This window comes from Pseudomonas sp. 18173 (assembly GCF_050432945.1).
Classification (GTDB): Bacteria; Pseudomonadota; Gammaproteobacteria; order Pseudomonadales; family Pseudomonadaceae; genus Aquipseudomonas.
Window position 1 is genome coordinate 286241 of record NZ_JBKFTN010000004.1, and the last position, 55616, is coordinate 341856.

The window sequence follows — 55616 nt, forward strand, 5'->3', positions numbered from 1 at the left end:
AGTCCAAGTCCGTCGGCCACCACACTGGCGGTAGTGCTCGCGCCGCTGATGGCGCTGCTCGATTTGCAGCGCATCAGCCTGACCGCCAGCCTGGCGGTGTCGGCCCAGGGGCGCGAAGCCGTGACCGAGCTCGCCCGGCAAACCGCCGAACTGCTGAATGTGCGGCCGCTGGAGCCGAAATTCTTTGATCGGCAAATGGCCTTCAACCTGTTGGCCCAAGTCGGTAAACCGGATGAGCAAGGTCATACGTTGCTGGAAAAACGCCTGGTGCGTGAGCTGCGCCAGGTCATGGCGTTGCCTTCATTGAGGATTTCCGTCACTTGCATTCAAGCCCCGGTGTTTTTTGGCGATAGCTATAGCGTGACCCTGCAGTGCGCGAGTGAAATCGATCTGGCGAAGGTCAATGCGGCCCTTGAGGACGCACCCGGAATCGAGCTGGTGGAAGCCGGCGATTACCCGACCCCGGTGGGCGATGCGGTAGGCCAGGATGTGGTTTATGTGGGCCGGGTTCGCCAGGGTATCGACGACCTGTCGGAACTTAATTTGTGGCTGACGTCAGATAACGTACGCAAAGGCGCCGCGCTCAACGCTGTGCAGCTGGCTGAGTTGTTGATAAAAGACCTGCTGTAAAAGATACTTTGCAACAATTTGTCGAATGATTCCGGGCGAGCCTATGCTTGGCGGAATGCTGAAGGCGAGCCACTCTGCAGGGCTTTCCGGGGCATCAATGAAATGATCGCGCGCGACGACCCTCGCCGTTGCGCGCAATGCCTTACGGCAGCGGCTATCAATACCTTCTCGCTGGCCGAGGAATGTTCAAACTAAGGATGAGCTAATGGTTCAAGTTCGCAAACTGGTGTTAGCAATAGCGGCCGCCTCGGCGCTGTCCTCCGGTATGGCGCATGCCCTCGGGCTCGGGGAGTTGACCCTGAAATCGACGCTCAACCAGCCGCTGGTAGCGGAAATCGAGCTGCTCGATGTCAAGGACCTCACCGCTGCTGAAGTGGTACCGAGCCTGGCTTCGCCGGAAGATTTCGCCAAGGCCGGTGTCGACCGCCAGGCGTTTCTCAATGACTTGACCTTCACCCCGGTGCTCAACGCCAGCGGTAAAAGCATCCTGCGCGTAACCTCCAGCAAGCCACTGTCCGAACCCATGGTGAAGTTCCTGGTTCAGGTCATGTGGCCGAACGGCCGCTTGCTGCGCGACTACAGTGTGCTGCTCGATCCATCGAAATTCTCGCCGCAAACCGCCGAGGCGGCTGCGCAGCCTGTGCCGACTCAATCCGTTTCTGCGCCGGTTACCGGTGCAACCAAGCCGGCCCAATACACCACCACGCCACGGGATACCCTGTGGGAGATCGCCGCAAAAGCGCGTAATGGCGGCTCGATCCAGCAAACCATGCTGGCCATCCAGGCACTGAACCCGGACGCCTTCATTGACGGCAACATCAACCGCTTGAAAACCGGCCAGGTGCTGCGCATGCCGGACCAGGCGCAGAGCGCGAGCTTGCCGCAACCCAAGGCGATTGCCGAAGTGGCCGCGCAAAACAAGGCCTGGCGTCAGGGTCGCCGTTATGTGGCCAAGCCCGGGGCAGGGCAGCAACAACTCGACGCCACCCATCGCGCCCGCGCCGACGTTGCTCCGGCTCAAGCGACCGGTGACAAGCTGAGCCTGGTTTCCGCCGAATCCGGCAAGAACCGTGGCAAGGGGGCTGCCGGAGATGCCAAGGCCCTCGCCAACAAGCTGGCGCTGACCCAGGAAAGCCTCGACACCAGTCGTCGTGATAACGCCGAACTGAAAAGCCGCATGGCCGACCTGCAAAGTCAGGTGGACAAGCTGCAGCGCCTGATCGAGCTGAAGAATAATCAACTGGCCAAGATGCAGGCCGAGGGCGCTGCACCAGCAGCTGCGACAGCTCCGGCAATATCGGCCGAGCTGGCTGCCAACCCGGCGGCAGCGCCTGCTCCGGCACAAACTGCACCGGTTGCACCTGCGCCAGTGGCCACCGCGCCCGAGGCCGCTCCGGCGCCGGCCGAACAGCCTGTCGAAGCGACACCTGCCGCAGCCGACGAACAGAAATTCAATGAGTTGCTGACCAATCCGGTGCTGCTGGGCCTGGTGGGCGGCGGTGCGCTGATCCTGCTGCTCTTGCTGCTGTTGCTGGCGCGCCGCCGCAAAGCCCAGCAAGAAGCCGAGAAGCATATGCGCATGGCGCGTGCCCTGGCTGAAGAGCAGCCGTTCTCGGCCGATCTCGACTTGCCGGAGAGCAGCTTCGAAGGCCTGGAAGTTCCGCCGCCGAGCGTGAAGCTGGCGAATGCACCGACGCCAGCCCCCGCGCCAGCGCCGGTAGTTGCCCCGGTCGTGATGACCACGCCGATCGCCGCGCCATTGGTGGCACCGGCTGCCGAGCGTTCCGACGACGTGCTGGGCCAGGCTCAGTCGCACATCAATGCCGGTCGCCTGAACCAGGCTGCCGCGTTGCTGGAAGATGGCGTCAAGCAAGAGCCCAAGCGCAGCGACTTGCGCTTGAAACTGATGGAAGTCTACGGCCAGCAAGGCGACCGCGATGCGTTCGTCGGCCAGGAACGTCAGTTGGTGGCCAATGGCGACAACTTCGCCCAGGTTGAAAAACTCAAAAGCCGTTTCCCGGCCATGGCGCTGGTGGCAGCCGGTGGCATCGCCGCAGCCGCCGTTGCTGCCGAGCTGGACGCGCAATACGTCAAGGATCTGTTGCTCGACGAGCCGCAAGCGCCAGCACCAGCACCAGAGTCGGCACCGGCACCGTTCGAGGATGACCTCGACAGCGCCTTCGACCTGAGCCTGGATGATCTGGATACGATCACGCCGGTGGCGCCAGCACCCGCGCCAGAGCCTGAAGTGGCAACGCTGGCGGATCTCGACGAATTCCCGCTGGACGACGACCTGAGTTTTGAGTCGGTGTTGCAGCAGCAGACTGAAATCAAGGAAAACCTCGACGATCTGTCGGACTTCGACCTTGATCTGGATCTCGGGGCGCAACCTGCGCCGGCGATGCTGGCTGAAGACGACTTCCTGCTGGACCTGGATGCAGGGGTGAAGGATTTTCCAGCCGCCCAAACCCCGGCTGTCCCTGAGGTCGCGTTGGATGACCTGGAATTACCGGCCGATTTCGATCTGTCGCTGGCCGATGAAATGGACGCTCCGGATGCCTTCGCGGCAGAGCTGGATGATGTCAATGCCGAGCTGGAGAGCTTGTCCGGCAGCATCGGCGAGCCGACTTTTACCGAAGCTGATGCCGCGCTGGGTGGCGATGATGACTTCGACTTCCTGTCAGGTACTGACGAAGCCGCTACCAAGCTCGATCTGGCTCAGGCCTATATCGACATGGGCGACAGCGACGGCGCCCGCGACATCCTCAATGAGGTCGTGAGCGAAGGCAGTGACGAGCAGAAGAGCGAAGCGAAGGAAATGCTTTCGCGCTTGGCTTGAGTGATCGGTGCGTTGTAAAAAAAAACGGCAGCCCATTGAGGCTGCCGTTTTTGTTTTGCCGGGAGAGTGATGTCGACGTCCAGGCCGCCTTCGCGAGCAAGCCCGCTCCCACAGGGTTTTGTGAACACCACAGAACCCTGTGGGAGCGGGCTTGCTCGCGAAGAGACCATCACATTCACCACAGTACATCGGTTGTGCTGGCATCCCCTCCAGTCGGCCTTATAATGCCCGCCTTTGGTACATCAGCAGGCTGTCCCTCCTTGGCAAATATAGATAACCCGGCCGCCGAAATGGCAGCCGACGGCTTTTTCCGGATCGCGCTGGGCGTCGAATACAAGGGCTCGCGCTACCGCGGCTGGCAGCGCCAGGCGTCCGGGGTGCTCACCGTGCAGGAAACCCTCGAAAACGCCTTGTCCAAAGTCGCCGACTCCCCCGTTTCGCTGATGTGCGCCGGGCGTACCGACGCCGGGGTGCATGCCTGCGGACAGGTGGTGCATTTCGACACCCAGGTCGAGCGTTCGATGAAGGCCTGGACCATGGGCGCCAACATCAACTTGCCCCACGACGTCAGTGTCAGTTGGGCCAAGGTCATGCCGGCGCATTTCCATGCGCGATTCAAGGCCATCGCCCGGCGTTATCGCTATGTGATCTACAACGATCAGATCCGCCCGGCGCATTTGAATGAAGAAGTGACCTGGAACCACCGCCCGCTGGACGTCGAGCGTATGGCCGAGGCCGCTCAATACCTGCTCGGCATCCATGATTTCAGTGCTTTTCGTGCCGGCCAGTGCCAGGCCAAGTCGCCAATCAAGGAGTTGCACCACCTGCGCGTCACCCGTCACGGCAAGATGATCGTGCTGGATATTCGCGCCAGTGCCTTCCTGCATCACATGGTGCGCAACATTGCCGGCGTGCTGATGACCATCGGCGCCGGTGAGCGTCCGGTGGAGTGGATGAAAGAAGTGCTGGAAAGCCGGATTCGCCGGACCGGTGGTGTCACCGCGCATCCATTCGGTTTGTATCTGGTCCAGGTCGAGTACCGTGACGAATTCGAATTGCCCGAGCGTTACATCGGTCCACACTTCCTGACCGGCTTCTCGGAACTTGGCGGCTGACGCCCTCGAACGCTTTTGCTACCATCCGGGACTTTCCCGGATTTGTCTTGGAGTCATGTCGACATGTCAGCCGTTCGCAGCAAGATCTGTGGGATTACCCGCACGGAAGATGCGTTGGCAGCCGTCGAGGCCGGGGCGGATGCCATCGGATTCGTGTTTTACGCCAAAAGCCCCCGTGCGGTGACGTTCCAGCAGGCGCGCTCGATCATCAAGGCGCTGCCGCCGTTCGTGACCACCGTGGGTTTGTTCGTCAATGCCAGCCGATGCGAGCTGGGGGAAATCCTCGACGCCGTGCCGCTGGACCTGTTGCAGTTCCATGGCGACGAAACCGCCGCCGAGTGCGAAGGCTGGCACCGGCCGTACATCAAGGCGCTGCGGGTCAAGGCCGGTGATGACATCGCCGCGGCCTGTGATGCTTATGCAAGTGCCAGTGGAATCCTGCTCGATACCTATGTCGAAGGCGTCCCCGGTGGAACCGGTGAGGCGTTCGACTGGTCTTTGATACCGCAGGGCTTGAGCAAGCCGATCATTCTGGCCGGCGGTCTGACGCCGGAGAACGTCGCCGAGGCAGTTGCACGCGTTCGACCTTACGCCGTGGATGTCAGCGGCGGGGTAGAGGCGAGCAAGGGCATCAAGGACCACGCAAAGATCCAGGCATTCATCAAAGCGGTACGTGGTAGCACCTGTTGATGTGACGGCTGGCAGACTGCCGCCGTCCACTGCACTGTACAAAGCGGATGCACTGCACACAGCAGGCATGTCCGAGGGTTTCTGGTTGCACGCAGGTCATGTTTCGCGCTGACCGTGGCAGTCCATCGACCGTCGCCGCACACATGAATTTAGCGCTAGGGCATACACGGGGCCGCGAACCAGAGCGTTCGGGCCGCCGGTACTGGAGAAAGAAAGCATGAGCAACTGGTTAGTAGACAAACTGATCCCTTCGATCATGCGTTCCGAGGTCAAGAAGAGCTCGGTGCCTGAAGGTCTTTGGCACAAATGCCCGTCTTGCGAGGCTGTGCTGTATCGTCCTGAGTTGGAAAAGACCCTGGACGTTTGCCCCAAGTGCAACCATCACATGCGCATCGGTGCACGCGCCCGTATCGACATCTTCCTTGACGTTGAAGGCCGTACCGAGCTGGGTGCGGACCTGGAGCCGGTTGACCGTCTGAAATTCCGCGACGGCAAGAAGTACAAGGACCGCCTGACCGCGGCCCAAAAGCAGACCGGCGAAAAAGACGCGCTGGTTTCCATGAGCGGCACTTTGCTGGGCATGCCGATCGTGGTTTCGGCGTTCGAGTTTTCTTTCATGGGCGGTTCCATGGGTGCCATCGTCGGTGAGCGTTTCGTTCGCGCCGCCAACTACGCCCTGGAAAAGCGTTGCCCGATGGTTTGCTTCGCGGCTTCCGGCGGTGCACGGATGCAGGAAGCGCTGATCTCCCTGATGCAAATGGCCAAGACCTCCGCGGTACTGGCGCGTCTGCGTGAAGAAGGCATTCCGTTCATCTCCGTGTTGACCGATCCGGTCTACGGTGGCGTTTCCGCCAGTCTGGCGATGCTGGGCGACGTGATTGTCGGCGAGCCGAAAGCGTTGATCGGTTTTGCCGGTCCGCGTGTCATCGAGCAAACCGTGCGCGAAAAACTGCCGGAAGGCTTCCAGCGCAGCGAGTTCCTGCTGGAGCACGGTGCCATCGACATGATCATCGACCGTCAGGAACTGCGTCCGCGTCTGGGCAACCTGCTGGCGCAGATGATGGGCCTGCCGACGCCGAAGTTCGTGGCTGCACCCATCGAGCCGATCGTGGTTCCGCCGGTGCCTGCCAGCCTATGACCCAACGTACCCTTGGCGAATGGCTCGCCTACCTTGAACAGTTGCACCCTTCAGCCATCGACATGGGCCTGGAGCGGTCGCAGCAGGTAGCGTCCCGCATGGGACTGGGCAAGCCGGCGCCTCGGGTGATTACGGTCACCGGGACCAACGGCAAGGGTTCCACCTGTGCGTTCGTGGCGTCCTTGCTGCGGGCCCAGGGCTTGAAAGTGGGGGTTTACAACTCCCCGCACCTGCTGCGTTACAACGAGCGGGTGCAGGTCAATGGCGTCGAAGCCACCGATGCCGAGCTGTGCGAGGCCTTTGCCGCGGTAGAGGCCGGGCGTGGCGACACTTCCCTGACTTACTTCGAAATGGGCACCCTGGCGGCATTCTGGCTGTTCCAGCGCTCGGGGCTTGATGCCGTGGTGCTGGAAGTCGGGCTGGGCGGTCGTCTGGACACGGTCAACGTGGTGGACGCCGACATGGCGCTGGTGACCAGTATCGGCGTCGATCATGCGGATTACCTGGGTGATACCCGTGAGTCCGTGGCCTTCGAAAAGGCCGGTATTTTCCGCCAGGGCGCGCCTGCGCTCTGCGGCGATCTGAATCCTCCACAACCTTTGCTGGACAAGGCGCGCGAGCTCAATTGCCCGTTTTTCCTGCGTGGGCGCGATTTCGATCTCGGCATGACCGATCACAACTGGCAGTGGCGCGGTGTCGATGCGCAAGGGCGTGCAGTCGAGTTGCACGACCTGCCGCTGCTTGATTTGCCGATGGAAAATGCCGCGCTGGCGTTGCAGGCTTACTTGCTGCTCGGCTTGCCTTGGGTGGATGCGCAGATCATCGAGGCGCTGCGGGCAACCAGGGTGGTCGGTCGCCTGGATCGCCGTGAGTTCGCGTGGCAAGGCAAGCGCTTGAACCTGTTGCTGGATGTGGGACATAACCCACATGCAGCGGAATATCTGGCTCGTCGCCTGGCCAGTCGCCCGCCGGTCGGCAAGCGCCTGGCGGTGTTCGGGTTGCTGGCGGACAAAGACCTGGGTGGTGTTGTCGGCGAATTGAATGCTAGTGTCCAGCACTGGGCTGTCGCCCCCCTGGATTCGCCTCGGGCGCGTCCGGTAGCGGATCTGCACGATGCGTTGCAAGGTCTGGGTGCGTCGGTCACGTCATACGAGAGCGTAGCGGCCGCCCTGGAAGGGCAGTGCGCGCAGGCCGCGAGCGACGACGAAATCCTGTTGTTCGGATCATTTTATTGTGTTGCCGAGGCCCTTGAATGGTTGGCCCGGCGCTCCACGGAGGACGCGGCAAATGGCATTGCTGGATAAGGCATATAAACAGCGCATGGTTGGCGCCCTGGTGTTGGTTGCGCTGGCGGTGATTTTTCTGCCGATGCTGTTTTCCCGCCAGGACGAACAGCGCCAGGTGACGGTCGAAGCACCTGCGGCTCCGCAGGTGCCCGTGATGCCTCAGGTGCAGGTCGAACCGGTGGTGGTGCCTGAACCGCAGGCCTTGCCTCAGGAGCCCGTGCCGAGCGATGACGAAATCGCCCAGCAGGAATCGGCCGTGCCAGCAGCGCCAGTGGCTCCCGCGCCGGCTGCCAAGCCGGTTACACCGCCGCCTGCGCCAGCACCGGTCCCGGCTCTGGCTGCAAAACCTGCTACCGCGCCTGCCCAACCTATCGCGGCGGCGCCAGTCAAACCGGACACCACGCAAAGCCGTGTCGATGCCAATGGCTTGTCTGTCAGCTGGTCGGTGCAACTGGCGAGCCTGGCGAATCGTGAAAGCGCGGAAAAGCTGCAGAAAACCCTGCGCAGCCAGGGTTACAACGCCTACATCCGTAGCGCCGACGGCAAAAACCGGGTGTTTGTCGGGCCGCTGATCGAGCGCGCTGAAGCTGACCGTCTGCGTGACTTGCTCAACCGCCAGCAGAACCTCAAGGGGTTTGTCGTGCGCTTTCAGCCGGAACGTGGCTAAAACTATCGCCGCGATATGAAATGCACTGACAATCGCAGCTTACCGATAAGCATGGGCTCTGCTAAAATGCGCCGCCTTATCCGTCTGTAGGCTGCACTGTGCCATTTACCTGGGTTGACTGGGCGATCGTTGCAATCGTCGCCATCTCCGCATTGATCAGTCTGAGCCGCGGCTTCGTCAAGGAAGCACTGTCGCTGGTGACCTGGATCATCGCAGGGGTCGTCGCCTGGATGTTCGGTGGCTCACTGTCCGAGTACCTCGGCGGGTACATTCAAACACCGTCGGCCCGTATAATCACGGGCTGTGCCATCATGTTTGTCGCCACTTTAATCGTAGGCGCAATGATCAATTATCTTATCGGCGAACTGGTTCGCGTCACCGGGCTTTCCGGGACCGACCGATTCCTCGGCATGGTCTTCGGCGCCGCGCGTGGCGGGTTGCTGGTGGTTATTGCCGTCGGGCTGTTGAGCCTGGGGCCGGTACAGCAGGACGGGTGGTGGAAAGAGTCACAGCTCGTGCCAAGATTTCTATTGGTCGCCGACTGGTCCAAAAACCTGATCCTCGGGTGGAGCAGTCAGTGGCTTGCCAGCGGAATCAGCGTACCCGCTGATATTCCGTTCAAGGAGCAACTCTTGCCGATGGCCAAAACGCCTCAGTGAGTAGTGCTCAGTTCAGATCCATTAAGTAGGGGTTGCGTCGCATGTGTGGCATCGTCGGTATCGTCGGTAAGTCGAACGTCAATCAGGCGCTGTATGACGCGCTAACCGTCCTCCAGCACCGCGGCCAGGACGCTGCCGGTATCGTGACCAGCCATGATGGCCGGTTATTCCTGCGCAAGGACAACGGTCTGGTGCGTGACGTGTTCCAGCAGCGTCACATGCAGCGCCTGGTCGGCCACATGGGCATTGGCCATGTGCGTTATCCGACCGCGGGCAGCTCGACGTCGGCTGAAGCTCAACCGTTTTACGTCAACTCGCCTTACGGCATCACCCTGGCGCACAACGGTAACCTGACCAACGTTGAACAACTGGCCAAGGAGATTTACGAATCCGACCTGCGCCACGTCAACACCAGTTCCGATTCGGAAGTGCTGCTCAACGTGTTTGCACACGAACTGGCCCAGCGTGGCAAGTTGCAGCCGACCGAAGAAGACGTGTTCGCCGCCGTCACTGACGTGCACAACCGTTGCGTCGGTGGTTATGCCGTCGTAGCGATGATCACCGGCTACGGCATCGTCGGCTTCCGCGACCCGCATGGCATCCGCCCGATCGTATTCGGCCAGCGTCACACCGACGAAGGCGTCGAGTACATGATCGCCTCGGAAAGCGTTTCCCTGGACGTGCTCGGCTTCACCCTGATTCGCGACCTGGCACCTGGCGAAGCGGTCTACATCACTGAAGAGGGCAAGCTGTACACCCGTCAGTGCGCGACCAACCCGTCCCTCACCCCGTGCATCTTCGAACACGTCTACCTGGCGCGTCCGGATTCGATCATCGACGGCGTGTCGGTCTACAAGGCCCGTCTGCGCATGGGTGAGAAACTTGCCGAGAAGATCCTGCGCGAGCGTCCGGATCACGATATCGACGTGGTCATCCCGATTCCGGACACCAGCCGCACCGCCGCGCTGGAGCTGGCGAACCACCTGGGCGTGAAGTTTCGCGAAGGCTTCGTGAAGAACCGCTACATCGGCCGGACCTTCATCATGCCGGGCCAGGCGGCGCGCAAGAAATCCGTGCGCCAGAAACTCAACGCCATCGAGCTGGAATTCCGCGGCAAGAACGTGATGCTGGTGGACGACTCCATCGTTCGCGGCACCACGTGCAAGCAGATCATCCAGATGGCCCGCGAAGCCGGTGCGAAGAACGTCTACTTCTGCTCCGCGGCGCCAGCGGTTCGTTACCCGAACGTCTACGGCATCGACATGCCGAGCGCCCACGAGCTGATCGCCCACAACCGTTCGACCCAGGACGTGGCTGACCTGATCGGCGCCGACTGGCTGATCTATCAGGACTTGCCTGACTTGATCGAAGCGGTCGGTGGCGGCAAGATCAAGATCGACAAGTTCGATTGCGCGGTGTTCGATGGCCAGTACGTCACCGGCGACGTCGACGAGGCTTACCTGAACAAGATCGAACAGGCACGCAACGATGCCTCCAAGGTCAAGACGCAGGCAGTCAGTGCGATCATCGATCTGTACAACAACTGAGTTTCTACCGGCCCTGAGGGGCCGGTTTTGTATCTGGCAAACAGACTTTTATCTATCAAGAGCAGGGCAAGGAGTGACAGCATGAGTCAGGAATGGGATGCCGGTCGGCTGGACAGCGACCTCGAAGGTGTAGCGTTCGATACCCTGGCCGTACGTGCCGGTCAGCACCGTACGCCGGAAGGCGAACACGGTGATCCGATGTTCTTCACCTCCAGCTACGTATTCCGTACCGCCGCCGACGCCGCTGCGCGCTTCGCCGGCGAAGTACCGGGCAACGTTTACTCGCGCTACACCAACCCGACCGTGCGCGCGTTCGAAGAGCGCATTGCCGCGCTGGAAAGCGCCGAACAGGCCGTGGCCACGGCCACCGGCATGGCGGCGATCATGGCCGTGGTGATGAGCCTGTGCAGCGCCGGTGATCACGTGCTGGTGTCGCGCAGCGTTTTCGGCTCGACCATCAGCCTGTTCGAAAAGTACTTCAAGCGCTTCGGCATCGAGGTCGACTACGTTGCCCTGGCCGATCTGTCCGGTTGGGATGCGGCAATCAAGGCCAACACCAAGCTGCTGTTCGTCGAATCGCCATCCAATCCGCTGGCCGAGCTGGTGGACATCACCGCGCTGTCGGAAATTGCTCACGCCAAAGGCGCGATGCTGGTAGTCGACAATTGCTTCTGCACGCCGGCACTGCAACAGCCGCTGAAAATGGGCGCGGACATCGTCGTGCACTCGGCCACCAAGTTCATCGATGGCCAGGGCCGTTGCATGGGCGGCGTGGTCGCCGGCCGTAGCGAGCAGATGAAAGAAGTGGTGGGTTTCCTGCGTACGGCCGGGCCGACCCTGAGCCCGTTCAACGCCTGGATCTTCCTCAAGGGCCTGGAAACCCTGAATCTGCGGATGAAAGCACATTGCGCCAACGCCCAGCAGCTGGCCGAGTGGCTGGAGCAGCAGGAAGGCATCGAAAAAGTCCATTACGCCGGCCTCAAGAGCCATCCGCAGCACGAACTGGCGCTGCGCCAGCAGAAGGGTTTCGGGGCGGTCGTCAGCTTTGAGGTGAGGGGCGGCAAAGAGGGTGCCTGGCGTTTTATCGATGCCACGCGCCTGATTTCGATCACCGCCAACCTGGGTGACAGCAAGACCACCATCACGCATCCGAGCACCACGTCCCATGGGCGCCTGGCACCGCAAGAGCGTGAAGCGGCGGGCATTCGTGACAGCCTGATCCGCATTGCGGTCGGCCTGGAAGACGTGGCGGACCTGCAAGCCGATCTGGCGCGCGGCCTGGCTGCGTTGTGATCGAGTTGTCTGCACCGGCCACAGGCTCGAATGGCCGCGTAGCGCTGGTGACTGGTGCTGCGCGGGGCATTGGCCTGGGGATCTCGGCCTGGCTGATCAGCGAAGGCTGGCAAGTCGTGCTGACGGATCTGGACCGCGAGCGCGGTTCGAAAGTGGTGAAAGTGCTGGGCGACAACGCCTGGTTCATCGCCATGGATGTCGCCAATGAGGGGCAGGTCGCACTGGGCGTGGCCGAGGTGCTTGGCCAGTTCGGGCGCCTGGATGCGCTGGTGTGCAATGCGGCGGTCGCCGATCCGCACAACATCACGCTGGAAAGCCTGGACCTGGCGCACTGGAATCGGGTGTTGGCGGTGAACCTCAGTGGGCCGATGTTGCTGGCCAAGCACTGTGCGCCGTACTTGCGCGCTCACAGCGGTGCCATCGTCAACCTGGCCTCGACCCGCGCCGGGCAGTCGGAGCCCGATACGGAGGCCTATGCGGCGAGCAAGGGCGGTCTGTTGGCCCTGACTCACGCGTTGGCCATCAGTCTTGGCCCGGAGATCCGGGTCAATGCTGTCAGTCCTGGCTGGATCGACGCGCGCGACCCCTCGGTGCGGCGTGCCCAACCATTGACCGAGGCCGATCATGCCCAGCATCCGGCGGGCAGGGTGGGTACGGTCGAGGATGTCGCGGCGATGGTCGCCTGGCTGCTGTCGAGGAATGCCGGATTTGTCACCGGCCAGGAATTCGTGGTCGATGGCGGCATGACCAAGAAGATGATTTACAGCGAGTAATCGGACAAAGGCGCAGTCTTCAGCATTGATGTTGAATGTTCCGCCGTCTTCGCGAGCAAGCCCGCTCCCACTTTGGATCGTGTTATGTCTGAAAGAACGCGGTCCATTGTGGGAGCGGGCTTGCTCGCGAAAGCGGTCCGACTGCTGTAGATGCTCTCCCGATTGAAAGAATTTTGTCTTTTTCAGAAAAACTTCAAGCAGGGTATTGACTTAGGTTCGTTACCTGCGTAAATTTCGCGGCCTCGGAGATGCAAACGGGTGATTAGCTCAGCTGGGAGAGCGTCTGCCTTACAAGCAGAATGTCGGCGGTTCGATCCCGTCATCACCCACCACTCCCGAGATACTTGCGAAAGCAAGAGGTAGGCTGAAATGCCTCCACCGACGCGCAGCGGTAGTTCAGTCGGTTAGAATACCGGCCTGTCACGCCGGGGGTCGCGGGTTCGAGTCCCGTCCGCTGCGCCATATCTACCGAGTCAGGTTCGCCCTGATTCGAGATGGAAAGAGAGATTGAAAAGTCTCAGAGCTTTTAATCAGACGAGTTACTTGAGCATCTGCTCAAAGCGATACGCAACGGTAGTTCAGTCGGTTAGAATACCGGCCTGTCACGCCGGGGGTCGCGGGTTCGAGTCCCGTCCGCTGCGCCATATTTACCGAGTCAGGTTCGCCCTGATTCGAGATTGAAAGAGAGATTGAAAAGTCTCAGAGCTTTTAATCAGACGAGTTACTTGAGCATCTGCTCAAAGCGATACGCAGCGGTAGTTCAGTCGGTTAGAATACCGGCCTGTCACGCCGGGGGTCGCGGGTTCGAGTCCCGTCCGCTGCGCCATATTTACCGAGTCAGGTTCGCCCTGATTCGAGATTGAAAGAGAGATTGAAAAGTCTCAGAGCTTTTAATCAGACGAGTTACTTGAGCATCTGCTCAAAGCGATACGCAGCGGTAGTTCAGTCGGTTAGAATACCGGCCTGTCACGCCGGGGGTCGCGGGTTCGAGTCCCGTCCGCTGCGCCATATCTGCCTCAAGGCCAACTGAACGCCTTGGAGCTACGAAGAAGCCACTGGCTGCTTCGAGTCGATAGCAAAGACCCTGGTCGAAAGACCGGGGTTTTTTGTTTCTGGAATTTGATTTTTCCCTTCCCGTACTTTTCCTGTCAGTCCTTTCTGTATGTCTGTCCCCCGGATAGAGCCATTTTGTGCGTGAGCGCGACAGGGTGATTCCTGCTCTCGTCGACATCCTCAATGCGCTGCGCCAAAAAGTCGCAGTTTTTTGATCTTTTGGTCAGTTTTTGGTTTTCCGCAAGGTCGTAAGCCTATAAACTTAACCTTTCGGTCAGCTTCGCACTGTCATTACAGCCCTTTGCTACGTCCAGAAGGGCTTCTGCAGACTCGAGATTTCCAGTACATAATCAGAAGGGCGGGCTCCATGACCGCCCAGAGGATGATCCATGTCCAACCGTGATATATCCCGGCGCTCGTTCCTCCAGGGCGGGCTGGTAGCGGGTGTGAGCGTGACGCTCACACCATTGAGCAGCCAGGCGCTGGCCGCCTTGATGGAAAACAGCGTGACCGTGCCGTCCGAGCAGTGGCTTGGCAACAATGGCAAGGCACGCGCCCGTAACGATGCCTTGTCCAAGGTCTGCGGCAGCAAAGTCTTTGCCCGCGACATCCGCGCCAAGGACATGCCGGGCTGGCCGCAGCAGCAAGGCCACGCCATGTTGCTCAAGACCGTCAAGGCAGACCGCATCTACGCGGGGCTGGACCTTTCGTGGCTCGGTGCCGAGTTGCAGCCGGACCGCATCGTTACCGCCGAAGACCTGGTCAAGGACGGTATCGTGTTCCCTGAGGAGCATGCACCTGATCCACTGTTGCCGGCCGGCAAGGTGCCGATGTTCATCGGGCACCCGGTGGCGATCCTGATCTGGAACGATTTCGAGCGTTTCCGTCAGGCCAAGAACAAGCTCAAGTTCAATGACAAGGCCATCCGCTACGGCGACAAAGTGCCGTTCTACGAGGGCGATCCGTACGGCAGCTTCCGTTACGTGCGCGTTGGCGGGGCGACCTCGGCGGACGAAGACGAGTTCGCCAGCCTCAAGGACTCGATCCTGTTCCCGATGCTGAAAAACCGCCGTCCGGTGTGGAACTCCCAGCCGAACCTGCATGGCAACCTGACCGAGCGCGGGTTGTTTTACGCCGAGCGCATGAAGCAGCAGATCGATGCGCCGCCGGACAACTGGCTGGTGTTCGATGAGCGCTACAAGACCCCGTCGATCGAGCCGGCGGCCCTGGAGCCTGACAACGGCAACGGCTGGTACGACCCGGCCACCAAGACCCTGCATTTCGTGGTTGCGACCCAATGCCCGCTGGAAGCTGCGACCGAAACCGCGAAAATGATCGCGCCGTCGCGTTTCGGCCTGGCCAACCTGAACATGCACCCGGGCTACACCGTCGGTTATGGCTCCAAAGACCACAACATTTTCGTCTACTACGCAGCGTTGGCGGCGTTGTACGGCGCCGGTGTGCCGGTGCGCCTGGCCAACGACCGCTACGAGCAGTTCCAGAGCGGCATCAAGCGTCACCCGTTCGACATTCGCTATCAATTGGCGGTGGACAAGAACGACTACAGCTTCAAGATCTTCCGCGCTGAAATGAGCGTCGACGGTGGCGGGCGCATCAACTACAGCCCTTCGGTGGCTGCAGTGGGCGCTACGGCAGCACAGTCGATCTACTACATGCCGCAGAACGATCTGCAGGTCACCGCTTACCATTCCCGCGCGGTAGAAGCCGGGTCGATGCGTGGCTACGGTACCCTGCAGAGCATGGCGTCGACCGAAATGATGGTCGACGAAATCGCCGGTCGCCTCGGCATCGATGCCATTGAGCTGCGCCGCAAGAACGCGCTGCGCTCGGGCATGAAAAACACCCAGGGTGCGATCCCGGCCGGTGCCTTGCGCCTGCACGAGATTCTCGACAAGGCGGCCGTTCACGACACCTGGAAAAACCGCGACGCGATCAAGCAGCAGCGCGAAGCCGTCGATCCGGATAACTGGTACGGGGTAGGCTTCGCCATCTGCCAGAAAGACTTCGGTACCGGTTCGGAAGCGCCGATGGCCAGCATCGAATTCACCGCTGAAGGGCGCATCAACCTGCGTCACATCGGTATCGAGATCGGCACCGGCATGTCCACTTCGCAGGCGATGGTCGTGGCCGATTTCCTCGGTCTGCCGGCGCACGAAGTGAAGACCGGCGAAACCGAGTGGAAGGAAATGCAGCTGATCACCGGCGGCAACCCTTACATCATGAGCCAGGCCGAGCAGGACAACTTCCTGCGTAACCCGCGCTGGGTCGGCAAGATCGCGTCGGCATCGTCGGCGACCAACTCCGCCTACTACTTCAGCCATGCCACCCGTGAAGCGGCGCGCGTGCTGTTCAACCACGGCCTGTGGCCGGCGGCGCTGGAGATCTGGCGACAAGGCCCTTACGGCGGCCAGGCCAACCCTTACGTGGTGCGCCGCGAAGACGCCCACTGGGTCGACGGCAAGCTCACCGCCAACGGCATGGAGCCGTTGCCGTTCGCGATGCTGGCCAAGCGTGCCCACGAACGCGGGCTGGTGACTGGCGCGACCGTGCATGGTTTCAACCGCTGGAGCTGGGCCGAGGCTGAGTTCAGCATCGACGGCGTGCGTGAACGTCTGCCGCTCGACGGGCTGGCGGTCAAGTATGGCGATGGTGCGCCAAAGGCCAAGCAGGCGCAGATGAACAGCGCCGGTTTCCATTTGCTGGATCGGCAGAACATCGCCTACCCGGCAACCCAGTTGAACAACGCGGCAGTGACTTACTACAGCCCGGTCGCGACGCTGGTGGAAGTGAAGGTCAACAAAGGTACGGCAGAAGTGTCGGTGCTCAATCATCACTCGTGGGTCGAGTGCGGTCGGGTGCTGGTGGAAGAACTGGTCAAGGGCCAGCTCGAGGGCGGTATCGCCATGGGCATCGGCCATGCGTTGATGGAAGAGATGCCGCTGTATGAGGGCGGGCCGGGGGAGGGTGACTGGAACTTCAACCGTTACCGCCTGCCAATGGCGCGTCACGTTGCGGTGTGGAAACAGACCGCGGACATCCTGCCGCCACTGTCGCCGAGCGACCCGTCCAAGGGCATCGCCGAGGTGGTGATGATCCCGGTGGTCGGTGCCATCGGCAACGCCGTGGCCCATGCCATCGGTAAACGTGTCCGCGACCTGCCTATCACTTCTGCACGCATCAAGGAGGCCCTCAATGGCTAACCGTCCGCTTCAACTGACCCTCAACGGTCAATCCGTCGGCCCGGTGGACATCCCTGATGACCTGCCGATGATCGACTACCTGCACGAGTACAAGAACCTCACCGGTTCGCGCCTGGGTTGCGGCCAGGGCATCTGTCACGCTTGCGTGGTGATCGTCGACAACCCCGACGGCACCAGCGAAGAAGTGCGCACCTGCATCACCGGCGCACACTATTTCGAAGGCAAGAAGGTGCGGACCATCGAAGGCCATGCGACCCGCGACGAGCAGGGCAAGGTCACCGAACTGAACCCGATCCAGCAGCGCTTCGTCGATGAATTCGCCTTCCAGTGCAGCTACTGCGCGCCGGGTTTCGTGAATGCCGCGACCGTGTTGGTGGAAAAACTGCAGCGTCAGCCCATCGTCAAAAGCCAGCTGGAAAAAGTCATCGAGGACAGCCTCGGTCATCACATCTGCCGTTGCACCGGATATGTGCGCTACTACAGCGCCACACGCAACGTGCTGACCGATCTCGGCCTGGTCAAGGAGGGTTAAGGATGAAACTTCTACTTAGCCGCCTGGCGTTGGCGGTCGGCCTGGCTGCGCCTGTATTGCTGGCCCACGCCGATGATGCGCAGGTCAAGCAAGGCCAATACCTTGCCCGCGCCGCCGATTGCATGGCGTGCCACACCGCGCCGGGTGGCGCGCCCTTTGCGGGCGGCCTGCCGATCGTTTCACCGTTCGGCACGATCTACGGCACCAACATCACCCCGAGCAAAGAGCACGGCATCGGCCTGTACAGCGACGACGAGTTCTTTGCCGCGCTGACCGAAGGCAAGCGCCGCGATGGCGCCAACCTGTATCCGGCGATGCCGTACACCTCCTATCACCTGATGCCCCGTGCCGACTCGGACGCGATCCATGCCTACCTGAAAACCGTCGAGCCGATCGAGCGTGCAGCACCGGTCACCAGCCTGAGCTTCCCGTTCAACGTGCGCCTGGGCCTGATGGGCTGGAACATGATGTACGGCAAGGACGTGAAGCTGGAGTCGGCCGAGGGCAAGAGCGAAGCCTGGAAGCGCGGCCAATACATGGTCGACGTGCTGGGTCACTGCGGCGAATGCCATACGCCACGCGGCTTGCCGGGTGCGATGCAGCAGGACAAGCGCATGACCGGTGGCCTTCTCAATGGTTATCTGGCGCCGAGCCTGCTGGCCACTGACCTGGCGGCTCGTGGCTGGAATCATCAGGACCTGAGCTCGTTCCTCAAGCACGGCATGAGCGCCCAGGGCACGATGTTCAACGAGATGTTCCCGGTGTTCCACAACAGCACCCAGGGCCTCAACGATCCGGATCTGGCGGCGATGGCGACTTTCCTGCTCGGCGATCAGCCACCAGCGGCGAAAGTGCTCACCGAAGTGCCCTTGGACAAGCTGAGCGCAAGTGCCCAGCGCGGCCGTCAGGAATATTTGAACGTCTGCGCCGGATGCCATGCGCCGAGTGGCGAGGGTAAACCACACATCGCCGTGGCCATGCGCGGCAACACCACGTTGCGCCTGGAAGATCCGCGTAACCTGGTGCGGGTGATCGACGACGGTATCGGTGAGCAGAAATTCTCCGGTTTCGAACACATGCAGCCGATGCCAGGGTTCGCCGAGAAGTTGAGCGCCGAGCAACTCACGGATCTGTTGAACTACCTGCGCCAGGGATGGGGTGGTCAGCCGAATGATCTGGCGGTGAACGACGTGCAGAAGTTGCGGGCCGATGCGCCGCCGCTCGAGCACAAGGCGCACTGACATGCAGCATCTCGATCTGCAAGTCGTGCGCCGGGCGCTGGAGTGGTCGGCGGCCGGTCAGCGTATCTGGCTGTGTACGGTGCTGGCCACCTATGGCTCGGCGCCGCGCGCACCGGGCTCGCTGCTGGCGGTGAACAGCGATGGGCACTGGATTGGCTCGCTGTCGGGTGGCTGTGTCGAGGAGGATTTTCTCGAGCGAGTCGCCGAGGGCGCGTTTCTCGAACCGGTCAGTGTTGTTCGTTACGGCGAAGGCGACGATCCACGTTCCCGCGTCAGCCTGCCGTGCGGCGGGGTGCTGGACGTGCTGGTCGAGAAGCTTGACGCCGATTGCGAGGTGCAGGCGCACCTGCGCGAACTGGAGTCGGCGCTGTTGGGTCGACGCCGGTTGATCCGCGAAGTTGATTTGCTCAGCGGTGCTCGCAGTCTGTTCGACGATCGTGAGCAGGGTGTGCGTATCGAGCGTGAAATCGACCGGGTGCGTGTGCGCGTCGGCGCGGCCCAGCGCTTGTTGCTGGCCGGGTATTCCAGTGTCGCCCAAGCCTGTGCGGAGTTTGCCGTGGGCCTGGGCTTCGAGGTGATCCTGTGTGACCCGCGAGACGAAGTGCTGGAAGGCGTCGTGCTGGAAAACGTGGAGATTCGCCGCCAACTGCCATCGGTGTTCATTGCCGACGGCGGCTGCCACAGCGACACGGCGGTGGTGGCCTTGACCCACGATCCGCGTATCGATGACCTGGCGATGATGGAGGCGGTGCGCACCGAGGCGTTTTATATCGGCGTGATGGGCTCCATGCAGACCTCGCAGAAGCGCTTCGAGCGGTTGCGGCGCATTGGCGGGCTGGGGGACGTCGAGTTGGGGCGGATACATGCGCCAATCGGGCTGAACCTGGGCAGCAAGACGCCCGCGGAGATTGCCCTGGCGGTGCTGGCGGACATCCTGCGGATTCGCAGCGGTATCGCGCGCGACCGGTTGTAAAATATCGTTGAACAAAAAAGGGCCGCACATTGCGGCCCTTTTTGCATCTGTCGGTCACACGCCGAGCTTGTCCCGCAATCCGTAGTACCAGGCACCCAGCGCCGCGAACGGGGTGCGCAGCATTTGTCCGCCGGGGAACGGGTAGTGGGGCAGGTCGGCAAACGCGTCAAAACGCTCGGCTTGGCCACGCAGGGCTTCGGCCAGGACCTTGCCCGCCAGGTGCGTGTAGGTCACGCCATGGCCGCTGCAGCCCTGCGAGTAGTAGATGTTGTCGCCCAGGCGTCCGACCTGGGGCAGGCGCGACAGGGTCAGCAGGAAGTTGCCCGTCCACGCGTAGTCGATCTTCACGTCCTTGAGCTGCGGGAACGCCTTGAGCATCTTCGGTCGAATGATCGCTTCGATGTTCGCCGGATCCCGCGCGCCGTATACCACGCCGCCACCGAAAATCAGGCGCTTGTCGCCGCTGAGGCGGTAGTAGTCGAGCAAGTAGTTGCAGTCTTCGACACAGTAATCCTGAGGCAGCAGGGTTTTCGCCAGTTCATCGCCCAGTGGCTCGGTAGTAATCACTTGTGTACCGCAAGGCATCGATTTGGCGGCCAGCTCCGGCACCAGATTGCCCAGATAGGCATTGCCGGCGACGATGATGAACCTGGCCCTGACCTTGCCTTGCGGCGTGTGTACCACCGGGTTGGCGCCGCGCTCGATGCGTATGGCCGGCGACTGCTCGTAAATCGTCCCACCCAGGGATTCGACTGCCGTCGCCTCTCCCAGCGCCAGGTTGAGCGGGTGGATGTGGCCTCCACTCATGTCCAGCATGCCGCCGACGTATTGATCGCACGCCACTACTTCGCGAATCCGACGTTGATCCATCAGCTCGAGCTGGGTATGGCCGAATCGTTCCCACAGGCGCTTCTGGGATTCGAGATGACCCATCTGTTTGGCGGTCATGGCGGCGAACACGCCACCGTCCTTCAAGTCGCACTGAATGTTGTATCTGGCGACACGCTCACGAATGATCCGGCCACCTTCAAAGGCCATCTGCCCCAGCAATTGGGCCTGCTTGGGGCCTACCGTGCGCTCGATGACATCAATATCACGGCTATAGCTGTTAACGATCTGGCCGCCATTACGCCCGGACGCCCCGAAACCCACCCTGGCGGCTTCGAGCACCGTGACCTTGAAGCCGTTCTCCAGCAGGAACAGGGCAGAGGACAACCCTGTGTAGCCGGCGCCAATCACGCAGACATCGGTCTCGACATTGTCCTGCAGCGCCGGGCGCGGCGGAACGGCATTGGCCGATGCGGCGTAGTAGGACTCTGGGTAGGGGGTGTTCGCCATCCTGCTGCCTCTGTTTAATATATTTTACGAGTGCGTTGATCCTACCCGAGTTGAAAATCGGCCGCCAGCCACCCGGAAAATCTTCTTTGTGCCCGTGAAATTAAATATTTTGCATATTCATAGGGTTAGCTCGAAAAAAGGTGTTGACACCCCTCCGGAATTCCGTAGAATGCCGCCTCACAGCAGGCACGTAGCTCAGTTGGTTAGAGCACCACCTTGACATGGTGGGGGTCGTTGGTTCGAGTCCAATCGCGCCTACCAAACAAAATCCGCTCTGCTGGGCGGTCTGGAAGGGCTCACCGAAAGGTGGGCCCTTTTTTGTTGCCTGGCGTTTGGGCAAGCATCCCTGCAATTAAACGCGGCGCTATACCTTCCGATCCGCTCTCTCCTTAATGTATATCACCTCGTCGCCGTGTCCCGCCTGGTAATGCGCGGTCATTTTCACGTCGGCATCCCCCATCAAGCCCTGAATATATCCCTGCTTGAAATCCTGCCGCTCATAAGGCCAGGCGCCGAATGCACGAATCTCATGAAAGGTTGGGCCTTCGCCTGCCGCCATGAGGCGTGGTATTCGAGCCGTAATTTGGGCGATGACTTTTGCCATGCTGCATGCTCCACGTGGCGGCAGAAGGTGGTTACTGGGGGGGAGTGGCCTGCATTCGAACGTATGAAGCCCCTGGCGAATAGCTTTGATAGCGGAGGTGGCCAAGTATTGATTGCACTAAAAGCATGCCAGCTCTATGTTAAAGAGGTTCCTTCGCTAAAGTGCATGCGGCGAAAATCAGCCGTGCCATCATTTTGCTTTGACGTAAAGGTTAATCAGCTCTATAGCGTGTTTTTTAACTGCTCACTCGAGGAGGTTCTTCCTGAAATGTCAAGCAACAAGCTTTGCGCACTTACGCATGTGTTCTGTTTTTTAGGCGTGATATGGATATTTCGTAAGGAGTAGTTTGTCAATGAATGATTTCGCAAGGGCTCCCCAGGATTTATTTTCAAATGAATATGATCTGACTGAGGTCTGCAGATCACTTTGGAAGCAAAAATACCTGATTTTGGGTGCTGTCATTCTTTTTGGATTATTGGCTGTTGCGTATGTTTATTTTAGTGTCCGCCAGTATCAGGTAAGTAGTGTCTTGCGTCCTGCGCCTATTAATGAACTGGATGAACTCAATCGTTCGGGTGTTTATAATCTGTCGCCAAGTGACGCTCTTTCAAAGGCAGGTGCAGCGCTGGAGTCTTATGAAACGAGATTGGGCTTTTTTCGCAAGCACGAAAATTTATTTTCCGAGTTTATGGTGCCGGGCCAAACGCCTGAGCAGGTATTTGAAGAATTCAATCGAACTTACATTGCGCTAATTGTCCCGGACTCGAAAAAAAATGATGGTCTAAATGCTTTTGTTAAACTGGATTTAATCTATCCAGAGCGTGTAGATGGTGTTGCGATTACAAATGGTCTCATTAAATACGCGATTGATAACGAACGGGATGAAATCTCTACAAGCCTGAAGGTTATTATTGATAACCGCTTGCGCGAGCTGAACGGGAAGCTTGCAGCCGCCCGGTCTGCCTATGACGCTGAGAAGGAGGCAAAGATTGCTCATCTGCTCGAGGCGGACGCCCTGAAACGTGCTCAACTTCAAGATGAAGTCAAAGCACTTCGGCTGCAGTTGAAAACCGAGCGTAATGATCGAATGGCTCAGCTCGGTGAAGCCATTAGTATTGCCAAGACTCTGGGTATCAAGAGGCCCTCTACACCTTCATCCATGGCAGACTCTACGCACGATGGATCTGGCAGCGTAATGCGTACCGAGGTCAATAGCCAACAAATCCCACTTTACTTTATGGGGACCGAAGCGCTCGAAGCTGAGTACGCAATTCTGCAACAACGAAAATCGGACGATTTTACTGAGAAGCGAATTGCGCAGATTGCCAAAGAGTTGCAGATGCTGCAGGCCAATCGAGAAGCGGAAGTTCTGAATCAACGCTCCAACGAAGATGTTTTTCTACGTGATGTGGAGCCTCTACGGGCTGAAATAGCCCGGTTACGTAATCTGAATGTCGACGTAAGTAACATTAAATTGGTTACAGTTGATCAGGTGGCTCAACAACCTGCCGGACCGATCAAGCCGAAAAAAGCGCTGGTTCTGTTATTGGGGCTGGCTCTTGGATTTTTTGTTGGTCTTCTCGTAGCACTGGTGCGGTATTTTATCGCGACACCACTTTCCAATAAGACTGTCTATCAACGGGTCGGTTGATATCTATTATCAAGGCGCGGCGGACTGGCGGGGATTGCTTCAGGTTGCCGTCCTTGATCTCTCCAGCGGGTTTCAGTGATAGCCAGGCAATATCAGTTTGAAGGACTTGGCGACGATTGCTGAACGGGTACCGGGCTGCCAGTGGTTACCGGGTAAATCGTTCAGGTCGTCGCCTGCTTCCAGGAAAGGTCAGAGGGCGAAGGCTGTCGCAAGGCTGTGGTGGCCCTCCTGTGGTTGTGCGATCAGGTGCATCGGGATGTGCTGTTGCATATCAATGGATGGCACCTCGAAGCTCCCGACAATCTGGAGGTGGCGCTCGCTCAGTTCGGTCGTATCTGCTGCCTTTTCCTTAGCCATTCTCGCGTGGTTCATTGCGATTTCGTTGAGCGTTGACACGTTACATCTCCCGGTGACTGGCCAAGCGTATCGCTGGAGTCCTTAAGCATTGATTGAATGGCTGCGGCGTCAGAGTTATGTCGTTCCGGCGCTGCTACGCGCGTACTTTGCAATCCTCAAGCCACGGATGCGAGCGATTTCTTCGTTGGGTTTTCGCAGGCGACGAATGGTGGGCCACTGTGGGGGATAGCCCGGTTTATTTGCCATTCCGGCGTAAACTAATAGTGCTGCCTCATTGAAAGGAGCCGCCCATGAACGCCGATCAAATCAGCAAGCTGGCAACAGTGGACAAGTCTGTCTGGGATCAATACTTCTGCGCTGCATTGATTGCCGAAAGCAATTTGACTGCCCCGGTTGTTGGCGGGGCTACTCACGAAGACAGGCAGAACCTGTTGATCGAGAGGGCCAAAACCCTTGCTGACAAAATGATGGAAAACCGAAGATAAACAGAGCCCAGCCACCGCGCTGGGCTCTTTGCATACGGGGTTATGCGCCGATGCGGGCGATGTGCGTGTTGCGGGTCAGGCGATCAGCTCTACCTTGCCGCTCGCCAGGCGATAGATACCTCCCACGATTTTCAGCAAGCCCTTGCTCTGCGCATCAGTCAGCAAGGGCGAGGCCTGTTTCAGGCTGTTGACAGAATTTTTGACGTTCTGCACGGTGGCGTTTTCCACCAAATTGCCGGGTTGCTTCAACACGGTCTCGATAGCCGACTTGAGTGCATCGGTCAGTTTCGGGATATGGCCGGGGAAAACCGTATGATCCTTCACCGCCTTGATGCCTGCCTCGATGGCGCCGCAGCTCTCATGTCCCAATACGAGAATCAACGGGGCACCCAGTACGGCAACCCCGTATTCAAGGCTGCCCAGGCCTTCCGGTGTCACGAAGTTGCCCGCGACGCGGACGGAGAAAAGATCGCCGCGCGCGGTGTCGAACGCGTATTCCGGGGCGATCCGCGAATCAGAGCAGCTCAGTACCGCCACGAACGGGTTTTGACCGGATACCAGGGCCTCTCGCTCAGCCTTGAAATCATGTGTCGTGGAAGTGCCGTTTACATATCGTTCATTGCCCTCCATCAATCTTTTCAGCGCCATATCGGGGCTGATGACGTTTTGCGGTTTTGGTGGGGCTGACGTTTTTTCGGCTGCCAGGATGACCTTGCCGGGCAGTGTGCCGGTCAGCAGCAGGGCGCCTGCGCTCAATCCGGCAAATTGAAGAAAACGACGACGGCCTGTTGTGTTTGAAGCAGAGCTTGAATCACATGATTTACACATGATTTTGTTTACTCAGTTCAATGAGGTGGGAGTGAGTTGCTGTTGGGGGCTGGTACTGCCGCAGATACTCAATACCAGCGCAATGGAGTCTAGTTGGTCTGTCATTTTGTGTTCCGGGCATTGTCCACGGATGCCGTGCAAGCAGGCATTTCTTGGGCTACTACTGACAGGCTCATATAACTTCGACCTGGCAGGAGCTTCTCGATGCTGACTCACTGGTTACTAGCGGCGGTTCATCTTCTGGCAGTTGCCTTGGGATTTTGGGCGGTGCTGGTTCGAGGCAGCGCTTTTCGGCGTTTGGCCGATGGAGCCGCAGAAGTGCGCAGTGTTTTGATGGCGGACAATATCTGGGGTATTTCAGCGGTGGTCTTGCTGGTCAGCGGGGGGATGCGTGCCTTTGGCGGATACGAGAAAGGCGCGGACTATTACCTGCATCAGCCGCTGTTTCACCTGAAGATGACCCTGTTCGTGCTGATCCTGCTGCTGGAAATTGCGCCAATGGTGACGTTGATCAAGTGGCGGATAGCGCTGGGTCGTAAAGTGGCTTTCGATACCGGCCGTGCGAAGCTGTTTGCACGGATCAGTCATGTCGAGGCGCTACTGATGTTGTTGATGGTGGTGGCCGCGACTGGCATGGCGCGTGGCGTGATGTTCGATTAACCACGGAGCGAACGCATCCTTCCTTGGCACAAACCAGAAAAGTCTGACAGCCAGAACGTCGAGCTTGTCGTTAGTATCGACCCCTGGAAGCATGTGGGGGAGGCGAAGCGCTGTGATGCTGAATCTTTAGCCAGCCGTGATTCCGGACTGAACGGGCTGGCTACTGACTGCAACAGAATTCAGGATTGCGGCTTTTCCGGGGCGGTCAGGCCGGCCTGAATACGCTGATAAATTTCTTCACGATGCACTGCAACGTCCTTCGGAGCGTTGATGCCGATCCTGACTTGCTGGCCGCTTACGCCCAGGATGGTGATCGTAATGTCATCACCTATGTTTATGCTTTCACCGACTTTGCGGGTGAGTATCAGCATGGTCTTCTCCTTGATTGCTATGTGGGGCACCTGATTCGGACAGTGCAGAGGTCGGTGGTATGTATAGATTAGTGCGAAGTTTCACGGTTTGGGTGCCTCTTTCTGACGCGCAGATGTGGCATTAATTCCCAAGGCGTAACTATACAGAGGCCGCAACCATGATTCTCGTAGTTTTGAGCCCATTTTACGGCACTCCTTGAGTATTCATGGATGTTAAAATCGCCGTTTTATGCATTCAGGGGGAAACGCCGTGCGCAAAATGGTTCTGGTAATCGCGATATTGGCGCTGGCGGGGTGTGGCGAGGGCAGCAGTGTGGAAGCGCCGAAGTCCAAGCCGGCCATGGCTGTAGTACCCGCAGCAGTGTCCGGCCCGCAATGGGATCTTGAGGTGCGAGGTGAAACCCCTCAGGCGGTCAGCGATTTGAGTGGCTGGCTGATCGAGCACAGTTTCATGTCCAGCGTCGTCAAGGACAATGGCAATACGCGAATCCTGATGGGGCCGTTCAATTCCAAAGCCGAGGCCGAAGCCAAGCAGGATGAAGTCCGTGCGGCGCTCACACGCTCCAAGAAGCAGAACATCGAATTGCTGGTGCTTGAGCGTCCGGCCGCTCAATAACATTCTGTAGCGCAGGCGCTGAAGAAACAAAAAAGGCCTCGGGTGTTCAAATCCGGGGCCTTTCTGGCTTCAGGTGCAGTCTGGTTTCAGCCGCAGGCCTTCATGTCTACCGGGCCGACGAACTCGTTGCCGCGCCCCATGACGCACGCCACGCTCTGGTTGCGTTGGCGCTCCCAGGCCTGTACCGGATAGGTTTTGTCCCAGGCTTCGTACAGCTGCCGATCCTGTTTCGACAGGCGCAGGCCATACTGCTTGCTCATATAGAAGTAGGTGCGGGCGATCATGCCGCGAATCGAAGGGCGGGGCATGACTTTCTTTGCCTTGAAGTCGATCTGGGTCAGGCAGGAGCCATACTGCCCCGGCTGCTCGGGCAGCCAGCCGAAACTGAAGTTGCTGCGATCGCCATTGACCTCGCCAATGCTCGGTACCAGGTTGTGCAAATCAGCTTCGGCCTTCTGGTAAACCGGGTCGTAGCGGGTGCAGTTCTTGCGGCCGCCCGCTTGCCAGCACTGGCGTTGATGACCGATTTGCCAGGCCGGAACGATATGCTCCCATTCGATGCGGGATGCGCGTTTGGCATTTTTACGTGGTACATAACCGCAGGCGGCAAGGTTCACCCGATTGCCGGTGTACTTGCAGCCACAGTAAAACTCGGTGGATTGGGGGGCGTAGAGCTTCCATGCCACCTTTTTCGCTTCGGTGAAGGTGCGCGGAGCGTCGGCTTGCGCGGCCATGGCAAAAAACAGAAACAACAAAACAAGCCAGCGGACACTCATCGACTCAATCTTCCTTCGGCACAACCCAGAAAATCTGTACGCCACCGTCGTCGCGATAGGCGAGTGTGACGTTGTCGTTCTCGTCGATTTCTTCCAGCAAGCGTTCCCATTCATCCACCGGCTCATCAGGAAGGCGGAAGATCAGCGCTGCCCTGGCCTTTTGTGCGGTGGGAGAGTTGATGATTTTCTGAACGCGCAGGCCCATGCGTACATAGGTGTCAGGAGAGGTAGAGGTGGTGTCCACGGAATTATCCTTATTAAGCTGTACGTGCATACAGTATTTAACTGTAGGCCATTTCGCAACTGCTTAAAAAACAAGAAAATCCTCTGACAGCGGTTTGTTGCATTTGGCGTAAGGCGAAGGGAGTTTTTTTGTCAGTTCGAGTGGCAGCCATTCGCCGGGGTGGCGAATGGCGCACGTGGTGCCCGACCGGATCCGGTCGGGCGAGGGTGAATCAGTATTCCCAGAACATCCGTTGCAGCTCTTTGCTGTCGTTGGTTTTGGTCAACGCGACCATCGCCAGGATCCGGGCCTTTTGCGGGTTCAGGTCGTGGGCCACGACCCAGTCGTATTTGTCGTCAGGCTGTTCGGCGTTGCGCAAGACAAAACCGCCGGCGTTGACATGGGAGGAACGAATGATCTGCACGCCGTCCTTGCGCAGGGCTTGCAGGGCGGGGACTACCCGTGACGATACCGAGCCATTGCCGGTACCGGCGTGGATGATGGCTTTGGCGCCGGACTGAGCCAGGGCCTTGTAGGCGGTGTCGCTGACGTTGCCGTAGGAGTAGGCGATCTCGACGTCAGGCAGGCTCTTGATGGTCTTGATGTCGAACTCGGAATCCATGGTGTGACGCTTGGCCGGCAGGCGGAACCAGTAGGATTTGCCTTCTACCACCATGCCCAGCGGACCCCAGGCGCTTTTGAACGCTTCGGTCTTGATGTTGATCATCTTGCTGACATCGCGACCCGACTGGATTTCATCGTTCATGGTCACCAGCACGCCTTTGCCTCGTGCATCCTTGCTGCCGGCCACGGCCACCGCGTTGTACAGGTTCAGCATGCCGTCGGCGGACATCGCGGTGCCCGGGCGCATGGAGCCTACGACAATGATCGGCTTGTCGGTTTTTTCCACCAGGTTCAGGAAGTATGCGGTTTCTTCCAGGGTGTCGGTGCCGTGGGTGATCACGATGCCATCAACGTCTTTGCTGTCGGCCAGCTCGGCTACGCGGCGACCCAGTTGCAGCAGGTTTTCGTTGGTGATGCTTTCGGAGGCGATCTGCATGACTTGTTCGCCGCGAACGTTAGCCAGTTGACTCAGTTCAGGAACGCCGGCGATCAATTGTTCAATGCCGACTTTCGCCGCCTGGTAGGTCGCGCTGTTGGCGGCGCTGGCGCCAGCGCCGGCAATGGTGCCGCCGGTGGCCAGGATCACCACGTTGGCCAGTTTCTGTTGGGTTTCGGCTTCTTTGGCCTGCAGGGCAGTCGGTAGAAGCAGCAAGAGGGCCAAGGCGCCCGGAACAAAGGTCTTGAGTGCAGATGTCATTATTTTTCTCTTCTAGTTGTGAGACGGTGCTGATGCAAGTTCATCTAGATACGCCCCGGGCGAATCTGAACGCCGGGGGTGCGAGGAGAAGAGCAGGATCTGTACCAGTAATACTTTGAATCGAAAAACGCAGGTAACTTAATGATTTGTAATGGTATTTGTGTTTTTGTTCGGAAGTGGATTCGGGGCCTGGCGTCCGGATTGCCGAACATGTCTGGCTTTTGCGTTCGGCTCTCCGAAACGGCAGGCAGCTCTGTTTAAGATTTCAACGGGTCAAATCGTCGTGAACGACTAAAGAAAAGCGCGGGTCGGTCGATCCTCCTTCAAGGGATCTTTTTCTGCAGGAGTTCACATGTCGTTATCTATTGGCTTTCCGAATGCCGCAGGCATCACCATCGGGGGAAAGTCTGCAGCGACCGTTCGTGCTTTGGGCGATGAGACGCAAGATGCGGCTGCTCAGGCGCTGGGGACAAAGGAAGGCGGCGCCCAGGTTAAAACGGGCCCGGTAGGGCTGGGGGAAAGTGCCGGCGCACAGGCTGATACGCAAGCGAGCGATAACACCAGCGTTGCGGTGAAGGTCTTGCTCAAGCGTCTGAAGGAACTGCAGCAGCAATTGCGTGAACAGCAGCAGCAACTGGCGCAAGCCCAGGCGGCGTCCTATCCGACACCGGAAGCCAAGACCACTGCGGTAGCGGCTATTCAGGGACAGATTGCCGACACCAACGGCGCCATCCTGCAAGTGAGCGCGAGCCTGATCAAGGAGCTGAGCAAGGGTTCTGGCACGGGATCGGTGGTCAACACCACGGCATGAACTGGATGCCACTGTTTTCGCTGAACATCTCTGGAAGCACTTTTCAGGTCGTTGACAAATACCGGCAGGGTTCGCATAGTTTGCTTCACGCAAACGTTTGCGCGACTCCAGTGATGACTTTTCATCGCTCCGGGTCGTGAAGCCTGCGCCAGCGCAAGCGTTGCTCACAATAATCATAAGATCGGAGTGAACCATGAAGCTGCCATTCGCTGGACGTCTTCTCGCTGTCGCTATGCTGGCCGCCGCATCCGCTGCGCTGCCTGTCTCTTCGGCCTTTGCTGAAAGCACTGAAAAACCGAAAGTCGCATTGGTCATGAAATCCCTGGCCAACGAGTTCTTCCTGACCATGGAGGATGGCGCCAAGGCGTACCAGAAGGATCACTCCGGCGATTTCGAGCTCATCTCCAACGGCATCAAAGACGAAACCGATACCGCAGGCCAGACGCGCATCGTCGAGCAAATGATCCTGGCCAAGGTCAATGCACTGGTGATTGCGCCAGCAGACTCCAAGGCCATGGTTCCGGTGATCAAGAAAGCCATTGATGCCGGCATCACCGTGATCAACATCGATAACCAGCTGGACCCTGCCGTCGTCAAAAGCAAAAACATCAACGTTCCGTTCGTAGGCCCGGACAACCGCAAGGGCGCACGACTGGTGGGCGATTACCTGGCCAAACAGCTGAAGGCCGGTGATGAAGTCGGCATCATCGAAGGTGTGTCCACCACCACCAATGCCCAGCAGCGGACCGCGGGTTTCAAGGATGCGATGGAGGCGGCGCAGATCAAGGTCGTGTCCCTGCAATCGGGTGACTGGGAAATCGACAAAGGTAACAAGGTGGCCGCGTCGATTCTCAGTGAATACCCGCAGACCAAGGCCCTGCTGGCCGGCAACGACAGCATGGCGGTCGGTGCAGTGTCTGCGGTGCGCGCTGCGGGCAAGGCGGGCAAGGTGCAAGTGGTCGGCTACGACAACATCAACGCCATCCAGCCAATGCTCAAGGATGGTCGTGTGTTGGCCACGGCGGACCAGTTTGCGGCAAAACAGGCAGTGTTCGGCATCGAGACGGCATTGAAGATTCTCAAGGGCGAGAAGGTCGACGGCGGCGCCAACGGCGTGATCGAAACGCCGGTGGAACTGGTCACCAAGTAGCCTTCTGGCGACGCAACGGCGCTCGTCCGGCCGGACGAGCGCATGGAGAGTTCTTATGTCCGCCAGCGCTACGAACGCTGTCCTCTCGGTCAGCGGCATCGGCAAGACCTACGCCCAACCGGTTCTCACCGGCATCGACCTGACGCTCATGCGCGGTGAAGTGCTGGCGTTGACCGGCGAGAACGGCGCAGGCAAAAGCACGCTTTCGAAGATTATTGGCGGGCTGGTCACGCCGACCACCGGTCACATGCAGTTTCAAGGGCAGGACTATCGTCCGGGTAGCCGGGCTCAAGCTGAACAGCTGGGTATCCGCATGGTCATGCAGGAGCTCAATCTGCTGCCGACCTTGTCGGTGGCGGAAAACCTGTTTCTGCACAATCTGCCCGGCAACGGCGGCTGGATCAGGCGCAAGCAGTTACGCAAGGCTGCCGTCGAGGCCATGGCTCAGGTCGGACTCGACGCCATTGATCCGGACACCCTGGTCGGCGAGCTGGGCATCGGCCACCAGCAAATGGTCGAGATCGCCCGCAACCTGATTGGCGATTGTCAGGTGCTGATTCTCGATGAGCCGACGGCGATGCTCACGGCGCGCGAAGTCGAAATGCTGTTCGAGCAGATCACCCGCCTGCAGGCTCGCGGTGTGTCGATCATCTACATCTCCCATCGCCTCGAAGAGTTGGCGCGGGTCGCGCAGCGCATTGCCGTGCTGCGCGACGGCAACCTGGTCTGTGTCGAGCCGATGGCCAACTACAACAGCGAGCAACTGGTCACCTTGATGGTCGGGCGCGAGCTCGGCGAACATATCGACATGGGCGTGCGCAAGATCGGCGCTCCGGTGTTGACGGTCAAGGGCCTGTCCCGGGTCGACAAGGTGCGCGACGTGTCGTTCGAAGTCCGGGCCGGTGAGATTTTCGGCATTTCCGGTTTGATCGGCGCGGGGCGCACCGAGTTGCTGCGTCTGATCTTCGGGGCTGATACCGCTGACAGCGGCACGGTTGCCCTGGGGTCGCCGGCGCAGGTGATCAATGTGCGTTCGCCAGTGGATGCGGTCGGGCATGGCATCGCGTTGATCACTGAAGACCGCAAGGGCGAAGGCCTTTTGTTGACGCAGTCGATCGGCGCCAATATCGCCTTGGGCAACATGCCCGGCATCTCCGGTGCGGGCTTTGTCGACAAGGATAAGGAAAACGCCCTGGCCCAGCGACAGATTGACGCCATGCGCATTCGCAGCTCAGGTCCCGCACAGCTGGTGTCCGAGCTGTCCGGCGGCAATCAGCAGAAAGTCGTCATCGGTCGTTGGCTGGAACGCGACTGCTCGGTGCTGCTGTTTGATGAGCCGACCCGGGGCATCGACGTCGGCGCCAAGTTCGATATCTACAACCTGCTCGGTGAGTTGACCCGCCAGGGCAAGGCGCTGGTGGTGGTTTCCAGTGACTTGCGCGAGCTGATGCTGATCTGCGACCGGATCGGTGTGCTGTCGGCAGGAAGCCTGATCGATACATTCGATCGCGATAGCTGGACCCAGGATGAGTTGCTTGCCGCGGCTTTCGCCGGCTACCAAAAACGTGATGCGCAGCTCAATGAAGCCGCGCCTAGGGATCTTCCATGAAAACCGCTTCTTTGGCCGGCAAACGCAGTGGCAACTTCTACGGCCTGGGTACCTACCTGGGCCTGGCGGGTGCCTTGTTGGCGATGATTGTGCTGTTCTCGCTGCTGAGCAGTCATTTCCTCTCGTACGATACTTTCAGCACCCTGGCGAACCAGATTCCAGACCTGATGGTGCTGGCGGTCGGCATGACCTTCGTGTTGATCATCGGTGGCATCGACCTGTCGGTAGGTTCGGTGCTGGCGCTGGCGGCCTCGACCGTCAGCGTGGCGATTCTTGGCTGGGGCTGGGGCGTGCTGCCGGCGGCGCTGCTGGGCATGGCCATCGCGGCGCTCGCCGGTACCATCACCGGCTCGATCACTGTGGCGTGGCGGATACCGTCGTTCATCGTGTCCCTGGGCGTGCTGGAAATGGCTCGCGGGGTGGCGTACCAGATGACCGGTTCGCGCACGGCCTATATCGGCGATGCGTTCGCCTGGTTGTCCAATCCGATCGCCTTTGGCATTTCACCGTCATTCATCATTGCATTGCTGATCATTTTCATCGCTCAGGCCGTATTGACCCGCACGGTGTTCGGTCGTTACCTGATCGGTATCGGCACCAACGAAGAGGCCGTGCGACTGGCGGGGATCAATCCCAAGCCCTATAAAATCCTGGTCTTCAGCCTGATGGGGTTGCTGGCCGGTATTGCCGCGTTGTTCCAGATTTCTCGCCTGGAAGCCGCCGATCCGAACGCCGGTTCCGGTCTTGAGTTGCAGGTGATCGCAGCCGTGGTGATCGGCGGGACCAGCCTGATGGGTGGCCGCGGCTCGGTGATCAGCACGTTTTTTGGCGTCCTGATCATTTCCGTGCTGGCTGCAGGGTTGGCGCAGATCGGGGCAACCGAGCCGACCAAACGCATCATTACTGGCGCGGTGATTGTGGTGGCGGTTGTGCTGGACACTTATCGCAGTCAACGCGCAAGCCGGCGGACCTGAGTCATGGCGACCATCAAAGATGTGGCAGCCCTTGCGGGCATTTCCTACACCACGGTTTCCCATGTGGTGAACAAGACCCGCCCGGTCAGTGAAGAGGTCAGGGTCAAGGTCGAGGCGGCGATCCAGACCCTCGACTACGTTCCCAGCGCCGTGGCCCGTTCACTCAAGGCCAAGACCACGGCGACCATCGGCCTGTTGGTTCCCAACAGCCTCAACCCGTATTTCGCCGAGCTGGCCAGGGGGATCGAGGACTACTGCGAGCGAAACGGTTACTGCGTCATCCTGTGCAACTCCGACGATAATCCGGACAAACAGCGCAACTACCTGCGTGTGCTGCTGGAAAAACGCATCGACGGCCTGATTGTCGCCTCGGCCGGCGGCGACAGTGGCCTGGCACAAGGCCTGAAGGGTGTGCGCACACCGATGGTAATCGTCGACCGTGGGCTGGACGGTGTCGATGCGGACCTGGTGCGTATCGACCATGAATACGGCGCGTACCTGGCGACCCGGCACCTGTTGGAGTTGGGGCATCGGGACATCGCCACGATCAGCGGGCCGGAAAGTACCAGTGTGGCGCAGATGCGTCTGGCAGGTTATCGCCGGGCCTTGAAAGAGGCGGGCGTAGAAGTCTCTCCCGGGCGCATGCTGGAAAGCGATTTCACCAGTACGGGCGGCTACAGCGCTGCCGCGGTGTTGCTGGAAAACAATCCGCCCAGCGCCATTTTTGCCGCCAACGACATGATCGGCATCGGCGTGCTGCGGGCCGCCGCCGAGCGCAATATTCGCGTACCGAGCGAGTTGTCGGTGATCGGCTTCGACGATATCCAGATGAGTCGGTATGTCTACCCGTCGTTGACCACCGTGGGGCAATCGATCCTGCAGCTTGGCGAAATGGCCGCCGAAGTGCTTTTGCGGCGCATCGCCACGCCGGCCCTGGTAACCGATCAGCGGATCGTGACGCCGAGTATTGTCATACGTGAATCGACGGCGCCGCTGGCCGGCGTGTTTGCCCAATTCCGTTGAAAACAGAGGGCCGTTGAAAACAGAGAGCCGTTGAAAAACGAGAGCCGCTGACCCGGCAGCCCCGCCGAAACAGAATCGATGAGTAGCAATGTATGCCAGCAAAGGTAGTGGTAATAGGCAGTTTGAACATGGACCTGGTGACCCGGGCACCGCGCTTGCCCAGGGGCGGTGAAACGCTGATCGGTCAGTCGTTTACCACCGTTTCCGGCGGCAAGGGCGCCAATCAGGCCGTGGCTGCCGCGCGGTTGGGAGCCTGGGTGTCGATGGTCGGCTGCGTGGGTAATGACGCGTATGGCGAGGCGCTACGCGGGGCGCTGTTGGCCGAGCGGATCGATTGTCAGGCGGTCGGCACCGTTGACGGTTCCAGCGGCGTGGCGTTGATTGTGGTCGACGACAGCAGTCAGAACTCCATCGTGATCGTTCCCGGTGCCAACGGTGCATTGACTGCTGAAGCCATTGACCGTTTTGATTCGGTGATACAGGCGGCGGACGTGCTCATCTGCCAGCTGGAAGTGCCCGATGCGTCTGTTGGCCATGCGCTCAAGCGCGGCCGAGAGCTGGGCAAGACGGTTATCCTCAACCCGGCACCGGTCAGCCGCCCACTGCCGGCGGACTGGTACGCGTCCATTGATTACCTGATCCCCAACGAGAGCGAAGCGTCGGTACTGAGCGGTCTTTCGGTCGACTCCCTGGAGACCGCGCAAGACGCGGCAACCTGCCTGATTGCCCTGGGTGCCGGCAAGGTGATCATCACCCTCGGCGCGCAGGGGGCGCTGTTTGCCGATGGCCAGCGTTTCGAGCATTTCCCCGCGCCCACCGTAAAGGCTGTCGACACCACGGCGGCGGGCGATACGTTTGTGGGTGGTTTCGCTGCGGCGCTGGCCGCGGGCAAGGATGAGGCGCAGGCGATCCGCTTTGGACAGGTGGCTGCGGCGCTGTCGGTCACCCGTGCTGGCGCACAACCATCGATTCCCGTCTTGAGCGAAGTTCAGGCGTTTAAAACACCATGAAAAAGACCCCACTGCTCAACATTGCACTGTCGCGGCTGATCGCCTCATTGGGGCATGGCGACAAGGTCGTCATCGGGGATGCGGGGTTGCCGGTTCCTGCGGGCGTTGAATTGATCGACCTGGCCTTGACCCATGGCATTCCGGATTTTGTCAGCACCTTGAAGGTGGTGCTCAGCGAGATGCAGGTTGAAAGCCATGTGCTGGCTCAGGAAATCTTCGATAAAAAGCCTACGGCCCTTGTCGCGCTGGATCAGCTGGATAGTGAGGGCGCACTCGGGCGGCGTGAGGTGCTCACACATGAACAGTTCAAGGTCCTGAGCCGACAAGCGAGAGCGATTGTTCGTACTGGCGAGTGCCAACCGTACTGCAACATCGTGCTGGTTGCCGGCGTAACGTTTTGACCGGCTGTCCGCGTTTTGCTCAAAACTCCACCCATTGCTCCGGAGCCTGCTGCTTTTGTCCCTGATAACCGCAACGAACGCCCTGGCGGCACAAAAGATCGACTTGATCATCGACACCGATCCAGGGGCCGACGATGTCGTTGCCTTGTTGTTCGCCCTGGCATCGCCGGACGAGCTCAATGTGCGGGCATTGACCACCGTTGCGGGCAACGTTCGCCTGGACAAGACTTCGCGCAATGCGCGGTTGGTCCGGGAATGGGCGGGGCGCGAAGAGGTGCCGGTCTATGCGGGGGCGACGAAGCCCCTGATGCGCACGCCCATCTACGCCGAGGATATTCATGGCCAGGAAGGGTTGTCGGGTATCGCCGTGCATGAGCCCCGGCAGGGCCTGGCCGAGGGCAGCGCCATCACTTATCTGATAGATACCCTGAAGTCGGCCAGCCCCCACAGCATTACCATCGCCATGCTTGGCCCGCAGACCAATCTGGCCCTGGCGTTGATGCAGGAGCCGGGTATCGTTCAGGGCATCAAGGAAGTGGTCGTCATGGGCGGTGCGCACTTCAATGGCGGCAACACCACGCCGGTGGCCGAGTTCAACCTGTTCGCCGATCCGCACGCCGCCGAAGTGGTGCTCAAGAGTGGCGTAAAGCTGACCTACCTGCCGCTGGATGTGACCCACAAGATCCTGACCAGTGAAGCTCGCCTGAAACAGATTGCGGCCTTGAACAACCATGCCGGCCGGCTGGTGGGCGACATTCTCAATGAATACATCAAGGGCGACATGGAGCGCTTCGGCATTCCGGGCGGCCCGGTGCATGACGCCACGGTTGTCGCTTACCTGCTCAAGCCGCAACTGTTCAGCGGTCGTTCGGTCAACGTGGTGGTCGACAGCCGCGAAGGACCAACCTTTGGGCAAACCATCGTTGACTGGTACGACGGCTTGAAAGCGCCAAGGAATGCCTTCTGGGTTGAAAACGGCGATGCCCAGGGCTTCTTTGACCTGTTGGTCGAGCGTCTGGCCCGTCTGAAATAGGCTTCATGTCCCGCAGGTGCCTGCCTGCGGGTTTCACTCCCGCCCGCTAACAGCCTAGGCCTTCTGGTCTGACAGGTGTTTCTCGAAAATCTGTTCGATGAACGATTGGGCGGCTTCGGTTCCAAGGTCCCTGACCAACAGGTCGATACCGATAATGGCAAGCTCTTCCGTGCTGCTTGGGCTGTAGGAGCTGTGGCCGTCTTGCCACTTGGCCTTGATGTCGGCGTCGATGCTTACGGTGGTCATGATGGCACTCGTGAAGTCGGGGAAGTCTGAGTGCCGAGTTAACCATTTTGCGGGGCTTTTGACACGCCGACTTAGGCAGCAAAGGAGGGCTATGCGACACTTGGTCCCTGACGAATATTCAAGGAATGCGTTGTGCAGATCGATTTGAACTCTCCGGATGGCCTGACCCTTGAGGCCGTGCGTCAGTTGCTGGCCGGCGCCAGTGACGACGAGCACACCCAGTTGCGGGTTACCAAGGGCGGCATTGCCTATATCTCCTCGGGTGTCGTGGGTGGTACCGATATCGACGGGTTGCTGTTTCGTCTCGAAACCTGGGCCAAGGGCTCCGGTTATGTCGGGCGGGTGGCGGCCAGCGATGAGGTCTGGGTCATGCAAATCTTCAATGCCCTGAAGGAAAACTGGCCCAATCCGCCATACGACTATATCGACGTCTATTGAACGTCATTCATATTCAGTCACGATTCAGTGATCAGGGGGAGGGCGCTGCTCAGGCAAAATCGCGGCGCGTCCGGATGACGGGCAGGTTGCGGGCACTGCCTGTGAAACCAAACGCCAATCCGGTGGTCGCACGATCTCAGCCTAATCATTGAAAAAGGAGGCTTCATGCCTTGGAAGCTCGCGTCATTGGGTACTTTGTTGGCCGTCGCCACGCTCGCCGGTTGCAGTACCGCCTCTACGGAGTCGGCAACAACTGATGTTGCGACGACTGACACGGGCCACAGCCGCTGTGAAGCGAAGGCTGCCGAGTTCACCATCGGCAAGCAGGCATCGCCGCAGTTGCTTGAGCAGGCGCGTACCCGCGCAGGGGCGCAAAGTGCGCGGTTCCTGCTGCCAACCGATATGGTGACGCTGGAGTACCGTTCCGATCGCCTGAACCTGAACACCGATGCCAACAAGGTGGTCATCCGCGTCAACTGCGGCTGATCCCTCGGCTTTTGTTTTGCCCATAAAAAACCCCGTCACATGGACGGGGTCTTTTTAGTGCGCCTGGAAATTACTCTGGGCGAACTTGAGCAGCTTGCATACCCTTTTGGCCTTTCTCAGCCACGAAGGAAACAGTCTGGCCTTCTTTCAGGCTTTTGAAACCGTCGCTTTCGATAGCTTTGAAGTGTACGAACAGGTCGTCACCGCCACCTTGAGGAGTGATGAAGCCGAAGCCTTTTTCATCGTTGAACCATTTAACGGTGCCGGTTTGGCGATTAGACATGGTGTATCTCCAAGAAACATATATTTTCAGTAGTACTGTGCTGCTCAGGCCAACTGGGCACACCCGGGTATCATAGTCGAAATGTTCGCNTTTAACGGTGCCGGTTTGGCGATTAGACATGGTGTATCTCCAAGAAACATATATTTTCAGTAGTACTGTGCTGCTCAGGCCAACTGGGCACACCCGGGTATCATAGTCGAAATGTTCGCTTTGGGAGCCCCCCGGGCGAGCTGTTTGCGCTCATGTTGCGTGCGTTTCGTTGCCGGAAATGGCTGGAGGCCCCGGATTCAGCGGCTTGCAGCTGAAAAGCAGGTGATTAAAAAAAGCCATAAAAGCTGCGTAAATTATGTGAATCAGTGGTTTTTTGGCTGTTTTTGGCCTTCGAGAGCTTCAGGATTGCCACTTCGACGGGTTATTTCTGGGCTTTGCACACGGAGATTTCGGTCAGTGCGCGCTGACCCAATTCGGTTGATGGCGGTGTTTTCGGGTCCATCAGCTGTGCGATTTCCTGTGTGGTGAATTTCTTCTCCAGGACGTCGGCGCCGCACGCGCAGTGTTTCTGTGCTTCGGACGGGTTGATGCTTTTGCTGGCAGCCGCAGAGCAATCTGTCATGTACTTGGCTTTCAGGCCCGCTGGCCAGGCTGCGTGCGCGCTCAGTGGCAGCAGCAGGGCAAGTGGGGCGGCAATTGCAAAAAGACGGTTAAGGCGCATGACGTGAACTCCTTGGGGTCGGTATCTGTGGCGATTCTCAGTCAATTTGAGGTTAGTCGTACATCTCAAGTTCACTTTGCACCCTGGAAAGTGAGGAAATCTTCACGGCCTGAATGCGTGCAGGTCGATAACCGCTCATCTGTGATAGCATGCCTGGCTCGGGCGTTTGCAGGCTCTGGCGGACCGTTGGTCCCGGTAGCGGCAGATGCGCGATTAACCCTGATTTGAATCCCAGTCACTCTGGTTCGGTTTTCCGGTTGGCCGCAAGGCTCCTGCCGCTGTAAGGCAGGCGTTCGTCATTGAATGGCCTGGACCGGATCTTGTACTGGCTCATCCCAACCCACGTGACCTTTGGTAGGGGTCACCACTAGGAGAGGAGGCGCCATGCCAACTATTACTCTTCCCGACGGCAGTCAACGTTCATTCGACCACCCGGTTTCCGTAGCCGAGGTCGCCGCATCCATCGGTGCAGGCCTGGCCAAGGCCACCGTTGCCGGCAAGGTCAATGGCAAGCTGGTCGACGCCAGCGACATCATCGACAGCGACGCGTCGCTGCAAATCATCACGCCAAAGGATGAAGAGGGGCTGGAGATCATTCGCCACTCTTGCGCCCACCTGGTTGGCCACGCGGTCAAGCAGCTGTACCCGACCGCCAAAATGGTCATCGGTCCGGTCATCGACGAAGGTTTCTATTACGACATCGCCTTCGAGCGTCCTTTCACCCCGGACGACCTGGCGGCCATCGAACAGCGCATGCAGCAGCTGATCGAGAAAGATTACGACGTGATCAAGAAAGTCACTCCGCGCGCCGAAGTGATCGAAGTGTTCAAGGCCCGTGGCGAAGACTACAAGTTGCGCCTGGTCGAGGACATGCCGAACGAGCAGGCCATGGGCCTGTACTATCACGAAGAATACGTCGACATGTGCCGCGGTCCGCACGTGCCGAACACGCGCTTCCTGAAATCCTTCAAGCTGACCAAGCTGTCCGGCGCCTACTGGCGCGGCGATGCCAAGAACGAGCAATTGCAGCGCGTCTACGGCACCGCTTGGGCGGACAAGAAGCAACTGGCGGCTTACATCCAGCGCATTGAAGAAGCCGAAAAACGCGATCACCGCAAGATCGGCAAGCGCCTGGGCCTGTTCCACACCCAGGAAGAGTCGCCAGGCATGGTGTTCTGGCACCCCAATGGCTGGACTTTGTACCAGGTGCTCGAGCAGTACATGCGCAAGGTTCAGCGCGACAACGGCTATCTCGAGATCAAGACGCCGCAAGTCGTTGACCGCAGCCTGTGGGAGAAATCCGGGCACTGGGCCAACTACGCCGACAACATGTTCACCACGCAGTCGGAAAACCGCGACTACGCGATCAAGCCAATGAACTGCCCGTGCCACGTGCAGGTGTTCAACCAGGGCCTGAAAAGCTACCGCGAGTTGCCGATGCGCCTGGCCGAGTTCGGTGCCTGCCACCGTAACGAGCCATCGGGTGCCTTGCACGGCATCATGCGCGTGCGTGCATTCACTCAAGACGACGCCCACATCTTCTGCACCGAAGAGCAGATGCAGGCCGAGTCCGCTGCGTTCATCAAGCTGACCATGGACGTCTACGCCGACTTCGGCTTTAAAGAAGTCGAAATGAAACTGTCCACTCGTCCGGAAAAACGCGTCGGTTCGGATGAGCTTTGGGATCGCGCCGAAGCTGCACTGGCCGCAGCCCTTGATAGTGCGGGCTTGCCGTACGATCTGCAGCCGGGCGAGGGTGCGTTCTACGGTCCGAAGATCGAGTTCTCGCTGAAAGATTGCCTCGGTCGCGTCTGGCAATGTGGTACCCTGCAGCTCGATTTTAACCTGCCTGTCCGTCTGGGAGCCGAATACGTCTCCGAAGACAACAGTCGCAAGCACCCGGTCATGCTGCACCGGGCGATCCTGGGGTCTTTCGAGCGTTTCGTCGGAATTCTGATCGAGAACTACGAGGGTGCATTCCCGGCGTGGCTGGCTCCGACCCAGGCAGTGGTGATGAATATCACTGATAAACAGGCTGATTTTGCCGCCGAAGTCGAAAAAACTCTCAACGAAAGCGGGTTTCGTGCCAAGTCTGACTTGAGAAATGAAAAGATCGGCTTTAAAATCCGCGAGCATACTTTGCTCAAGGTTCCTTATCTCTTGGTTATCGGAGATCGGGAGGTCGAGATGCAGACTGTCGCTGTGCGTACTCGTGAAGGTGCTGACCTGGGCTCGATGCCCGTCGCCCAGTTCGCTGAGTTCCTCGCTCAAGCGGTTTCCCGGCGTGGTCGCCAAGATTCGGAGTAATTATTATTAAGCGTGAAATGAGACAAGATAAACGAACTGCACCGAAAGCCCCGATCAACGAGAATATCTCGGCACGCGAGGTTCGGTTAATTGGGGCTGAAGGTGAACAGCTCGGGATTGTGTCAATCGAAGACGCGCTTCTTAAGGCTGAAGAGGCCAAACTGGATCTGGTGGAGATTTCCGCCGATGCAGTACCACCTGTTTGCAAACTGATGGACTACGGCAAATCGATCTTCGAAAAGAAGAAGCAGATTGCTGCGGCCAAGAAAAACCAGAAGCAGATTCAGGTTAAAGAAATCAAGTTTCGTCCAGGGACGGAGGAAGGGGATTACCAGGTAAAACTGCGCAACCTGGTACGTTTCCTGAGTGACGGGGACAGGGCCAAGGTATCCTTGCGATTCCGCGGCCGTGAGATGGCCCACCAGGAGCTGGGGATGGAACTCCTCAAGCGAGTTGAAGGTGACTTGCTCGAGTACGGTTCGGTCGAACAGCATCCTAAGATGGAAGGACGCCAGCTGATCATGGTCATCGCCCCGAAAAAGAAGAAGTAATCAACAGGGCACGGCAGGCCTTCTGATTATGTTTATCAACTGAATGCGGAGTATCCGAACATGCCAAAAATGAAGACCAAAAGTGGTGCTGCTAAGCGGTTTCTGAAAACTGCTAACGGTATCAAGCACAAGCACGCTTTCAAGAGCCACATCCTGACCAAAATGTCGACCAAGCGTAAGCGTCAACTGCGCGGTAGCAGCTTGCTGCATCCGTCTGACGTGGCAAAAGTCGAGCGCATGCTGCGCCTTCGTTAATTTTAGTCAAGAATAGAGGAAGTAACTCATGGCTCGTGTAAAGCGTGGCGTCATTGCCCGTAAGCGTCACAAAAAAATTCTGAAACTTGCTAAAGGCTACTACGGCGCTCGCTCGCGCGTATTCCGTGTTGCCAAGCAAGCGGTAATCAAGGCAGGCCAATACGCCTACCGTGACCGTCGTCAGAAAAAACGTCAGTTCCGCGCTCTGTGGATCGCTCGTATCAACGCTGGTGCTCGTATCAACGGTCTGTCCTACAGCCGTTTCATCGCCGGCCTGAAAAAAGCGTCCATCGAGATCGACCGTAAGGTTCTGGCTGATCTGGCAGTGAACGAAAAAGCGGCGTTTGCTGCGATTGTCGAGAAAGCTAAAGCCACCTTGGCTTAAGTACCCCCGACAGTCACCCGGCCTCGCATCTGTGGGGTCAGGTGTTAAACGTCATAAATAGGGGAAGAGCCTTCAAGCTCTTCCCCTATTTTGTATCTGGAGTCTGTACATGGAAAACCTGGACGCGCTCGTCTCTCAAGCTCTAGAGGCTGTGCAAAGCGCTGAAGATATCAATGCCCTGGAGCAAATCCGGGTTCACTACCTTGGCAAGAAGGGTGAATTGACTCAGGTGATGAAGACCCTGGGGAATTTGCCGGCAGAAGAGCGTCCGCAGGTCGGTGCGCTGATCAACGTCGCCAAGGAGCGTGTCACAGAGGTCCTTAATGCGCGCAAGGCATTGTTTGAAGAAGCCGACCTGGCTGCCAAACTCTCCGCCGAGTCCATTGACGTGACCCTGCCTGGCCGTGGTCAGACCTCCGGTGGTCTGCATCCGGTCACCCGCACTCTGGAACGCGTCGAACAGTTCTTCACCCGCATTGGCTACGGCATCGCCGAAGGCCCTGAGGTCGAAGACGACTATCACAACTTCGAAGCGCTCAACATCCCAGGCCATCACCCGGCCCGGTCGATGCATGACACCTTCTATTTCAATGCGAACATGCTGTTGCGCACCCATACCTCGCCGGTACAGGTCCGCACCATGGAGTCGAAGCAGCCGCCGATCCGCATCGTCTGCCCAGGCCGCGTATACCGTAGCGACTCCGATATTACCCACTCGCCGATGTTCCACCAGGTCGAAGGCCTGCTGGTCGATCGCGACATCAATTTCGCCGATCTCAAAGGCACCATCGAAGAATTCCTGCGGGTGTTCTTCGAAAAAGAACTGGCCGTACGTTTCCGTCCTTCGTACTTCCCGTTCACCGAGCCTTCCGCTGAAGTCGACATGGAATGCGTGATGTGCAGCGGTAAAGGCTGCCGCGTCTGCAAGCAGACCGGCTGGCTGGAAGTGATGGGCTGCGGCATGGTTCACCCGAACGTGCTGCGCATGTCCGGTATCGACCCGGAAGAATTCTCGGGCTTTGCCTTCGGCATGGGTGTTGAGCGTCTGGCCATGCTGCGTTACGGCGTGAACGACTTGCGTCTGTTCTTCGACAACGACTTGCGGTTCCTCGCGCAATTTCGCTAGTCGTAACGAATTCTTAGGAGAGCAGGATGAAATTCAGTGAACAATGGCTGCGTGGCTGGGTTAGCCCGCAGGTAAGTCGCGACGAGCTGGTTGCTCGTCTGTCGATGGCCGGTCTTGAGGTCGATAGCGTTACGCCGGCCGCCGGTGTTTTCAGTGGCGTGGTCGTTGGCGAGGTGCTGAGCACCGAGCAGCACCCGGACGCCGACAAGCTGCGCGTGTGCCAGGTCAGCAACGGTTCGGAAACCTTCCAGGTTGTTTGCGGAGCGCCAAACGTGCGCCCGGGCCTGAAGATTCCTTTCGCCATGATCGGCGCCGAGCTGCCAGGTGACTTCAAGATCAAGAAGGCCAAGCTGCGTGGTGTTGAATCCAACGGCATGCTGTGCTCGCAAACCGAGCTGCAGGTCGGTGAAGGTAATGACGGTCTGATGGAGCTGCCGGCCGATGCGCCGGTGGGCGAAGACTTCCGTGTTTATCTGGATCTGGAAGATGCCAGCATCGAGGTCGACCTGACCCCGAACCGTGGCGACTGCCTGTCCCTCGCCGGTTTGGCGCGTGAAGTCGGCGCGCTGTACGCCGCTCCGGTGGTGCGTCCGGCGGTGGCTGCGGTGCCTGCCGCGCACGACGAAGTGCGTTCGGTAGAAGTGCTGGCGCCCGCCGCGTGCCCGCGCTACCTGGGCCGTGTGATTCGTAACGTCGACCTGTCCCGACCTACACCACTGTGGATGGTTGAGCGCCTGCGTCGTGCAGATGTGCGCAGCATCGATGCTGCCGTCGACATCACCAACTACGTGATGCTGGAACTGGGTCAACCGCTGCACGCCTTCGATCTCGCCGAAATCAACGGTGGCATCCGTGTGCGCATGGCCGAAGACGGCGAGAAGCTGGTGTTGCTCGACGGTCAGGAAGTCAGCCTGCGTAACGATACGCTGGTGATTGCCGACCATTCCCGCGCTCTGGCGATTGCCGGTGTCATGGGTGGCGAGCACAGCGGTGTTTCCGCGACCACGCGTGATGTGTTCCTTGAAAGCGCTTTCTTCGACCAGATCGCCGTCGCAGGCAAGGCCCGCTCCTATGGCCTGCACACCGACGCCTCGCATCGCTACGAGCGTGGCGTGGACTGGAAGCTGGCCCGTGAAGCCATGGAGCGTGCCACTGGCCTGCTGCTGGACATCACCGGTGGCGAAGCGGGCCCGATCGTCGAAACCGTCAGCGAACAACACTTGCCGTCGATCGCGCCGATCACCCTGCGCGCCCAACGCATCACCCAGATGCTGGGCATGGAAATGGATTCGGCCGAAGTCGAGCGTCTGCTCAGCGCTTTGGGTCTGACCATTACTGCCGATGGGGCAGGGCAGTGGCGCGTTGAAGTGCCGAGCTTCCGTTTTGATATCAGCCTGGAAGTCGACCTGATCGAAGAACTGGCACGCCTTTACGGTTACAACCGTCTGCCGGTTCGCTACCCGCAAGCCCGTCTGGCGCCACAAGCCAAGGCCGAAGCGCGCAGCGATCTGCCTGAACTGCGTCGTCTGCTGGTGGCCCGTGGTTACCAGGAAGCAATTACCTACAGCTTCATCGATCCGAAACAGTTCGAACTGTTTAATCCGGGTGTAGAACCGTTGCTGCTGGCCAATCCGATCTCCAACGACATGGCCGCCATGCGTTCGTCGTTGTGGCCGGGCCTGGTCAAGGCGCTTCAGCACAACCTGAACCGTCAGCAGGATCGCGTGCGTCTGTTTGAAAGCGGCCTGCGTTTCGTTGGCCAGCTCGAAGGCCTGAAGCAAGAGCCGATGCTGGCCGGTGTGGTGTGTGGCAGCCGTCTGCCGGAAGGCTGGGCACAGGGTCGCGATACCGTCGATTTCTTCGACGTCAAGGCTGATGTCGAAGCGGTGCTGGGCTTCGCTGGTGCTCTGGACGCGTTCACTTTTGTGCCAGGCAAACACCCGGCGTTGCACCCGGGCCAAACCGCGCGCATCGAACGTGATGGTCGCCTGGTCGGCTTCATGGGCGCGATCCACCCGGAACTGTCGAAAACCCTCGGTCTCGACCGTCCGGTCTTCGTCTTCGAACTGGTTCTGGCGGAAGTCGCGTCGGGCAAAATGCCGAAATTCCACGAGTTATCGCGCTTTCCTGAAGTGCGTCGTGACCTTGCACTGATTGCGCACAAAGACGTTGCAGCCACGGCTGTACTGGACGTAATCCGTGAAAATGCAGGCGAATGGCTGACAGACCTCAGGCTATTTGACGTGTATCAGGGTAAAGGCATTGATCCTGATAGAAAAAGCCTCGCAGTCGGCTTGACCTGGCAGCATCCATCGCGCACTCTTAATGACGATGAGGTGAATACCGCAACGCAAAACATCCTCACCTCGCTCGAACAAAGGTTGAACGCCACGTTAAGGAAGTGACGTATGGGGGCTCTGACGAAAGCTGAGATGGCGGAACGTCTGTATGAGGAGCTGGGCCTGAATAAACGGGAGGCCAAGGAATTGGTCGAACTGTTTTTTGAAGAAATCAGGCACGCTCTCGAAGACAACGAACAAGTCAAATTGTCCGGTTTCGGCAATTTCGACCTTCGGGACAAACGCCAGCGGCCTGGCCGCAATCCGAAAACGGGGGAAGAAATCCCGATCACGGCTCGCCGTGTGGTCACCTTTCGTCCAGGGCAGAAGTTGAAGGCCCGAGTTGAGGCTTATGCTGGAACCAAGTCATAACGACGAGCTCCCCGTCATCCCGGGCAAACGCTACTTCACCATTGGTGAAGTCAGCGAGCTGTGTGCGGTCAAACCACACGTGCTGCGCTACTGGGAGCAGGAGTTTCCTCAACTCAACCCTGTCAAACGCCGCGGAAACCGCCGGTATTATCAGCGCCAGGACGTGCTGATGATCCGGCAGATCCGCGCGCTTCTTTACGATCAGGGGTTCACCATCGGCGGAGCGCGCCTGCGCTTGTCTGGCGATGAAGCCAAAGACGACACAACCCAGTACAAACAAATGATCCGCCAGATGATCGCCGAGCTTGAAGATGTTCTGGTGGTGCTCAAGAAATAAATTCATGCTTTTAAATACTTCCAGTTTTCAAAAGCTTGCGATATATTCTTGAGCGTTCCTCGAGATGAGGAACAAGTTTCACGCCTAGTCGGGGCGTAGCGCAGTCCGGTAGCGCACTAGCATGGGGTGCTAGGGGTCGAGTGTTCGAATCACTCCGTCCCGACCATATTTTTCAATGACTTAGCCGCTTTCGAGCGGCTTTGTCGTATCTGCCATAGTGACTTTCCAGTGACCTTGGTCTTGTCGCTCACACTTGTCTTCATTTCAGAATCGTCAGCGCTGGCATCGGGTGTTGCTCACCGCGGGTCCTTTTGGGTCGGGTGAAAAGACGATCTAAAGGAAGGCGCCGCCCTGTGTGACCGGATACGCAGCGGAAGGTATTGTTGTGGTTGGAGCTGCAAATCCCAAGGAGGGCTAGATGTACGTCTATCGCAATAAACAGAGAATTCGAGTTCAGCGCGGGATATCGATGTTCATCCTGATTGCATCAACCCTTTTCCTTGTCTCTTCGATATACCTCTACGTCGAGTGCGGTGGGCCTGGGTATGCCATCTTCAAGGCAATTACGTGTCTTTGTGTGGGCGGTATCATGCTTCGATTCGCAAGCACGTAACTGGATGGTTCGAACCCTTCCGCTCCCTCCAGGTTTCGATCTGGAGCGACAAGCTTGAACAGCCGTCGGCCAATTCTCGATCCGGTACTTCGCGGCGATCTGCTCGACTTGGGCGTCCTCAACTTCTCGCCCACTCTTCGTCATGAATTCTGGCGCGCCGGCTGATAGCTGATTCCCGCATGTTGACCGGCTTGGGCTGTGTTTCGCTGAGGTCGCACAAGTAATGCGAAACGCACATAAAACCCCGAGCCCAGCGACTGCGCCGGATTTTTGTGTTGGTGATGTCATTTTGATATATTCCGCGCCCTTAATTGGGAGGGAATCATGAAAAAAGCTGCACTAGCTGTTCTCGTTGCCGCCGTGCTTGCATCAGGTTGTACCGTTCGCGTAGCCGATATGACGGTGGCGAGTACCAAAAATTACAATATCAATTCCTCAAAGTTCGTCAAAGGTGCTCGAGTAACAGGTGAAGACAACTATCCGGTAATCATCTTCCCTACCGGAATTCCAAACATGAAAACCGCTATGGATCACGCCATCCAGAAGGATGAGTGCGCGGTAGGTCTTACCGATGTTGTGATGAGCCAGTTGAACCACTCGTTCCTCTTCGGAATGATCGGTTTCAGGGTTGAAGGTGATTTGATCATTGATACTTCGCGTCCAGGCTGCCAAAGCCGAGTGTGATCAAAATTTCAAAAAGGCCCGGCCATTGCGTCGGGCCTTTTTGTTTCTGAATCATTGCTGCTCCGTGTTGCGTTTTTCCGCCAACCGGCGGCCATTGATTCAGGCTCCCTCAATAGGTCCTCGTATTCCCCTCGCAGACTCCAATGGCTGAGCCAGCAAGCACTGCTACAGCTCCTCGTATATAGGTGTTGCACTGGCTTTGATTGGGGTTGGTGCCGTCAACGCCTGGATGTGGCAGTCCGGCTGCGACGAAGCGATCATCGCTGGAGATGAAGTGAACCGGCAGGCGGATCTCGTCCTGATCGCCAATGCCGATGCCGCATAGGTACGGCAAGCGTTATGTCATGAACGTCTGTCCGTGATTTTGGGGATAGGTTGCCCTTGATGATGTAGAGGTTTGGTACCTTCTTCTGTTATGGTTCGGCGAATTTTTCAAGGTCGTTCGTGATGGAACCGATATTTGTTATGCAATCTCCGGACGTCTGGATGTTGCTTATGTTTCTCCTACCCTTTGTATTTGCACCGATGTTTTTATTGTCTCGGCGTATTCCTTCTCTTGTGCCTGAAGGGCACTTACAAACAAAATGGATTGACGGCCTGCGAGGGGTAGCGGCAGCGCTCGTAGCGATGAATCATGCGCCGTATGTACTCACTAATTTGGCGATAGTGCCGAAGGCTTTTGTTTACGATCCCATTGCTTCTAACATTCCCTCCTTGTTCGGCGCCTTTGGCGTCCAATTATTTTTCTGCATTACGGGTTTCTTGTTTGCGGGGAAAGCTCTTTCACAAAATAAGGTTGACTGGACAGAGTTTTACGAGAAGCGCGTGCGCAGGACAGTGCCCGCGTATATTGCAGCAGCGGTGCTGGCGCTGGCTGTCGCAACGTGGTTTTCCTGGCCGATTGTCCAGGCACCCGTTGAAATAGTTAAGTCTCTCCCAGCAGTTTTTGCGTTCAAGCTGGTTCCTTTGCCGGTCATCAATGACTTCGATTTTCGTCGACTAATTGGCGTGGCTTGGACGTTGGGTATCGAATGGAAGTTTTATTTGATTTTACCGATTCTCTATATTGCAGCAAAAAAATCCCTGAGGGCGACGTTGGTAGCCATTGTTGGGTTTGCAATTGCTGATCTTTGGCTCACAGGTTTAAGCTCTTGGTCATTCTTTATCCCAGGAGCGTTCAGTTTTTTTATTGCGTCGAATCAGTTTGGACGGCACATTAGAAATATTGCTGGAGTTATTGCGCTGTTTGCATTGATTTTTATGTTTTGCCGGGTCGGGCAAAAGACAATATATGGGTTTGAACAATGGGTGACTGTATTTGTGTTGTTCGTTGCATTGACAGTGTCTCGACCTAAAGTGTTGTCTTTTGGTGTGTTTGTAGCTATGGGGTCTGTCAGCTATAGCTTTTACCTGCTTCACTGCATGGTTTTGTTTTTGGTGTTCGGCGCAATTCATTTGTATGTGTCGGATGTTGGATATTTTTCTATTGTTGATTTTGCGTTTCTGGCTGGCTTGACTCTATGTTTTTCTACGGCGGTTGCTACAGCGTCTTTCATGTTTATTGAAAGGCGCTATATGCATACCTCTCAAGTGGAGAAGGCCGGAGTGCATCAGCTTGGTGTTAATTAGAATGTGTCTTGAGACATGATCACTGCGAGTGCAATCTTGATGAGTTCTCCAGCCGCGGCGCGAGCTTCAGCTTGTTGTCGTGGGAGCTGCCGAACATTGACTCCCGCGATACTCGCACGAACACGCAGGGTGGCACCCGTGACAAGGCGCTGGTCGATGTTGGCAAAAAGGTTGGGGGTTGGAGAAGAGAAGACTCGGCAGCTACGCAAGGCCGGCGTTGCCTGAATTGATGGTGCTTTGGATTTTCGTCGCGAAGCAGCTTGACCTGGTTCATGGGGAAGTTTGGAGGCGCAGCAGCTAAAGTCCAGCTGAGTGCCACCAGCGTAGTTCCGTCGATCAGAATGCCGAGTTGGTATCGATCATTCTCGGGAATGTTTCGGTCGAGCGTAATGACCTCGGCGGCCGGCGCGTTGGTGTCGTCAAGGCTTCAATGATTCGTTCCATTCCAGACATGCCAATTCCTCGGCCGCCATTCACCGGCAGGCTTATGCTTTAATGCAGTGGATTTTGAGTGGGGGGGAACGTTGATGTACAAGGCTTCTCGAAACGCTGTGTTCGTCACCGGGGTCCCAATAGCAATTGTTGGACTCGGCGTTTGCCTGAACCATCTGCTCAGGGGGGATAGGGTCGGTTACCTGGCTTTTGCCTTTCTTGTCTCAGGGTGCACTTTGATGCTGGTTGGGTGGGTGCAGAGGAGCAAGTGAAGTTTTCAGCCTTACCGCGACCCCTGGTAACAGTACACGCAGGCCAACCAGGTGATGGCTTTTATCGACCCCCTAAATTGAAGCGGCATGATTTTCCACATGCGGTAAGCGCAGTGCGAGTTGGTTTTCGTTGAGTTTGCAGATCAGGAAAGGGGCGGGGTCGTTGGGCGGCATGGCTTGACTCTCCTTAATTGAGGACAAGCCTGGCAGGCAACAAAAAACCCGCTCACTGGCGGGCTTTTTGTTTGGGGTCAAATCCTTTTGTCAGCTCAATCTGCGCTCCATTCTGTGAGCGTTTCGTGAAAAACATGTCACCGGAATGAAAAAAACTGCTCAGTGGCCGCCTGTTTGCGATGTAGTGCCAATCCTTCAGCTCAGAGCACGTCAGTGCCCTGACATGCACCTCAGGCGTAAAATAAACGCGGTGCAGCATGCCTTGAAATACGCTGCATCTGGAGGTGAGCCATGCGCTCAATTGCCGTTCACACCTCGATCGCACTGCTGGCGCTGTTTATGGTGCCACTTGCCAACGCAGCGTCTTCGGTCGAAGTCGTCTTCAAGAATCCCGAGAAATTCAGCGATGCCAGCCTGGATAGCCCCGGCTATGAGCGTGGTGCCGACGCTTATGTCATGAAAGAGCTGCGCAGCTACATCCAGAAGCTTGGCCAGCGGTACCTGCCAACCGGCCAGCAGTTGCAAATTGAGATACGCAACATCGATCTGGCCGGTCGTTACGAACCCTGGAGGCCAAATGCCTATCAGGTGCGCTTCATGCGCGACATTACCTGGCCGAGCATCGATCTGCATTACGTGCTCAAACAAAATGGCCAGGTCGTGAGCCAGGCCGACGCCAGGGTCATGGATCAGCTCTATCTCCAGCGTCCGGGGCGCGCCAACAGAAGTGACAGACTCTATTCCGAGAAGGCCATGCTCTCGGACTGGTTCCACAGGCAATTCGCCGAGCAACATCAGACCGGGTTGAATTGAACCACTGTGCGCTCTGAATCACCCCTCCGGCTTGGGAGGCATTGCCCGGAAACGAATTGACCTGTTGTGAGGACCTGATGGAACCCCGATCTTTGGGGGGCTCAGCCCCGAATGTAGGGGGGGGCGATAACCCCTTGTTGGGGAATTTTTCACGGTTCGAATTGATCGTTTCCGTGCAATCGCTGGCCCGGACTGTACCCATACCAAATGGCTTGGATTTTGCTCAGGTGCTCATACTCAAGCATTTATTGAATGCGGTATCCGGAGGTCCGAGCCATGTGGGCAAAAACTCTGCTTCTCGGCGTGATGTTTGGAGTCGGAATCATTACTAGCGGCCTGGCTACGAGCATGATCCTGTTCTGGTGCGAGTTGTGCTGACCAGCATCCCTTCTGTTTTACCTGAGTGATGCCATGCAGATCCCGATCCGTGAACTCGCAGGCGCGGATTTCCGCTGACCAGATGATCGATGGAAAGGCGCCGAATCCCACCGGCGACGCCACTCTATTGCTCCAGGCGTTCGTCCCGGAAATGGATAATAGCTATTTGCCAATAGCTGCTCTTCCATAGGTGCTGAGATTTACATATAAATATCTAAGTAATAATGCAAATAACTATCAACTACGAAGTTCGCCGATGCCAGGAGGATGATTTGCTTTTTTTACCGGACTCGTCAGAGCAACCCAAAGGTCAACTCCATCGCCAGTACAGTGGACAACACCAGTGCAAACAACAGCGCTATAAACATCAGGCTCAACTGAGCGACGTGCTTATAACGGGCTATCGGCCTGGTTGTGATTCGGGCAATTGATTTATTAGTGGAGGCCATCACCAATCCTCACTTTTCCGGGAACACGTAATAGCAGCAGAAGGTGTACATCAGGATCATCGGCAGGGTAGGGCGCATCGGGCAGGGCAGGCTTGGCCTGAGCAGCAAGGCGACGGAGCTGCATGGTGGTGTTGCTCGTTTCATCTTTCATCCCTCGCGTCATGCCGAATCTGGCAAGTCCCGTCGTCTTCAAGAAATCCGCGACGACAGCTATTGCGGGTATCAGGGAGGGTGCAACTAATGAGCCATTTCACCAGAGCGAAAAAAGTTCAACTTATTTAACAAACTGCTTCCGGGCGTTTCGAGCCAGAGAAAGGGAGGGTGGGGAATACTCCTCAAGTTAGGTGATATACCCCCGGTAGGGTGGGTGTAATGCCCCATTTATGGAGATAGTAGCGGGCTGTTTCACCGACCGCATTGGGTAGCGGCTGCACGACCTGAGGTGACAGTTTTTGGATTGCCGTATTTCAAAATGAATCATTGAGTTAGTGAGTGGTCATAATTACGGTTGAATGCTGCCCGGATGAAATTCTCGGAGAGTGACAACCGTCTCTGTAGCTCTGACCATTCAGGACGTTCAAATGAAACGCGCAGTAATGATGATCTTGACCCTTTCAGGTTCGCTCTTGCTGGGGGGCTGCGGCCCTCACTGGGAAGACGGAGGGCGGTACGGCCGAGATTATGATCATGATTATCGTCGTGGATACGACCAGGGGAATGACGATGATCAAGGTTATAACCGTCGATATGATCGTCGTGACTATGATCGCTACCACCGTCAGTATCGCGATCGTGACGACAGGGACGATTGATACTTTTATCGTCTCTTTCAGGGCGGGTTGATTCCCGCCCTGATCCCTCGCAATGCACCCGGTAGGCCAGGCGCATCAGTGAAAGGTCCGTACGCTGACCTTAGCGTCGATCCAGCCAAACCGTTTGTGCATTACAGAATTCGCGCACTCCGAAATGCGAGAGCTCCCGGCCAAAGCCACTCTTTTTCACGCCGCCAAAACTGACACGCGGATCGCTGGCGCTATAGCCATTGATGAACACGCCACCGGTTTCCAGTTCGCCGGCCATCTGTCGGGCGAGTTCGACATTGCGCGTGAAGAGGGTGGCGGTGAGACCGAATTCGCTGTCATTGGCCAGTTCCAGCGCATGGGCTGCGTCGCGGGCCGTGATGATTGAAGCCACAGGACCAAACAGCTCCTGTTTGAATGATGTCATTTGGTCGGTCACGCCGCCGAGTACCGTGGGCTCATAGTAATTGCCAGGGCCTTCAGCCTTCTTTCCACCCATCAGCAATGTCGCGCCTTCTTCCAGTGTGTCGCGCACCTGTTGATCCAGTTCGTCACGCAGGTCGAAGCGGGCCATCGGGCCGATGTAAGTGTTGGCGGCTAATGGATCACCGACCACCAGTTGTTGAGTGGCCTCGACGAACTTGCGGGTAAATGCCTCGACAACGCCTTGCTCGACAATCAGGCGTTTGGCGGCGGCGCAGACTTGTCCGGTGTTCTGATAGCGGCCGATCACGGCAGCTTTTACCGCCTCATCGAGGTCCGCGTCGTCGAGCACGATAAACGGGTCGGAGCCGCCCAGTTCCAATACGCACTTTTTCAGTGCCGCTCCAGCCTGAGCGCCGATGGCCATGCCCGCGCGGACGCTACCGGTGAGGGTGACGGCCGCGATGCGTGGATCGGCGATCGCCCTGGATACACCCTCCGGCGTGACATTGATGACTTCGAAAACGCCTTCCGGAAAGTCCGCTTGCCTGAACGCTTCCAGCAGCAGGTAGGCGCTGCCCATGACGTTCGGTGCGTGCTTGAGCACGTAGGTATTGCCGGCGAGCAAGGTCGGGACTGCGCCGCGCAGGACTTGCCAGATGGGGAAGTTCCACGGCATGACGGCGAGGATCGGGCCGAGCGGGCGATATTCAATGCGTGCCTTGCCGTCTTCAACCTGGGTCGGTTCCGGGCTCAGCATGGCGGGGCCGTGTTCGGCGTACCACTCGCAGAGCTGCGCGCACTTTTCAATTTCACCGCGGGCCTGGGTAATCGGCTTGCCCATTTCCAGGGTGATCATGTTTGCCATGGCGTTTGCATTGTTGCGCAAGGCCTGGCCGAGGTTGATCAAAAGCTGCGCGCGTTGTTCAACCGGTTTGTTGCGCCAGCTACGAAACCCGGTAGCGGCTCGCGTCAGCGTGGCCTGCAATGCTGTGTCGGATTCGAAAGGGTACTGGCCGATCTGTTCGCCGGTAGTGGGGTTGATCGAAATGGCATGGGTAAGGCTGGAAACGTTGGTCATGGCACCGTCCTGCTAGGTGGGGATGCGCTCAGGTTATGGGGCTATATGTTTTATGGAAACTGAATAATACTGAGCATAACGTTCACGTTTGGAGAAAGACTTGGATCTGGTTCAGCTCGAAATTTTCAAGGCTGTCGCCGAGCACGGCAGCATCAGCGTCGCCGCCCAGCATATTCACCGGGTGCCATCGAATCTCACGACCAGGATCAAGCAGCTTGAGCTGGACCTGGGGGTGGACCTGTTTATCCGCGAGAAGAGTCGCCTGCGCCTGTCGCCGGCCGGCTGGAGCTTTCTGGATTACGCTCGACGCATTCTCGACCTGGTCCAGGAGGCCCGCGCCACAGTGGCAGGTGAAGAGCCACAAGGAGCATTCGCCCTGGGTTCGCTGGAAAGTACTGCGGCGGTGCGTATTCCCGAGCTATTGGCCGCCTATAACCAGAAGCACGCCAAGGTCGAACTGGATCTGTCCACCGGGCCTTCCGGGACCATGATCGATGGCGTGCTGTCAGGGCGGTTGGCCGCTGCATTTGTCGATGGTCCGGTATTGCACCCGGCGCTGGAGGGGGTGCCGGCCTTCGAGGAGGAAATGGTCTTGATTGCGCCTCTCAATCATGACCCGATTCATCGGGCGAAGGATGTGAATGGCGAAAACATCTATGCATTCCGCTCCAACTGCTCCTATCGGCATCATTTCGAAAGCTGGTTCGCCAATGGCGCGGCGGTGCCTGGCAAGATTTTCGAAATGGAGTCCTATCACGGCATGCTGGCCTGCGTCAGCGCCGGTGCCGGCCTGGCGCTGATGCCTCGCAGCATGCTCGAAAGCATGCCTGGGTGCACGACGGTGAGTGTCTGGCCGTTGTCGGAGTCTTTCCGCTATCTGCGCACCTGGCTGGTGTGGCGCAGGGGGACGGTGTCGCAGAGCCTGACGATGTTTGTGCGCCTGCTTGAGGAGCGCGGGGTGGTATTGGTCGAAAAATAGTGGAAAGTTAACGGTCCGTGCTGAAAAACCGGATAATGGCGGCCAAATCGTATAGCTCGTTATTCTGGTAAGCACGCATGGAAATCAAGGTCAACTTTCTCGACAACCTTCGACTTGAGGCCAAGTTCGACGACTTCACGGTGATTGCCGATCA

Annotated in this window: 56 protein-coding genes and 7 tRNA genes (2 of these 63 running past the window's edge); 50 read left to right on the top strand and 13 right to left on the bottom strand. The window is 58.2% G+C overall.

Features of this window, described 5'->3' with window-relative positions:
* From ACLD1X_RS06755 to ACLD1X_RS06850, 20 genes are all read left to right on the top strand, one after another.
* Positions 1-630, top strand: the 3' portion of a protein-coding gene (locus tag ACLD1X_RS06755; protein ID WP_429366664.1) for an aspartate-semialdehyde dehydrogenase. Its footprint begins 381 nt before the window's first position; only the last 630 of its 1011 coding nucleotides appear in the window; the start codon falls outside the window, past its left edge; its stop codon occupies positions 628-630.
* Positions 631-835: 205 nt separating this feature from the next.
* A complete protein-coding gene (locus ACLD1X_RS06760; protein WP_429366665.1) occupies positions 836-3469 on the top strand; it encodes a FimV/HubP family polar landmark protein in 2634 nt (877 codons plus the stop codon).
* Between the two features lie 290 nt (positions 3470-3759).
* Positions 3760-4584 (top strand): tRNA pseudouridine(38-40) synthase TruA, encoded by an 825-nt coding sequence (gene truA, locus ACLD1X_RS06765; protein ID WP_057715572.1) that lies wholly within the window; start codon positions 3760-3762, stop codon positions 4582-4584.
* A 63-nt stretch (positions 4585-4647) separates the two neighbouring features.
* A complete protein-coding gene (locus ACLD1X_RS06770; protein WP_429366666.1) occupies positions 4648-5274 on the top strand; it encodes a phosphoribosylanthranilate isomerase in 627 nt (208 codons plus the stop codon).
* A 217-nt stretch (positions 5275-5491) separates the two neighbouring features.
* Positions 5492-6412 carry an acetyl-CoA carboxylase, carboxyltransferase subunit beta gene (gene accD / locus ACLD1X_RS06775; RefSeq protein ID WP_429366667.1) on the top strand — a complete coding sequence of 307 codons (921 nt, stop codon included), beginning with the start codon at positions 5492-5494 and terminating at the stop codon, positions 6410-6412.
* Positions 6409-7716, top strand: a complete 1308-nt coding sequence (gene folC / locus ACLD1X_RS06780; RefSeq protein WP_429366668.1) for a bifunctional tetrahydrofolate synthase/dihydrofolate synthase — start codon at positions 6409-6411, stop codon at positions 7714-7716. The genes accD and folC overlap by 4 nt, the downstream gene beginning before the upstream one ends.
* A complete protein-coding gene (locus ACLD1X_RS06785) occupies positions 7700-8365 on the top strand; it encodes an SPOR domain-containing protein (protein WP_429366669.1) in 666 nt (221 codons plus the stop codon). Before folC ends, ACLD1X_RS06785 begins: the two co-directional genes overlap by 17 nt.
* Positions 8366-8463: 98 nt before the next feature.
* Positions 8464-9024: a CvpA family protein gene (locus ACLD1X_RS06790; RefSeq protein ID WP_429366670.1), complete on the top strand. Its 561-nt coding sequence runs from the start codon at positions 8464-8466 to the stop codon at positions 9022-9024.
* 41 nt (positions 9025-9065) lie between these two features.
* On the top strand, positions 9066-10571 hold the full coding sequence (purF, locus tag ACLD1X_RS06795; RefSeq protein ID WP_007975670.1) for an amidophosphoribosyltransferase: 1506 nt from the start codon (positions 9066-9068) through the stop codon (positions 10569-10571).
* An 81-nt stretch (positions 10572-10652) separates the two neighbouring features.
* Positions 10653-11864: an O-succinylhomoserine sulfhydrylase gene (locus ACLD1X_RS06800; RefSeq protein ID WP_429366671.1), complete on the top strand. Its 1212-nt coding sequence runs from the start codon at positions 10653-10655 to the stop codon at positions 11862-11864.
* A complete protein-coding gene (locus ACLD1X_RS06805) occupies positions 11861-12637 on the top strand; it encodes an SDR family oxidoreductase (protein ID WP_429366672.1) in 777 nt (258 codons plus the stop codon). Before ACLD1X_RS06800 ends, ACLD1X_RS06805 begins: the two co-directional genes overlap by 4 nt.
* Positions 12638-12893: 256 nt before the next feature.
* Positions 12894-12969: transfer RNA gene (locus ACLD1X_RS06810), tRNA-Val, on the top strand.
* Between the two features lie 53 nt (positions 12970-13022).
* A tRNA-Asp gene (locus ACLD1X_RS06815) sits at positions 13023-13099 on the top strand.
* A gap of 105 nt (positions 13100-13204) precedes the next feature.
* Positions 13205-13281: transfer RNA gene (locus ACLD1X_RS06820), tRNA-Asp, on the top strand.
* A gap of 105 nt (positions 13282-13386) precedes the next feature.
* Positions 13387-13463, top strand: a tRNA-Asp gene (locus tag ACLD1X_RS06825).
* A 105-nt stretch (positions 13464-13568) separates the two neighbouring features.
* Positions 13569-13645 (top strand) — tRNA-Asp (locus ACLD1X_RS06830).
* A 434-nt stretch (positions 13646-14079) separates the two neighbouring features.
* Positions 14080-16911, top strand: a complete 2832-nt coding sequence (locus ACLD1X_RS06835; protein ID WP_429366673.1) for a xanthine dehydrogenase family protein molybdopterin-binding subunit — start codon at positions 14080-14082, stop codon at positions 16909-16911.
* A complete protein-coding gene (locus ACLD1X_RS06840; RefSeq protein WP_007982256.1) occupies positions 16904-17443 on the top strand; it encodes a (2Fe-2S)-binding protein in 540 nt (179 codons plus the stop codon). Before ACLD1X_RS06835 ends, ACLD1X_RS06840 begins: the two co-directional genes overlap by 8 nt.
* 2 nt (positions 17444-17445) lie before the next feature.
* Entirely contained in the window at positions 17446-18684 is a 1239-nt protein-coding gene (locus ACLD1X_RS06845; RefSeq protein WP_429366674.1) for a c-type cytochrome, read from the top strand.
* 1 nt (position 18685) lies between these two features.
* Entirely contained in the window at positions 18686-19657 is a 972-nt protein-coding gene (locus tag ACLD1X_RS06850) for an XdhC family protein (protein ID WP_429366675.1), read from the top strand.
* 54 nt (positions 19658-19711) lie between these two features.
* Here ACLD1X_RS06850 and ACLD1X_RS06855 read toward each other — a convergent pair whose 3' ends face one another.
* A complete protein-coding gene (locus ACLD1X_RS06855) occupies positions 19712-20995 on the bottom strand; it encodes an NAD(P)/FAD-dependent oxidoreductase (RefSeq protein WP_429366676.1) in 1284 nt (427 codons plus the stop codon).
* Positions 20996-21179: 184 nt separating this feature from the next.
* On the opposite strand from ACLD1X_RS06855, the gene ACLD1X_RS06860 reads away from it, so the two are divergent.
* A tRNA-Val gene (locus tag ACLD1X_RS06860) sits at positions 21180-21256 on the top strand.
* A gap of 103 nt (positions 21257-21359) precedes the next feature.
* On the opposite strand, the gene ACLD1X_RS06865 is transcribed toward ACLD1X_RS06860, so the two are convergent.
* Positions 21360-21599 (bottom strand): tyrosine-type recombinase/integrase, encoded by a 240-nt coding sequence (locus ACLD1X_RS06865; protein ID WP_429366677.1) that lies wholly within the window; start codon positions 21597-21599, stop codon positions 21360-21362.
* Between the two features lie 352 nt (positions 21600-21951).
* Between ACLD1X_RS06865 and ACLD1X_RS06870 the strand changes: the two genes are divergently transcribed.
* Positions 21952-23250: a GNVR domain-containing protein gene (locus ACLD1X_RS06870; RefSeq protein WP_429366678.1), complete on the top strand. Its 1299-nt coding sequence runs from the start codon at positions 21952-21954 to the stop codon at positions 23248-23250.
* A gap of 189 nt (positions 23251-23439) precedes the next feature.
* On the opposite strand, the gene ACLD1X_RS06875 is transcribed toward ACLD1X_RS06870, so the two are convergent.
* A complete protein-coding gene (locus ACLD1X_RS06875; protein ID WP_429366679.1) occupies positions 23440-23646 on the bottom strand; it encodes a hypothetical protein in 207 nt (68 codons plus the stop codon).
* Between the two features lie 251 nt (positions 23647-23897).
* On the opposite strand from ACLD1X_RS06875, the gene ACLD1X_RS06880 reads away from it, so the two are divergent.
* Positions 23898-24092 (top strand): hypothetical protein, encoded by a 195-nt coding sequence (locus ACLD1X_RS06880; RefSeq protein WP_429366680.1) that lies wholly within the window; start codon positions 23898-23900, stop codon positions 24090-24092.
* Positions 24093-24167: 75 nt separating this feature from the next.
* Here ACLD1X_RS06880 and ACLD1X_RS06885 read toward each other — a convergent pair whose 3' ends face one another.
* Complete coding sequence (locus tag ACLD1X_RS06885) at positions 24168-24920, bottom strand: carbonic anhydrase (protein ID WP_429366681.1); 753 nt, start codon at positions 24918-24920, stop codon at positions 24168-24170.
* 204 nt (positions 24921-25124) lie between these two features.
* On the opposite strand from ACLD1X_RS06885, the gene ACLD1X_RS06890 reads away from it, so the two are divergent.
* A complete protein-coding gene (locus ACLD1X_RS06890) occupies positions 25125-25580 on the top strand; it encodes a DUF2214 family protein (RefSeq protein WP_429366682.1) in 456 nt (151 codons plus the stop codon).
* Between the two features lie 179 nt (positions 25581-25759).
* Here ACLD1X_RS06890 and csrA read toward each other — a convergent pair whose 3' ends face one another.
* On the bottom strand, positions 25760-25951 hold the full coding sequence (gene csrA, locus ACLD1X_RS06895) for a carbon storage regulator CsrA (RefSeq protein ID WP_007975691.1): 192 nt from the start codon (positions 25949-25951) through the stop codon (positions 25760-25762).
* Positions 25952-26201: 250 nt separating this feature from the next.
* Here csrA and ACLD1X_RS06900 point away from each other — a divergent pair, with 250 nt between their 5' ends.
* Positions 26202-26567 (top strand): SPOR domain-containing protein, encoded by a 366-nt coding sequence (locus tag ACLD1X_RS06900; RefSeq protein ID WP_429366683.1) that lies wholly within the window; start codon positions 26202-26204, stop codon positions 26565-26567.
* A gap of 86 nt (positions 26568-26653) precedes the next feature.
* Here the strand turns inward: ACLD1X_RS06900 and ACLD1X_RS06905 are convergent, their stop codons facing one another.
* From ACLD1X_RS06905 to ACLD1X_RS06915, 3 genes are all read right to left on the bottom strand, one after another.
* Complete coding sequence (locus ACLD1X_RS06905; protein ID WP_429366684.1) at positions 26654-27343, bottom strand: endonuclease; 690 nt, start codon at positions 27341-27343, stop codon at positions 26654-26656.
* Positions 27344-27347: 4 nt separating this feature from the next.
* Positions 27348-27617, bottom strand: a complete 270-nt coding sequence (locus tag ACLD1X_RS06910) for a DUF1654 domain-containing protein (protein WP_043302188.1) — start codon at positions 27615-27617, stop codon at positions 27348-27350.
* 181 nt (positions 27618-27798) lie between these two features.
* Complete coding sequence (locus ACLD1X_RS06915; protein WP_429366685.1) at positions 27799-28887, bottom strand: asparaginase; 1089 nt, start codon at positions 28885-28887, stop codon at positions 27799-27801.
* 352 nt (positions 28888-29239) lie between these two features.
* Here ACLD1X_RS06915 and ACLD1X_RS06920 point away from each other — a divergent pair, with 352 nt between their 5' ends.
* The 8 genes from ACLD1X_RS06920 (at position 29240) to ACLD1X_RS06955 (ending at position 36898) form a co-directional block, all read left to right on the top strand.
* Positions 29240-29698 (top strand): hypothetical protein, encoded by a 459-nt coding sequence (locus ACLD1X_RS06920; RefSeq protein WP_429366686.1) that lies wholly within the window; start codon positions 29240-29242, stop codon positions 29696-29698.
* Positions 29699-29891: 193 nt separating this feature from the next.
* On the top strand, positions 29892-30848 hold the full coding sequence (locus ACLD1X_RS06925) for a sugar ABC transporter substrate-binding protein (protein WP_429366687.1): 957 nt from the start codon (positions 29892-29894) through the stop codon (positions 30846-30848).
* Between the two features lie 55 nt (positions 30849-30903).
* Positions 30904-32457 (top strand): sugar ABC transporter ATP-binding protein, encoded by a 1554-nt coding sequence (locus tag ACLD1X_RS06930; protein WP_429366688.1) that lies wholly within the window; start codon positions 30904-30906, stop codon positions 32455-32457.
* On the top strand, positions 32454-33431 hold the full coding sequence (locus tag ACLD1X_RS06935; protein ID WP_429366689.1) for an ABC transporter permease: 978 nt from the start codon (positions 32454-32456) through the stop codon (positions 33429-33431). Before ACLD1X_RS06930 ends, ACLD1X_RS06935 begins: the two co-directional genes overlap by 4 nt.
* Before the next feature lie 3 nt (positions 33432-33434).
* Positions 33435-34454: a LacI family DNA-binding transcriptional regulator gene (locus tag ACLD1X_RS06940; RefSeq protein ID WP_429366690.1), complete on the top strand. Its 1020-nt coding sequence runs from the start codon at positions 33435-33437 to the stop codon at positions 34452-34454.
* A 92-nt stretch (positions 34455-34546) separates the two neighbouring features.
* Positions 34547-35464 (top strand): ribokinase, encoded by a 918-nt coding sequence (rbsK, locus tag ACLD1X_RS06945; RefSeq protein WP_429366691.1) that lies wholly within the window; start codon positions 34547-34549, stop codon positions 35462-35464.
* On the top strand, positions 35461-35865 hold the full coding sequence (gene rbsD, locus ACLD1X_RS06950; protein ID WP_429366692.1) for a D-ribose pyranase: 405 nt from the start codon (positions 35461-35463) through the stop codon (positions 35863-35865). Before rbsK ends, rbsD begins: the two co-directional genes overlap by 4 nt.
* Positions 35866-35869: 4 nt before the next feature.
* Positions 35870-36898, top strand: a complete 1029-nt coding sequence (locus ACLD1X_RS06955; RefSeq protein WP_429366712.1) for a nucleoside hydrolase — start codon at positions 35870-35872, stop codon at positions 36896-36898.
* A gap of 54 nt (positions 36899-36952) precedes the next feature.
* On the opposite strand, the gene ACLD1X_RS06960 is transcribed toward ACLD1X_RS06955, so the two are convergent.
* The gene (locus ACLD1X_RS06960) at positions 36953-37144 is read right to left on the bottom strand and encodes a hypothetical protein (RefSeq protein WP_008016387.1); all 192 of its coding nucleotides are present in this window, start codon (positions 37142-37144) and stop codon (positions 36953-36955) included.
* A 132-nt stretch (positions 37145-37276) separates the two neighbouring features.
* Between ACLD1X_RS06960 and ACLD1X_RS06965 the strand changes: the two genes are divergently transcribed.
* Positions 37277-37582, top strand: a complete 306-nt coding sequence (locus ACLD1X_RS06965) for a hypothetical protein (RefSeq protein ID WP_007975706.1) — start codon at positions 37277-37279, stop codon at positions 37580-37582.
* A 165-nt stretch (positions 37583-37747) separates the two neighbouring features.
* A complete protein-coding gene (locus ACLD1X_RS06970; RefSeq protein WP_429366693.1) occupies positions 37748-38068 on the top strand; it encodes an I78 family peptidase inhibitor in 321 nt (106 codons plus the stop codon).
* Between the two features lie 70 nt (positions 38069-38138).
* Here the strand turns inward: ACLD1X_RS06970 and ACLD1X_RS06975 are convergent, their stop codons facing one another.
* Both ACLD1X_RS06975 and ACLD1X_RS06980 read right to left on the bottom strand, forming a co-directional pair.
* Entirely contained in the window at positions 38139-38351 is a 213-nt protein-coding gene (locus ACLD1X_RS06975) for a cold-shock protein (RefSeq protein WP_003179963.1), read from the bottom strand.
* 412 nt (positions 38352-38763) lie between these two features.
* Entirely contained in the window at positions 38764-39063 is a 300-nt protein-coding gene (locus tag ACLD1X_RS06980) for a hypothetical protein (protein ID WP_429366694.1), read from the bottom strand.
* Between the two features lie 384 nt (positions 39064-39447).
* Here ACLD1X_RS06980 and thrS point away from each other — a divergent pair, with 384 nt between their 5' ends.
* The 12 genes from thrS (at position 39448) to ACLD1X_RS07040 (ending at position 51352) form a co-directional block, all read left to right on the top strand.
* Positions 39448-41370, top strand: coding sequence for a threonine--tRNA ligase (gene thrS, locus ACLD1X_RS06985; protein WP_429366695.1), 1923 nt, complete (start codon positions 39448-39450; stop codon positions 41368-41370).
* Positions 41370-41921: a translation initiation factor IF-3 gene (gene infC, locus ACLD1X_RS06990; RefSeq protein ID WP_172435703.1), complete on the top strand. Its 552-nt coding sequence runs from the start codon at positions 41370-41372 to the stop codon at positions 41919-41921. Before thrS ends, infC begins: the two co-directional genes overlap by 1 nt.
* Before the next feature lie 60 nt (positions 41922-41981).
* A complete protein-coding gene (rpmI, locus tag ACLD1X_RS06995; protein ID WP_002553160.1) occupies positions 41982-42176 on the top strand; it encodes a 50S ribosomal protein L35 in 195 nt (64 codons plus the stop codon).
* Positions 42177-42204: 28 nt separating this feature from the next.
* Positions 42205-42561, top strand: coding sequence for a 50S ribosomal protein L20 (gene rplT / locus ACLD1X_RS07000; RefSeq protein WP_007905879.1), 357 nt, complete (start codon positions 42205-42207; stop codon positions 42559-42561).
* Positions 42562-42670: 109 nt separating this feature from the next.
* A complete protein-coding gene (gene pheS / locus ACLD1X_RS07005) occupies positions 42671-43687 on the top strand; it encodes a phenylalanine--tRNA ligase subunit alpha (RefSeq protein ID WP_007992477.1) in 1017 nt (338 codons plus the stop codon).
* A 26-nt stretch (positions 43688-43713) separates the two neighbouring features.
* Positions 43714-46092 (top strand): phenylalanine--tRNA ligase subunit beta, encoded by a 2379-nt coding sequence (pheT, locus tag ACLD1X_RS07010; protein ID WP_429366696.1) that lies wholly within the window; start codon positions 43714-43716, stop codon positions 46090-46092.
* Between the two features lie 3 nt (positions 46093-46095).
* Complete coding sequence (gene ihfA, locus ACLD1X_RS07015; RefSeq protein WP_002553164.1) at positions 46096-46398, top strand: integration host factor subunit alpha; 303 nt, start codon at positions 46096-46098, stop codon at positions 46396-46398.
* Positions 46379-46735: a MerR family transcriptional regulator gene (locus ACLD1X_RS07020; protein ID WP_003179985.1), complete on the top strand. Its 357-nt coding sequence runs from the start codon at positions 46379-46381 to the stop codon at positions 46733-46735. Before ihfA ends, ACLD1X_RS07020 begins: the two co-directional genes overlap by 20 nt.
* 89 nt (positions 46736-46824) lie before the next feature.
* Positions 46825-46901 (top strand) — tRNA-Pro (locus ACLD1X_RS07025).
* Positions 46902-47672: 771 nt separating this feature from the next.
* Positions 47673-48032 carry a hypothetical protein gene (locus tag ACLD1X_RS07030; RefSeq protein WP_429366697.1) on the top strand — a complete coding sequence of 120 codons (360 nt, stop codon included), beginning with the start codon at positions 47673-47675 and terminating at the stop codon, positions 48030-48032.
* 447 nt (positions 48033-48479) lie between these two features.
* A complete protein-coding gene (locus tag ACLD1X_RS07035; RefSeq protein ID WP_429366698.1) occupies positions 48480-49661 on the top strand; it encodes an acyltransferase family protein in 1182 nt (393 codons plus the stop codon).
* Positions 49662-50830: 1169 nt separating this feature from the next.
* On the top strand, positions 50831-51352 hold the full coding sequence (locus ACLD1X_RS07040) for a DUF3016 domain-containing protein (protein ID WP_429366699.1): 522 nt from the start codon (positions 50831-50833) through the stop codon (positions 51350-51352).
* 836 nt (positions 51353-52188) lie between these two features.
* Here the strand turns inward: ACLD1X_RS07040 and ACLD1X_RS07045 are convergent.
* The gene (locus ACLD1X_RS07045; RefSeq protein WP_429366700.1) at positions 52189-52323 is read right to left on the bottom strand and encodes a hypothetical protein; all 135 of its coding nucleotides are present in this window, start codon (positions 52321-52323) and stop codon (positions 52189-52191) included.
* A gap of 437 nt (positions 52324-52760) precedes the next feature.
* Here ACLD1X_RS07045 and ACLD1X_RS07050 point away from each other — a divergent pair, with 437 nt between their 5' ends.
* On the top strand, positions 52761-52991 hold the full coding sequence (locus tag ACLD1X_RS07050; RefSeq protein WP_429366701.1) for a hypothetical protein: 231 nt from the start codon (positions 52761-52763) through the stop codon (positions 52989-52991).
* Between the two features lie 100 nt (positions 52992-53091).
* On the opposite strand, the gene ACLD1X_RS07055 is transcribed toward ACLD1X_RS07050, so the two are convergent.
* Positions 53092-54483 carry an aldehyde dehydrogenase family protein gene (locus tag ACLD1X_RS07055; RefSeq protein WP_429366702.1) on the bottom strand — a complete coding sequence of 464 codons (1392 nt, stop codon included), beginning with the start codon at positions 54481-54483 and terminating at the stop codon, positions 53092-53094.
* Between the two features lie 100 nt (positions 54484-54583).
* On the opposite strand from ACLD1X_RS07055, the gene ptrR reads away from it, so the two are divergent.
* On the top strand, positions 54584-55462 hold the full coding sequence (ptrR, locus tag ACLD1X_RS07060) for a putrescine utilization regulator PtrR (RefSeq protein WP_057396399.1): 879 nt from the start codon (positions 54584-54586) through the stop codon (positions 55460-55462).
* A gap of 77 nt (positions 55463-55539) precedes the next feature.
* Positions 55540-55616, top strand: the start of a protein-coding gene (locus ACLD1X_RS07065; RefSeq protein WP_429366703.1) for an OsmC domain/YcaO domain-containing protein. It continues 2128 nt past the right edge of the window; the window shows 77 of its 2205 coding nt (coding positions 1-77); the start codon lies at positions 55540-55542; its stop codon lies beyond the right edge, outside the window.

What these genes read in the sequence shown, in the direction of transcription:
- purF (WP_007975670.1), top strand. Translation starts at nt 9,066, where the DNA reads ATGTGTGGCATCGTCGGTATCGTCGGTAAGTCGAACGTCAATCAGGCG.
- ACLD1X_RS07040 (WP_429366699.1), top strand. Translation starts at nt 50,831, where the DNA reads ATGCGCTCAATTGCCGTTCACACCTCGATCGCACTGCTGGCGCTGTTT.
- accD (WP_429366667.1), top strand. Translation starts at nt 5,492, where the DNA reads ATGAGCAACTGGTTAGTAGACAAACTGATCCCTTCGATCATGCGTTCC.
- ACLD1X_RS06850 (WP_429366675.1), top strand. Translation starts at nt 18,686, where the DNA reads ATGCAGCATCTCGATCTGCAAGTCGTGCGCCGGGCGCTGGAGTGGTCG.
- ACLD1X_RS07035 (WP_429366698.1), top strand. Translation starts at nt 48,480, where the DNA reads ATGGAACCGATATTTGTTATGCAATCTCCGGACGTCTGGATGTTGCTT.
- pheT (WP_429366696.1), top strand. Translation starts at nt 43,714, where the DNA reads ATGAAATTCAGTGAACAATGGCTGCGTGGCTGGGTTAGCCCGCAGGTA.
- ihfA (WP_002553164.1), top strand. Translation starts at nt 46,096, where the DNA reads ATGGGGGCTCTGACGAAAGCTGAGATGGCGGAACGTCTGTATGAGGAG.
- rbsK (WP_429366691.1), top strand. Translation starts at nt 34,547, where the DNA reads ATGCCAGCAAAGGTAGTGGTAATAGGCAGTTTGAACATGGACCTGGTG.
- ACLD1X_RS06940 (WP_429366690.1), top strand. Translation starts at nt 33,435, where the DNA reads ATGGCGACCATCAAAGATGTGGCAGCCCTTGCGGGCATTTCCTACACC.
- ACLD1X_RS06925 (WP_429366687.1), top strand. Translation starts at nt 29,892, where the DNA reads ATGAAGCTGCCATTCGCTGGACGTCTTCTCGCTGTCGCTATGCTGGCC.
- ACLD1X_RS06885 (WP_429366681.1), bottom strand. Translation starts at nt 24,920, where the DNA reads ATGTGTAAATCATGTGATTCAAGCTCTGCTTCAAACACAACAGGCCGT.
- ACLD1X_RS06980 (WP_429366694.1), bottom strand. Translation starts at nt 39,063, where the DNA reads ATGCGCCTTAACCGTCTTTTTGCAATTGCCGCCCCACTTGCCCTGCTG.
- ACLD1X_RS07055 (WP_429366702.1), bottom strand. Translation starts at nt 54,483, where the DNA reads ATGACCAACGTTTCCAGCCTTACCCATGCCATTTCGATCAACCCCACT.
- ACLD1X_RS07050 (WP_429366701.1), top strand. Translation starts at nt 52,761, where the DNA reads ATGAAACGCGCAGTAATGATGATCTTGACCCTTTCAGGTTCGCTCTTG.
- ACLD1X_RS06890 (WP_429366682.1), top strand. Translation starts at nt 25,125, where the DNA reads ATGCTGACTCACTGGTTACTAGCGGCGGTTCATCTTCTGGCAGTTGCC.
- ACLD1X_RS06975 (WP_003179963.1), bottom strand. Translation starts at nt 38,351, where the DNA reads ATGTCTAATCGCCAAACCGGCACCGTTAAATGGTTCAACGATGAAAAA.
- ACLD1X_RS07020 (WP_003179985.1), top strand. Translation starts at nt 46,379, where the DNA reads ATGCTGGAACCAAGTCATAACGACGAGCTCCCCGTCATCCCGGGCAAA.
- pheS (WP_007992477.1), top strand. Translation starts at nt 42,671, where the DNA reads ATGGAAAACCTGGACGCGCTCGTCTCTCAAGCTCTAGAGGCTGTGCAA.
- ACLD1X_RS06760 (WP_429366665.1), top strand. Translation starts at nt 836, where the DNA reads ATGGTTCAAGTTCGCAAACTGGTGTTAGCAATAGCGGCCGCCTCGGCG.
- truA (WP_057715572.1), top strand. Translation starts at nt 3,760, where the DNA reads ATGGCAGCCGACGGCTTTTTCCGGATCGCGCTGGGCGTCGAATACAAG.
- rplT (WP_007905879.1), top strand. Translation starts at nt 42,205, where the DNA reads ATGGCTCGTGTAAAGCGTGGCGTCATTGCCCGTAAGCGTCACAAAAAA.
- ACLD1X_RS06855 (WP_429366676.1), bottom strand. Translation starts at nt 20,995, where the DNA reads ATGGCGAACACCCCCTACCCAGAGTCCTACTACGCCGCATCGGCCAAT.
- rbsD (WP_429366692.1), top strand. Translation starts at nt 35,461, where the DNA reads ATGAAAAAGACCCCACTGCTCAACATTGCACTGTCGCGGCTGATCGCC.
- ACLD1X_RS06870 (WP_429366678.1), top strand. Translation starts at nt 21,952, where the DNA reads ATGAATGATTTCGCAAGGGCTCCCCAGGATTTATTTTCAAATGAATAT.
- ACLD1X_RS06785 (WP_429366669.1), top strand. Translation starts at nt 7,700, where the DNA reads ATGGCATTGCTGGATAAGGCATATAAACAGCGCATGGTTGGCGCCCTG.
- ACLD1X_RS06840 (WP_007982256.1), top strand. Translation starts at nt 16,904, where the DNA reads ATGGCTAACCGTCCGCTTCAACTGACCCTCAACGGTCAATCCGTCGGC.
- ACLD1X_RS06970 (WP_429366693.1), top strand. Translation starts at nt 37,748, where the DNA reads ATGCCTTGGAAGCTCGCGTCATTGGGTACTTTGTTGGCCGTCGCCACG.
- rpmI (WP_002553160.1), top strand. Translation starts at nt 41,982, where the DNA reads ATGCCAAAAATGAAGACCAAAAGTGGTGCTGCTAAGCGGTTTCTGAAA.
- ACLD1X_RS06835 (WP_429366673.1), top strand. Translation starts at nt 14,080, where the DNA reads ATGTCCAACCGTGATATATCCCGGCGCTCGTTCCTCCAGGGCGGGCTG.
- ACLD1X_RS06905 (WP_429366684.1), bottom strand. Translation starts at nt 27,343, where the DNA reads ATGAGTGTCCGCTGGCTTGTTTTGTTGTTTCTGTTTTTTGCCATGGCC.
- ACLD1X_RS06910 (WP_043302188.1), bottom strand. Translation starts at nt 27,617, where the DNA reads ATGCACGTACAGCTTAATAAGGATAATTCCGTGGACACCACCTCTACC.
- ACLD1X_RS06865 (WP_429366677.1), bottom strand. Translation starts at nt 21,599, where the DNA reads ATGGCAAAAGTCATCGCCCAAATTACGGCTCGAATACCACGCCTCATG.
- ACLD1X_RS07045 (WP_429366700.1), bottom strand. Translation starts at nt 52,323, where the DNA reads ATGAAACGAGCAACACCACCATGCAGCTCCGTCGCCTTGCTGCTCAGG.
- ACLD1X_RS06930 (WP_429366688.1), top strand. Translation starts at nt 30,904, where the DNA reads ATGTCCGCCAGCGCTACGAACGCTGTCCTCTCGGTCAGCGGCATCGGC.
- ACLD1X_RS06880 (WP_429366680.1), top strand. Translation starts at nt 23,898, where the DNA reads ATGAACGCCGATCAAATCAGCAAGCTGGCAACAGTGGACAAGTCTGTC.
- csrA (WP_007975691.1), bottom strand. Translation starts at nt 25,951, where the DNA reads ATGCTGATACTCACCCGCAAAGTCGGTGAAAGCATAAACATAGGTGAT.
- ACLD1X_RS06770 (WP_429366666.1), top strand. Translation starts at nt 4,648, where the DNA reads ATGTCAGCCGTTCGCAGCAAGATCTGTGGGATTACCCGCACGGAAGAT.
- ACLD1X_RS06935 (WP_429366689.1), top strand. Translation starts at nt 32,454, where the DNA reads ATGAAAACCGCTTCTTTGGCCGGCAAACGCAGTGGCAACTTCTACGGC.
- ACLD1X_RS06920 (WP_429366686.1), top strand. Translation starts at nt 29,240, where the DNA reads ATGTCGTTATCTATTGGCTTTCCGAATGCCGCAGGCATCACCATCGGG.
- folC (WP_429366668.1), top strand. Translation starts at nt 6,409, where the DNA reads ATGACCCAACGTACCCTTGGCGAATGGCTCGCCTACCTTGAACAGTTG.
- ACLD1X_RS06800 (WP_429366671.1), top strand. Translation starts at nt 10,653, where the DNA reads ATGAGTCAGGAATGGGATGCCGGTCGGCTGGACAGCGACCTCGAAGGT.
- ACLD1X_RS06845 (WP_429366674.1), top strand. Translation starts at nt 17,446, where the DNA reads ATGAAACTTCTACTTAGCCGCCTGGCGTTGGCGGTCGGCCTGGCTGCG.
- ACLD1X_RS07030 (WP_429366697.1), top strand. Translation starts at nt 47,673, where the DNA reads ATGAAAAAAGCTGCACTAGCTGTTCTCGTTGCCGCCGTGCTTGCATCA.
- ACLD1X_RS06915 (WP_429366685.1), bottom strand. Translation starts at nt 28,887, where the DNA reads ATGACATCTGCACTCAAGACCTTTGTTCCGGGCGCCTTGGCCCTCTTG.
- thrS (WP_429366695.1), top strand. Translation starts at nt 39,448, where the DNA reads ATGCCAACTATTACTCTTCCCGACGGCAGTCAACGTTCATTCGACCAC.
- ACLD1X_RS06960 (WP_008016387.1), bottom strand. Translation starts at nt 37,144, where the DNA reads ATGACCACCGTAAGCATCGACGCCGACATCAAGGCCAAGTGGCAAGAC.